Below are 52,130 nucleotides of genomic sequence, written 5' to 3' on the forward strand. Positions count from 1 at the left end.
ACATCCGCCGCGTTAATGCGGATGCGTTGGGCGCTGTTCAGCGGCGCATCAATTTTCTGCACCCACAAATGCTGGTCGCCCAGTGAGAGCGCGGTCATCGGATAACGTGGATGGTGTTGCAATACGATGGTCTTAAGGATTGTGCTTTGCTCTTCCCTCGGCAGCCACGGCCGCAACGCGCTGCTGGCCCATACCGTCTCCAGCTCGCCTTGCGTTTTAACTTTGCCCTGATCCAACACCACGACGCGGTCGGCCAGACGCCAGATTTCTTCCAGACTATGGCTGACGTACAGGATGGGGGTTTTAACCTCTTTCCCCAACCGCTCGAGATAAGGCAACAGTTCCCGCTTGCGCGGCGCATCCAACGACGCCAGCGGCTCGTCCATCAGCAGCAGATCCGGCGCCGTCAGCAACGCCCGACCGATGCTCACCCGCTGCTTTTCTCCCCCCGACAGGGTCGAAGGATGCCGTTTCAGCAAATGTTCAATCCCCAGCAGCTGCACGATATCGTCAAACTGCCCGCGCATAGCGGGCGCCATGCCGTAGCGCAAATTGCCAGCGACCCGGTAATGGGGAAAAAGTCGCGCATCCTGAAAAACGTAGCCGATACGGCGCTGCTCGGGCGGCAGAAAGATGCCACGTTCACTATCCGTCAGTACACGATCATTGAGCTGAATATGCCCGCGATCGGGCCGGGTCAGCCCGGCAATAGCGTTAATCAACGACGTTTTTCCTGCGCCGGATACGCCGAATATGGCGGAAATGCCGCTGGCGGGCAGGGTCGATGTGACGCTGAGCGACAGGTCGCCTAACCGTTGAGAAAAATCCAGTTGCAGCATTATCCCCCCAGCCGCCGCCGGCTCCAGCCGGTCAGCCATTCCGACAGCAACAGCGCCAACAACGACAGCACAATGGCGATGAGGCACAGCCTGGCGGCCTGCATCTCCGCGCCGGGCGTCTGGATCAGCGTATACATTGCGAGCGGGATCGTGCGGGTTTCACCGGGGATGTTGGACACAAACGTAATCGTCGCGCCGAACTCCCCCAAAGAGCGTGCAAATGCCAGCACCGTACCGACAATAATGCCGGGCAACGTTAAGGGCAGCGTGACGGTGAAAAAGACGCGCCACGGCTGCGCGCCCAGCGTGCGGGCAGCCAGTTCAAGACGCGGATCCACCATTTCAAGCGACAGGCGAATTGCCCGCACCAGCAGCGGAAACGCCACCACGGCGGAGGCCAGCGCCGCACCACGCCAGCTGAAGCTGAAACTGACGCCGAACCATTCATAGAGCCAGGCGCCGATCACGCCTTTGCGTCCCATCCCCACCAGCAGCAGATAACCGATCACCACCGGCGGCAAAACTAAAGGCAGGTGAATGAGACTATCCAGCAGTGACTTGCCGGGGAACCGGCAGCGCACCAGTATCCAGGCCATCAGTATCCCCAACGGCAGGCTACAGCTCACGGCTAACAGCGAAACCTTGAGACTTAACTGAATCGCCTGCCATTCATAGTCGCTGAGCCACATTAGCGAGGAGTGAAGCCGTAGCGTTTGAAGATGTCGGCGGACTGCGGGGTTTTCAGGTAGTCGGAAAAGGCTTTCACCGCCGCCGTATCGTGACTTTTAACGATAGCGACCGGATATTCCACCGGTTTATGGCTGCTGGCCGGGAAAGTCCCCACTACCTTCACTTTGGTGCTGGCTACCGCATCTGAGCCATAGACAATCCCCAACGGGGCCTCTTCACGCTCGACCAGCGCTAACGCGCCGCGCACATCGCTCGCACGGGCCATCAACGGCGATAAGGTGTCCCAGGCTTTGAGGTTTTGCAGCGCCTCTTTAGCATAGATGCCAGCGGGAACATGGTCAGGATCGCCGACGGCCAGACGACCGCCTTTAAGCAGACTCGTCCAGTCGGTGGAGGCATTGATGGCGAACGTTTTCACGTCGGCGCTTTTGGGTGCGATCACCACCAGTTCATTACCCAGCAACGTATAACGGCTACCGTTATCGATCAGCTGTTTGTCCTGAACGTAGTCCATCCACTGTTGGTCGGCGGAAATGAAGATATCGGCGGGGGCGCCCTGCTCTATTTGCCGCGCTAGCGTTGACGAAGAGGCATACGACGCCACGACCGAAACCTGTTTTTCGTGCTGATAACGCTCGGCAATATCCTGCAACGCATTAGTCAGCGACGCAGCAGCGAACACCGTCACCTTGTCGGTCGCCGCAGAGGCCGTGGCGATCATTCCCAGACTCAATGTGAATATGGACAACCATTTTTTCCATGAATATTGCATGACGATGTTCCCCGTTATTTTTTCGTTGTGTAGGGGATAATATAACGGTAGTGATAAAATGGCATTCGCTTTGTGGAAGCTGAACTGGTGAATAATGACGGGGAGAAATCCGGCGAGCGCCGGATTTTCAAAGAACGGAGATCAGGACGTTTTATGTGAAGATTTGGATTCATGATGACCGAGGGCGGAGAACACGTTGAACACTTCGCCCAGACCGTAAATGCATCCCAGAATCAAGGCCATCATCACCGGCACCATACATACTGCAAACAGCAGACTACTCAGCAACTCCAACATGTCGACCTCACTTGAAGGCAATGGCTGTCATGGCAAGACAGCGATCCAGATTCATCAGGCTAACGTCAACGCTAGCCCGCGCTTGTAAACAGTCTACCCGAAAAGTATGAATTAATGCGGCCTTTCGTGCGATTTGCCCACCGCAGAAAAAATGGTGACAATGCCTTTCGCTGACCCGATTCCCTCAATGGAACCTATTGCCATGCAAGCAGAAATTCTTCTTACCCTGAAACTGCAACAGCGTCTGTTTGCCGACCCTCGCCGCATTGCGCTGCTTAAACAGATCAGGCTGACCGGTTCCATCAGTCAGGGAGCCAAGTTAGCCGGCATCAGTTATAAAAGCGCCTGGGACGCTATCAACGAAATGAATCAGCTGGCCGACCAAACCCTGGTTGACCGGGTGACCGGCGGCAAAGGCGGCGGCGGCGCAGCGGTCACGAGCTACGGGGAACGCTTAATCCAGCTGTATGACCTTTTGGCGCAGGTACAGCAGAAAGCCTTTGATGTCTTACAGCGGGACACCCTGCCGCTCGACAGTCTGTTGGCCGCCATCGCTCGCTTCTCGCTGCAAACCAGCGCGCGCAACCAGCTGTTCGGCACGCTGATCAGCCGGGCGGAACAGCCGGTGCAGCAATATCTGAAGATTTTATTGGCCGACGGCAAGACTCAAATACTGGCCGCCGTCACCGCCCAAAGCGCCGAGCGTTTGCAATTAACGCAGGGCAAAGAGGTGCTGGCGCTGATTAAAGCGCCCTGGGTCAGTGTCACTCCGCAAGCTCAGGTATCGCCAGACGTCGATAACGTGCTGCCGGGCCAAATCACCCATTTGCAAGCCGGTCACGACCATAGCGAAATTCTGGTGACGCTGACCGGGGGAGAAGTGCTGTGCGCAACGCTCTCTAACGCCGCCGTGGCACGATATGCGCTTCAGCTCGACCAATTCGTCAACGCCAGTTTCAGCGCCGAACAGGTGATTATCGCCACGCTGTGCTGAGCGGCAAATGCGCCGAGAGCTCGCGCGCCGGCATGAAGAACGCGCAGGAATACTCACGAAGGAAACCACTATGTCATTTTTGCAACTGCATCAGGCCCGCTATCGCCTCAGCGACACCCACACATTCTGGCTGGAAGAAATCACCCTCCGCCAGCAAGAGAGCTGGGCGTTCGTCGGCGCCAACGGCAGCGGCAAATCGGTGCTGGCGAAAGCGCTGTCCGGCGAGTTGCCGCTGTTGGAAGGCCAGCGTCAGTGCGACTTTCAGCGTATCGCGCGACTGTCGTTCGAGCAGTTACAACAGTTGGTAAGCTTGGAATGGCAGCGTAACAATACCGATATGCTGAGCGAAGGCGAAAATGATGCCGGCCGTACCACCGCAGAAGTGATTCAGGACGCCGTCTGCGACGACGCGCGCTGTTCATCACTGGCCGAACAGTTTGGCATCGCCCACCTGTTGCAGCGGCGTTTCAAGCATCTGTCCACGGGGGAAACGCGTAAAGCTATGCTGTGTCAGGCGCTGATGCCGCAGCCTGACCTGCTGATTCTGGACGAACCTTTCGATGGACTGGATGTGGGATCCCGTCAACAGTTGAGCGACCAGCTAGCGCAACTGATAACGCAGGGCTACACGCTGGTGCTCGTCATCAACCGCTTCGAGGATATTCCCGCGTTTGTTGAACAAGTCGGCGTGCTGGCGGGCTGTTCGCTCACCCGACACGGCAAACGCGAACAGATAATGGCGGATGAGCTGGTCGCGCTGCTGGCTCACAGCGAGAAACGCCATGATGTCCAGTTGCCGGAGACGGATTCGCCGCGACCGCAAGGGACCGCAACCCTGTCCGCACAGCCCTTGATCAGGCTCAATCACGGCGTTGTGAGCTATGACGATCGCCGGATATTGGACGATCTTAGCTGGACCGTCATGCCGGGTCAGCACTGGCAGATTCTCGGGCCTAACGGAGCCGGAAAATCGACGTTGCTGAGTCTCATCACCGGCGACCACCCACAGGGCTACAGCAACGATCTGACGCTGTTCGGCCGCCGCCGGGGCAGCGGTGAAACCATCTGGGACATCAAACGGCATATCGGCTATGTCAGCAGTAGCCTGCACATGGACTACCGCGTCAGCATCAGCGTACGCCACGTCATTCTTTCCGGCTTTTTCGACTCCATCGGCGTTTATCAGACGGCTTCCGACCGGCAAAACCAACTGACGGCGGAGTGGCTATCATTGCTGGGACTGCCGGACGCGGCGGCGGATGCGCCCTTCCAATCGTTGTCGTGGGGACAGCAGCGGTTGGTTCTGATCGTCCGCGCGCTGGTAAAACACCCCGCTTTGCTTATCCTCGACGAGCCTTTACAGGGCCTGGACCCGATCAATCGTCAGCTGATTCGCAGCTGGCTGGACCGCCTGATCGGAGAAGGCGACACGCAGTTGCTTTTCGTCTCACATCATGCGGAAGATGCCCCGCGCTGCATTACGCATCGCCTGCGATTTGTGCCGGAAGGCTCCACCTACCGCTATCAGCAAGAAACGTGCTGAATCGTCTCCCGGTGACCCGACGCTGACGTCGGGTTGCTCCGCATTGCGTTCCCTCGGTCAGTTCATCGGCGTGATAGCGATTTCACGTTTTTACTTTTCAGCTTATTCTGTAGGTAAAAGACTTAATTGTTTCACGGAAGTTTGTACACTGTCTTCATGATGAGAGCATCAGGCTCAACAAAGCTCATTGTTCCCCCTTTTTCAATCGATTTTGCGTCGGGCTTTGCGTGCTCCCTCTTTCCCCTATTTTTTGATTAGAGGTCATTATGAAGGTACTGGTTACAGGTGGGAGCGGTTACATAGGAAGCCATACCTGCGTGCAGTTGATCGCCTCAGGACATCAGCCCATCATTCTCGATAATCTTTGCAACAGCAAAGCGAGCGTCATCCCCACCATTGCGCGACTCAGCGAACAGGTTCCCATCTTTTATCAGGGCGATATTCGCGACCGACAGCTGCTGGATGAAATTTTCTCTGAGCACACGATAGATGCCGTGATCCACTTCGCCGGTCTCAAAGCGGTGGGCGAGTCGGTACAAAAGCCGATCGACTACTACGATAACAATGTCTACGGGACGTTGACGCTGGTCGAAGCAATGAAAAAAGCCAACGTTAAGACGCTGATCTTCAGCTCTTCAGCCACCGTTTACGGCGATCAGCCTCAAATTCCTTATCAGGAAAGTTTTCTCACGGGAATGCCTGCGAGTCCTTACGGACGCAGCAAACTGATGGNGGAGCAAATCTTGCAGGATCTGCAACGCGCCGAGCCGGAGTGGAGCATCGTCCTACTGCGCTATTTCAATCCGGTCGGCGCGCATCCGTCGGGCGAAATGGGAGAAGATCCTCAGGGGATCCCCAATAATCTGATGCCTTATATTGCGCAGGTCGCCGTCGGCCGCCGCGATTCTCTCGCGATATTCGGCAACGACTACCCCACCGCCGACGGCACTGGCGTACGGGACTATATTCACGTCGTCGATTTGGCGGACGGTCATATCGCCGCCATGAATACGCTGCATCGCCAGCCCGGCGTTCACATCTATAATCTAGGGGCGGGCGTGGGTTATAGCGTGCTGCAGGTCGTCGAATCATTCAGCAAAGCCTGCGGCAAACCCATCCCCTATCACTTCGCGCCGCGACGCGAAGGCGATTTACCCGCCTACTGGGCGGATGCGGAAAAAGCGGCCCGCGACCTCAACTGGCGCGTGGCACGGACTCTGGATGAAATGGCCGCCGACGTCTGGCGCTGGCAGTCCTCTCATCCCACGGGGTTCCCTGACTAATTTCGACGGCGGCAGTGGCGTCTCTCCGCGCCGCAACACTCAGCGGGATGCGCTGCCAGTCGCGAAGTGGAGAGTGCAATGCATAGTGAAGCTTCCTCTACGCTGGCCCCGGATGGTCAGCCTTTTCAACTGAATCTGCTGCGGAACGCCTCCGGTATGTGCGTCACCGTGATGGACTGGGGCGCGACGTGGACGTCCTGCCTTCTGCCGCTGTCACCGGATGAGACGCGTGAAGTTCTGCTCGGCTGCGCGCCCGAACATTACCCTCATCAGAGCGCCTACATGGGCGCATCCGTCGGCCGCTACGCCAACAGAATTGCTAATGCGGCCTTGGACAACGAGGGACACCATATTCCACTGGCGGCCAACAGCGGAAAACATCAGTTGCATGGCGGCCCTGTCGGGTTTAGTGCGCGTCGTTGGCGAATCGTTCAACACAGCGAGAATGCCATTACCTATCAACTGCACTCTCCGGCGGGCGACCAGGGTTTTCCCGGTCATCTTACGGTAGAGGCGCATTATCATCTCACCGACGACAATCGGCTGACGATCGCCTATCGTGCGGAGGTCGATCGGGCCTGTCCGGTCTGTCTGACCAATCACGCCTATTTCAACCTCGACGGAACGTTTGAGGATGTGCGCCGGCATCAGCTCCAGCTGTTCGCCGACCATTTTTTGCCCACCGACGCGGAAGGCATTCCTTTTGGCAAGCTCAAACCGGTGGCCGACAGCAGCATGGATTTCCGTCTGCCGAAAACGCTGCTACAGGATTTTTTGACTGACGACGACCAACGCGCTGTCGGCGGCTATGATCATGCCTTTTCGCTGCGGCAGGATGCGCCTTCTCCCCATCCTGCCGCCGTATTGTGGTCCAGCGACAAGCGGGTTCGGCTGGACGTCAGCACCAGTGCGCCTGCGTTGCAGGTTTACACAGGCAATGCGCTTGAAGGCACGCCGGACCGCAATGGGGGCACCTACCCCAACTACGCCGGCATCGCGCTCGAAAGCGAATTTTTGCCCGATAGCCCTCACCATCCCGAATGGCCGCAGCCAGACTGTTGGCTCAATCCGGGAGAAACTTATCTGTCGCTTACCGCCTATCGGTTTTTCTTCGAGGATGCGCCGAACGTGGTCTAGCGTCTCGACAGACGATGTTGGACTAAAGTTCGCGACCTTAGGTCAGATCAAAAATCATCGGCAAATTATGGGTACACTATGCGCAGCCCTGACCGACGACAGGTGGCTCGTAGAGTCGCCAAAAGATACTATATGAATCGTCGGTTTTATCCCGCTCGCTGGCCACTTTTGTGGTCATCGGTCCCCTGACACGCAGGCATTTGGGGGAAAATGACAGGCTGAACCGATCAAGCTGACGGTTTTATGCCGTAATTGCGCGCAATAAACTGACAGTGAGACGACAAGCGATTGCCGATGACTGTTCTCCAACCCTATAATGGGGGCAGTCATTACAGAAATCTTAGGATCTGAAGGAGTTAAGCTATGGCTGTAACTAAGCTGGTACTGGTACGACACGGCGAAAGCCAGTGGAACAAAGAAAACCGCTTCACCGGCTGGATGGACGTTGAGCTGTCTGAAAAAGGCGTCAACGAAGCCAAACAGGCTGGTAAATTACTGAAAGAAGAAGGTTTTTCTTTCGATTTCGCTTACACCTCCGTGCTGAAACGTGCCATCCACACACTGTGGAACGTGCTGGACGAACTGGATCAGGCCTGGCTGCCAGTAGAAAAAAGCTGGAAACTGAACGAACGCCATTACGGTGCTTTGCAAGGACTGAACAAAGCCGAAACAGCTGAAAAATACGGCGACGATCAGGTCAAACTGTGGCGTCGCGGCTTTGCCGTAACTCCGCCGGAACTGACTCGTGAAGACGAGCGTTTCCCGGGCCACGATGCACGTTATGCATCTCTGACCGACGAAGAGCTGCCGCTGACCGAAAGCCTGGCGCTGACCATTGATCGCGTTGTACCGTTCTGGAACGAAACCATTCTGCCACGTCTGAAAACCGGTGAGCGCATTGTTATTGCGGCCCACGGTAACTCCCTGCGTGCGCTGGTCAAATACCTGGACGACTTGAGCGAAGACGAAATTCTGGAACTGAACATCCCGACAGCGGTTCCGCTGGTTTACGAATTCGACGAAAACTTCAAACCGACTAAACGTTACTACCTGGGCAACGCGGATGAAATCGCCGCGAAAGCTGCAGCAGTAGCTAATCAGGGTAAAGCGAAGTAATTCGTTTTCACTCCATAAAAAAACCCGGCTCAGGCCGGGTTTTTTATTGCCTGTCTTACATCGTTTCCTACGGGAGGGATCCAAGATAGGGATTAATTGTTCGACAGGAAGCGATATTGCAGATGCTGTCTAAGCCGCTGAAGGCACCATCGGACGGTTATCTGAAGGGTTTAGGGTCAGCAGGACTATAATCATGCCGCCTTAGCGTGAGGGCGACAATAACCACACACATCCTCACGACCCTCTACCAACGACCAACGTAAAACCACCGCCGTTGAGGCGGTGATTTACCATCCAACAGACGACTAACCGCGGCGATGACGTACGGCGTCAGCTAACTGACGCAGCAACGTCGCGGTATCATCCCANCCAATGCAGCCGTCGGTGATGCTTTTACCGTAGACCAGTGACTCGCCGCTATCCGGGTTTTGATTGCCTTCCACGAGATGACTTTCAATCATCACACCCATAATGGCTTTTTCTCCACCGGCGATCTGCGAACAAACGTCGGCGCCGACTTCCATCTGCTTCTTAAACTGTTTGCTGCTGTTCGCGTGGCTAAAGTCGATCATTACCTGCGGCGTCAGCCCGGCTTTTTCCAAACCGACTTTCACTTCCTGCACGTGCTTCGCGCTGTAGTTAGGCTCTTTACCGCCGCGCAGAATAATGTGGCAATCGTTGTTGCCGCTGGTATTCACGATCGCGGAGTGACCCCACTTGGTCACTGACAGGAAGCAGTGCGGCGCCTGCGCGGCGTTGATCGCATCGATGGCGACCTTGATCGTGCCGTCGGTGCCGTTTTTGAATCCAACCGGGCAAGACAGACCGGAAGATAGCTCACGGTGCACCTGAGACTCGGTGGTACGCGCGCCAATCGCGCCCCAGCTCATCAGATCGGCAAGGTACTGCGGCGTGATCATATCGAGGAACTCACCCGCCGCCGGCAGGCCGGTGTCGTTGATGTCCAGCAGTAGTTTGCGGGCGATGCGCAGACCGTCGTTGATCTGGAAGCTATGATCCATGTACGGGTCGTTGATAAGCCCTTTCCAGCCCACCGTCGTGCGCGGTTTCTCGAAGTAGACTCTCATGACGACTTCCAGCTCGCCGTGCAGTTCCTGACGCAGCTCCTGCAACCTGGCGGCGTACTCTTTGGCGGCTTTAACATCATGAATGGAGCAAGGGCCAATAATCACCAGCAGACGGTCGTCGCCGCCGTGCAGGATTTTATGAATGGCTGAGCGGGCCTGAGACACCGTTTTAGCGGCATTCTCCGTCGCGGGAAATTTCTCCAGCAACGCGACAGGTGGCAACAACTCTTTGATTTCTTTAATTCTTAAATCGTCGTTTTGATAACTCATAGCAATCCCAATAATTCCTGAACGGTAGGCTTGGCCTGTGGTTCATGCCCACAACTCAGTCAGCCACAAATAAAAGCAGGAAACCCCGCGGATGGCGCATTATAAAACAAGCTAAGGACTAAAATCCCTGAATAATTTCCCCTCAGTCCGAGGAGTACGACGGCACCCACGGTATTTTCAGCAATGCATTCCCTTCAGCGACGCTACTGTAGGTTTTTTGTCCCGTTTGACATACAGTTGAAACAGATCTGCAAACAGGAACTCATTCGATGACCCAATCCCGCCCCAACGAACAAAACAATAGTCAACGACTGCTAGCGGCGTTTACGCTCACCGCCCTTTTCATGGTTGTGGAAACGGTCGGTGGGCTGCTGTCAGGCTCTCTGGCGCTGCTGGCTGACGCTGGGCACATGCTGACGGATACCGCCGCGCTGCTGGTCGCCTTGCTGGCCGTACGCTTTGCCGCAGGTCGTCCCACGTCCAACCATACCTTCGGCTTTCTGCGATTAACTACGCTCGCGGCTTTCATCAATGCCATCGCGTTGTTCATCATCACCTTATGGATCTGCTGGGAGGCTTTTCAGCGCTTCAGCCATCCCCAGCCGATCGCGGGAATCCCGATGCTCATCATCGCAGTCGGCGGCCTCATGGTTAATCTGCTTTCATTCTGGCTGCTACATCGCGGCAGCGACGAAAAAAACATGAACGTCCGCGCGGCGGCTCTCCATGTATTGGGTGATATGTTGGGGTCGGTCGGAGCGATTGCCGCAGCGCTGATTATCATGATGACCGGTTGGACGCCAATTGACCCCATTTTGTCTTTGGTGGTGTCAATGCTGATATTGCGCAGCGCCTGGGCGCTGCTGAAAGAAAGTCTTCACGAGTTGCTGGAAGGTTCGCCTGCCCAAATTGACGTCGACGCGTTAAGACAGAGTCTGAGTGCCGATATCCCGGCGGTGCAGAACGTGCATCACGTCCACTTATGGCAGGTTGGAGAAAAACCGCTGCTGACGCTGCATGCGCAGGTGACGCCCTCTGACGATCACGATGCATTGCTACAGCAAATTCAGGACTATCTGCTGCAACGCTATCAGATCGATCATGTGACCATCCAAATGGAATACCGCCACTGCGATCACGGCCACTGCCATATTCAGCAGGTGGCCGGCGAACACCATCACCATCACCATCACCACCATTAATGGTGCTCAGTCGCGGTTAGCTGGCTCGGGCCAAAGGGCGTGACTGGTTTTCACGCGCGCCCTTAATCCACAGCCAGGAACCGTTGAGGGCTATCAACGTTAGGATGGCGTATTGCAGCGACATCGCATAGACGCCCTGGTAGGCAAAAATCACCACGCTGATGACATCGATGACCACCCAGACCAGCCAGTTTTCAACGTATTTACGCGTCATCAGGATCATCGCCACAATGGACAGCACGGTCATGGTGGAATCCCAGAAAGGAAATGCGTCAGGCTGTAGCTGAGGTCGCTCGACGCTAATTCCAATGCCTTTCATCAGCATCACAGCGATATCAGTCAATAGTGCGAAGAGCGCGTCGATATAAACCGTCATCAGGCCAATAGCAATGACGCAGGCAGCCCCCCACCCCAATGCCTGCGGCAGAGACAGCCAGCGTATACGCAACTCGGATTGGTCGGCGCTGGTCTTCCGGCTCCAGGCATACCAACCATAGAGATTCGCACCGAAGAAAAAGATTTGCAGCAGCAGGCTGGCGTAGAGCTGGATCTGGAAGAAAATTAGTGCAAACAACGTGACGTTGATCAGTCCGAAAAAATAATTGCTCGTCTTCTCCAGGCTGGCTAACCAGATACACAGTAAGCCGAATAAGGTTCCCAGGCCTTCAACCCATGAGAGATCGTAACCGTTCGCCCCCAACGGAATATGAACCAAAATATTGCTCGTACTGAAAAAATCCATCTTCACCTCGTCTGCCCCGAAAATACGTTATCGTCATGGCGTCTGACTTTATAGCTAGACAATGTTTCAAATACTAAACAAAACAATCCCTTCTTACCATTTAATTCCGCTTTTATACGTTATATATCGCATAAAGGTTCAATTTATTAAAATCAATAGCGTAATTCATAAGGATAGACGGACTGCAGTCGCTCGGGCGGGCGATAGATGAACAAAGAAAATAGAAGGGCGGGTTAAGAATGCAATAGACGCTTGTGATGAATATGTACGGGAAAGCATTAAATTTTGTTGGCTCGAACCTGTACGCAGCTTCTCACCCGCACGACGCGTGCGATAAGTAATTTTGGCATGTAGATTGGAATTCGGAAAACAAACTTGGGATGGTGGGTCGTGCAGGATTCGAACCTGCGACCAATTGATTAAAAGTCAACTGCTCTACCAACTGAGCTAACGACCCGCACTGCGGAATACTTCAAGATGTAGCACTGGAAAATGGTGGGTCGTGCAGGATTCGAACCTGCGACCAATTGATTAAAAGTCAACTGCTCTACCAACTGAGCTAACGACCCAATTTCCACATCACTTCAGCGATTCACTATCGCCTTGGCAACGGCGGCATATATTACTGTGATAATTTTTCCACGCAACCTATTTTATAAAAAAAACGTTTAACTGCTTACAACTCAAACAAATAGGCACAAAAGCCGCTCATTTCGAGCGAATTTTGTGCCTTATCGTGGCAATTAAGAGTGAGACAAAGATTTTTGCGCCAGTTTAGCGCTTTCGGTATTTGGGTACATCTTGACCACCTGACGATATACCGCCTGGGCTTTATCAGTCTGGCCTTTCTCCTGCATGATGACCCCAACCTTGTACAAGGCTTCGGACGCTTTGGGAGATTTAGGGTAATTTTTTACGACATTGGCGAAATAGTAAGCCGCATCGTCTTTCTTACCCTTGTTGTAGTTCAACTGCCCCAACCAATAGTTGGCGTTGGGCTGATAAGTGGAATCAGGATATTTTTTGACGAAGTTTTGTAGTGCAACAATAGCCTGATCATACTGCTTTTTTTCAAGCACTAGCGCCACGGCGGCATTGTAATCGCTGTTCGCGTCTCCTGTGCTGGCTGGCGCGTTCGGAGCAGCGTTACTCGCCGCAGGGGGTGTGTTAGCGTCTGAGGCCGCAGGAGCAGGCGTTCGAGCGCCCTGAGAGCTCAGGCTGTCTATTTGCTGGTAGATCTGTTTCTGACGCTCTACAACTTGGTTAAGCTGATACTGACTTTCCTGAATCTGACCACGCAGGCTGTCGATATCGCGCTGGTTGTCGGAGAGCTGCTGCTGAAGTTGGGTTAAAAGCTGACTGTGAGCGTTTGAGATTCGCTCCAGTTGAGTGACTCGATCTTCTACCGAGCCTGAGCCGGCATTACTGATTGGCGCTTGGGCGGTAGCGACCCAGGGGGCCGCTACGCCAACCAGTAACGACAGACTGAGAAGGTAAGGTCTGAAGTTACTGTTCATGCAAGACTCTTAGTAGACCAGAACGGCGCGACGGTTTTTAGCGTAAGCAGCTTCGTCATGACCCAGAACCGCGGGTTTTTCTTTACCGTAAGAAACGATAGAGATCTGGTCAGAGGAAACCCCTTTGCCCTGCAGGTACATCTGCACGGAATTCGCACGACGCTCGCCCAAAGCGATGTTGTACTCCGGCGTACCGCGTTCATCCGCATGACCTTCAATGGTCACTTTGTAAGACGGGTTGCTACGCAGGAATGCGGCATGAGAATCCAGCATCTGAGCAAAATCCGAACGGATGTCATACTTATCGAGATCAAAGTAGACGATGTTGTTGCGCTGTAGTTCCTGCATCTGCAGGCGCGCCTGCTCAGAGGAAGACATGTTGCCGCCGTTTTCCATACCGCTGCCAACGCCGACGCCATTCTCAGAAGATTGGTCGTTGTTAGCATGCTTGTTAGAGCTACACGCGGCAACAGCCAGCACCGGCAGAGCCAACATCAGGCCTTTCAGCACTTTATTGAATTGCATTTTTATGTCCTTTCAAAAGGTTATCATAGATATTTGCATTTAGAGATACGGCGACCAGGCAGGGAATTTTACCTGACCATCAGTTGCCGGAAGACGCGCTTTGAAACGACCATCAGTCGAAACCAGCTGCAGCACGGATCCCATCCCCTGTTTGGAACTGTAGATTACCATGGTGCCGTTAGGCGCAACGCTAGGCGTTTCGTCCAGGAACGTGTCCGTCAATACTTGAACGGCACCCGTTACCAGATCTTGTTTGGCGATATGCTGCACTCCGCTATTAGAGCTAACCATCACCAGAAATTTACCGTCGCTGCTGACATCCGCGTCCTGATTCTGGGCACCTTCCCAGGTCAGGCGCTGAGGCGCACCGCCGTTGACATTAATTTTGTACACCTGCGGACGTCCCGCCTGATCGGAAGTATAAGCGAGTGTCTGACTATCCGGGAACCAGGTCGGCTCCGTGTTGTTGCTGCGTCCATCGGTTATCTGAGTCATCTGTCCAGAAGCCAGATTCATCACGTAAAGATTCAGGCTGCCGCTCTTGGACAGCGCGAAAGCCAGTTTGCTGCCGTCCGGAGAGAAGGACGGTGCGCCGTTATGACGTGGGAACGAGGCAACCTGTTTGATCGCACCGTTGGCCAATGTCTGCACTACCAGCGCGGAACGGCCGCTTTCGAAGGTCACGTACGCCAGTTTGCTGCCGTCGGCAGACCATGCGGGTGACATCAACGGCTGCGGGGAACGATGCACGGGGAGCTGATTGTAGCCGTCATAATCTGCCACGCGCAGTTCATAAGGATATTGGCCACCGTTGGTTTGAACCACATAGGCGATTCGCGTACGGAATGCGCCTTTAATCCCGGTCAGTTTTTCAAAAACTTCATCGCTGGCGGTATGCGCCGCGTAGCGCAGCCACTGTTTGGTGACCTTAAACTGATTCTGCGCCAACACGCTGCCTGCGCTGCCCGAGGTGTCGACCAGTTGATAAGAAATCACATAACCATCGGCGCTGGGCTGAACCTGCCCGATGACGACGGCATCAATGCCCAACGCCGTCCAAGCCGCAGGCGTCACTTCCGCCACGCTGCCCGGTTGCTGCGGCATTCGAGAAGGATCAATAGGGTTGAACTTACCGCTGTTGCGCAAATCCGCGCCAACGATACCCCCGATGTCTTCAGGTGCGGCGCCAGGCCCCACCCATTTGAACGGAACAACGCCGATCGGGCGAGCGGAATCAACCCCTTGGGTGATTTCAATGCGTACTTCCGCGTGGAGGACTGCCGCCCATAGCATCAAAAAACCTAATGCAACTTTAAATGCCTGCTTCATTTCATCTCCCTTATCCAGGTGCTTAACCTGCGATAAATTAGCAGAATGTGAACAAAACCAACGTCAACAAAACACGATGACCAAGTCTGTCGACCATAGGCTTAATCTTAAATCCCTCGCGGAGCTTCAGGCTGCTTTACTGCGGCTTAAAGTCTATCGGGGCGTTCTTGAATGCTTCATAGACCTCACTGCTCGGCGGCTTAGGAATTCTGGCCTGCTTGGCTGCAGCGATAGCAGCCTGACACAGAGCAGGATCGCCACCTTCTGTAGTGACATCGATCAGCAGACCGTCCGGCGCTAGCTTGACGCGTAGCGTACACGTCCGGCCTTTATAGGATTCCCAGTCGTAAAACTTACTTTGAATCGCGGTTCTGATCTGACTGCCATAGCTATCTAATGCAGCCCCCGACGCTCCGCTCTTCGTATTTTTACCTACGCCGGCCGCGCCGCCGCTGCTCGCAGTAGAACCTGATTTGGGGGCATTTTTATCCGACGACAGTCCGCCGAGTAGATCGTCTACTTCGCTGTCCTGTTTGGCGGCTTCAGCCGCTGCGGCCTTTTTCTTGTCGTCAGCGGCTTTTTTAGCTGCCGCAGCTTCCGCTTTCTTGGCATTAGCTTCGGCTTTTGCCTTGGCGTCCGCCTCAGCTTTCTCTTTAGCCACTTCTTCCGCTTTGGCCTTTGCTTCCTGTTCAGCCTTTTTCTTCGCGTCTACGGCAGCCTGTTTTTTGGCTTCCTCTTCCGCCTGTTTTTTAGCGGCGGCCGCTTTGGCCTGTTGCTCGGCGTCAGCCTTTGCTTTCGCCGCCGCGGCCTCAGCCTGTTTCTGCTGTTCTTTAGCCTGCTGCGCCGCTTCTTCGGCTTGCTTACGCTGTTGTTCTTGCGCCCGCGCCTGATTTTTTGCTTCTTCTTGGGCCTGCAAACGCTCTTTTTCCAGCTCTTTCAAGCGTTGCTGTTCCGCCGCCTGCTTTTCCTGTAGCTCCTTCGCCTGCTGGTCGGCTTGCTTCTGACGCAGCTGCGCTGCTCGCTGCGCGTCGCGCTGTTGCTGCTGCTGACGACTGTATTGTTCGGCAACAGCGCCGGGATCGACCATCACGGCATCGATAGCAGACCCGCCTCCGCCGCCATTGCTGGCGTCCATTGACTGGTGCAAAGAGCTGACAATTAGCAGCGCAATCAAAATGACGTGCAAAACGGCTGAGATAATCAAAGCCCGTTTTAGCTTATCGTTTTGTCCGTTTCCCTTTAGCACAAGTCATTCCCAAATACAGTGTGGCCAAATAGATCACTCATACTCTGTTTACCGGCTCAAATCGGTTGCGTCATCAGACCCACGGATTTCACGCCGGCCTGGTGGAGTAAATTAAGCGCTTTGATGATTTCGTCGTAAGGCACCTCTTTGGCACCCCCGATCAGGAATACCGTTTTCGGATTGGCGCCGAGACGAGATTGGGCTTCGGCTACCACCTGCTCTGCCGGCAATTGTTCCATACGATTATGATCGACCACCAGGCTATAGCGGCCGATACCGGAAACCTCGACAATCACAGGCGGATTATCATCGCTGGAAACGGTTTTGGAATCCGTGGCATCCGGCAGATCGACCTCGACGCTTTGCGTGATAATCGGCGCCGTCGCCATGAAAATCAGCAGCAGCACCAACAGCACATCCAGCAAGGGGACAATATTGATCTCGGACTTCAGTTCCCGACGACCTCGACGTACACGTGCCATGCTCCCTCCTGATTAACGGTTGCTATCGCTGGAGAATGCCTGGCGATGCAGGATGGCAACAAATTCTTCCGTGAAGTTATCGTAGTTCTGTTCCAATCTGTTGACGCGCTGGTTCAGGCGGTTGTAGGCCATGACGGCAGGAATCGCGGCGAACAGACCGATCGCCGTGGCAATCAGCGCTTCCGCGATACCCGGAGCGACCATCTGCAAAGTCGCCTGCTTGACGGCGCCTAACGCGATGAAGGCGTGCATGATCCCCCATACCGTGCCGAACAGGCCGATGTAAGGACTGATAGAACCAACGGTTCCAAGAAAAGGAATATGAGTTTCCAGCGTTTCAAGTTCGCGATTCATCGAAATACGCATTGCCCGCGAGGAGCCTTCAACCGCCGCTTCGGGCGCATGATGATTGGCGCGGTGCAGTCGGGCGAATTCTTTAAAACCGGCATAGAAGATCTGCTCGGTCCCAGATAGGGTTTCACGTCGCGTCTGGCTTTCTTGGTACAGACGGGAGAGTTCGATACCCGACCAGAATTTATCTTCAAACGCTTCAGCATCACGGGTCGCCGCGTTAAGGATACGGGTACGCTGTATAATGATTGCCCAGGACGCAATGGAAAAACCGATTAAAACTAGCATGATTAGCTTCACAAGAAGGCTGGCCTTCAGAAACAAATCAAGAATATTCATGTCAGTCACTGCTTAAACTCCGCGACAAAAGACTTAGGAAGCGCAATCGGCTTCATTTGGTGTGGGTCGATGCATGCGATCAAAAATTCGGCCTGGCTCATCACTTCGCCCTGGGGATTGAGAATGCGCTGTACAAACGTCATGGACGCCCGTCGAAGCGAAACGATCTCGCTTTGCACTTCCAGCAAATCATCAAGGCGCGCCGGAGAGAAGTACTCCACTGTCATCTTACGTACGACAAAGGCGAGCCTCTGCTCCATTAGCTGTTGTTGATGAACACCGTGCTCACGCAGCATTTCCGTGCGAGCTCTTTCATAAAACGCAGCATAGCGTGCGTAATAAACCACGCCACCAGCATCAGTATCTTCATAATAGATGCGAACTGGCCAGCGGAACACTTGATTACTCACTTTATATCCCAGCAATTGATGCGATAAAACTTAGGCTACTATACGCAAGAGAATTGTGGTTTGGAATGGGAAGAATGTACAGGCTGGTAAATAAATGTGAGCCGGAAACGGCCCACATGACAAGGGATAGAGCGCGAAGATTATTGGAAAAAATAGTACAAACCGGCGGCCAAAATGATGGCCGCGGGCAAGGGTGAGAAGAAGGCTTTCCAGCGCAAGCGCTGCGGCCTAAATCCCGTCCCATGAATCACCCCCGCGCAAACCGCCCACATCAGGACGAAAGCCTGCCAGACGGCCAATGTGCTGGTTTTCGCCGCAAAACGTGACGGGTCCCAAAAAACGCACCCCGCCAGCAGCAGGGCCATGATCAGGGAAAGGGCCCGTAACGGGCCCTTGTCCATGATGCAGTAAAGACGATGAATAAGTTGACTCATCACGCGTCGTCTTTTCCCGCTTTGGCATCTTCAACATGCTCAATCGCCAACGCGGTAATCACGCCCAGCGAGCAGGCAAGAAGCGTTCCGAGTATCCAGGCAAAATACCACATAAAATAAGCTCCTTACTTAGTACAGGGAATGCGAGTTCTGCTCGACATGCTCTTTAGTGATGCGACCGAACATTTTGTAGTAGCACCAGGTGGTGTAACACAGAATGATCGGGACGAAGACGATCGCCACGCAGGTCATGACCTTCAGCGTCAGCAGACTAGATGTGGCATCCCACATCGTCAGACTGGCGTTCGGCATCGTGATCGACGGCATAACAAATGGGAACATCGTGATACCGGCCGTCAGGATGACGCAGGCGATACTCAGCGAGGAGAACAGGAACGCCAGCGCGCCCTTTTCCACGCGAGCCATCAACACCGTAAACAGCGGGAACACCACACCCAACAGTGGAATAGCCCACAAAGCAGGATAGTGATTGAAGTTGACTAACCAGGCACCCGCCTGATGGACCACTTCTTTACGCAACGGGTTAGATTCCGCGGCGGTATTGATCACCGATGTCACGGTGTAACCGTCGATGCCGTAGACGACCCAGACACCAGCCAGGGCGAAGGTGATGAACAGAACCAACGACGCCAACTGCGCTACGCCCTTAGCGCGCAGGTGCAGTTCGCCGTTGGTACGCATCATCAGGTAAGTCCCGCCCTGAGCCAGAATCATGCTCACGCTGACCACGCCCGCCAGCAGACCAAACGGGTTCAGCAGCTGGAAGAAATTACCGGTGTAGTACAGTCGCAGATAGGCATCGATGTGGAAAGGTACGCCCTGCAACAGGTTGCCGAAAGCAACGCCGATAACCAGGGGCGGCACGAAGCTACCGATGAAAATGCCCCAGTCCCACATGTTGCGCCAGCGCGCGTCTTCAATCTTCGAACGGTAGTCGAAACCGACCGGACGGAAGAATAACGACGCCAGTACCAGGATCATGGCGACATAGAAGCCGGAGAACGCTGCGGCGTAGACCATCGGCCAGGCGGCGAACAGCGCGCCCCCCGCCGTGATCAGCCATACCTGGTTGCCGTCCCAGTGAGGCGCGATGGAGTTAATCATAACGCGACGTTCAACGTCGCTGCGGCCCATCAGGCGGACCAACATCCCCACGCCCATATCGAAGCCGTCGGTGATGGCGAAGCCAATCAGCAGTACGCCGATGAGCGCCCACCAGACAAAACGCAGTACTTCATACTCAAACATAGTGGACTCCTGTTACCTTGCTTCCGTCGCTGCAGCGGTCGGCTGTTCAAAGTGATATGCACCCGTTTTCAGGCTGCTTGGCCCCAGACGCGCATACTTGAACATCAGGTACATTTCTGCGACGAGGAACAACGTGTACAGACCGCAAATTAATCCCATAGAGAACAGCAGATCGCCTGCTGTCAGCGATGAGTTGGCGACAGAGGTCGGCAGCACTTCGCCAATCGCCCAAGGCTGACGACCATATTCCGCGACGAACCATCCGGCTTCCACCGCGATCCACGGTAAAGGAATACCGTACAACGCGGCACGATGCAGCCATTTACGCTGACCGATCTTGTTGCGGAGCACGGTCCAGAAAGAGAGGCCGATGATGATCAGCATCAGGATCCCACAGGCCACCATGATGCGGAACGAGAAGTACAGCGGCGCCACGTGAGGAATAGAGTCTTTCACGGCCATTTGGATCTGTGCTTCGGATGCATCGGACACCTGCGGCGTATAGCGTTTCAGCAGCATGCCGTAACCCAGGTCCTGCTTGCTGGCGTTGAAGGCTTCACGAACGGCGGGGTCAGTGTTGCCTGCGCGCAGTTGCTCAAGCAGATGGTAGGCGTTCATGCCATTACGGATGCGCACTTCGTGCTGCTCCATCAGATCTTTCAGACCCGTCACGGTTTTATCTGTAGAACGCGTTGCAATCAGGCCTAGAACATAAGGAACCTGAATCGCATATTTGTTCTCTCTGGCTTCTTGATCCGGCAGGCCAAAGAGCGTGAACGCAGCTGGAGCAGGCTGTGTTTCCCATTCGGCTTCGATTGCAGCCAGCTTGGTCTTCTGAACGTCGCCCATTTCGTAACCGGATTCGTCACCCAGTACGATAACAGACAGCACGGAAGCCATCCCGAAGCTGGCGGCGATAGCGAATGAACGCTTGGCGAACGCGATATCGCGGCCTTTCAGCAGATAGTAAGAGCTGATGCCCAGAATGAACATGGCGCCCGTACAGTATCCGGCGGCAACCGTGTGCACAAACTTCACCTGTGCAACTGGGTTGAAGACCAGAGTCGCGAAACTCACCATCTCCATGCGCATAGTTTCGAAGTTGAAGTCGGAAGCGATAGGGTTTTGCATCCAGCCGTTGGCGATGAGAATCCACAGCGCGGAGAAGTTGGAACCCAGAGCGACCAGCCAGGTCACCGCCATATGCTGTACCTTGCTCAGGCGATCCCATCCGAAGAAGAACAAGCCGACGAAGGTGGACTCCAGGAAAAACGCCATCAGGCCTTCGATAGCCAATGGCGCCCCGAAGATATCACCAACATAGTGAGAGAAGTAAGACCAGTTGGTCCCAAACTGGAATTCCATGGTCAGCCCGGTAGCCACGCCAAGTGCGAAGTTGATCGCAAACAGCTTGCCCCAGAACTTGGTCATATCTTTATAAATTTGTTTGCCAGACAGGACGTAGACCGTTTCCATGATTGCCAGCAGGAACGCCATCCCCAGCGTTAGTGGCACAAACAGGAAATGGTACATTGCTGTCAAGGCAAACTGTAAACGTGACAGTTCGACTATATCAAACATCTTGACTCCTTGCTCCTCGCAGGAAGGTTTCGCTCGCAGTAGAGGCAATCCGTTGAATAACGGCTGCAATACCCTAAAAGAACACAACTAATTGCTGAACACAGGCTTAAACATCGCATGACGAAAATCCCACCACGACATGCTGTCTAATTAAAATAAGCCTAAGAAAGGTTATAAAAATTACCAATATCGCACCTAAAATGAAGTGACCGGTATATTACGCCTACAATCCCCTGTAATAAATAGGTTTTTACGTGACGCTGGTTAGGGTTTTGATTTAACCCCGCCCTCACAATCACATACCTTTGGCAGATAATTGATCGGGCGCAATTTAAGCGTATTTTGACGAAGATATCCAGTGTGCATTTTTTGATTTGGCGCAATATCCGCCTTTCATGTTAACAATGGGACACATTCCATTTTCATTAGGCTGATGTTGTTAATTTGACGTGACCGTAACGTTTCAATAATTAATATTTGCCGACTTGTCGATCAGGGTAATTACTGCAATTTTGTTTATATATGATGACGGTTTTTATATTTATGGGTTTATATTGTTGCCGCAACGTTATTTTTAGAAATGAGAGTCATTACCATTTAAATATTCGCCTATCGCAAACATAAAAAAGACCATCCGAAGATGGTCTTTATGGTGGTCATGACGCTTTAGCTATCCGCGAAATCAATCGTTCACCCCATTAACGGGTAATGATACTTTTTACCGCTTCGCCGATATCCGCCAGGCTACGCACCGTCTTCACGCCAGCCGCTTCCAACGCAGCGAATTTCTCGTCAGCCGTTCCTTTCCCGCCTGCGATGATGGCGCCGGCATGACCCATCCGCTTCCCTTTCGGCGCAGTGACGCCCGCAATATAGGCGACAACGGGTTTGGTCACGTGATCTTTGATGAAAGCCGCGGCTTCTTCTTCCGCCGTACCGCCGATTTCGCCAATCATGACAATCGCTTTCGTGAGCGGATCTTGCTCGAACAGTGACAGAATATCGATGAAGTTTGAGCCTGGAATGGGATCGCCGCCGATGCCAACGCAAGTAGACTGGCCCAGACCGACGTCCGTCGTCTGCTTGACCGCTTCATAGGTCAGCGTACCGGAGCGTGAAACGATGCCGACATTTCCCGGCAGATGAATATGGCCGGGCATAATGCCGATTTTACATTCGCCCGGCGTAATCACACCCGGACAATTCGGGCCGATCATTCTCGCCCCGGTCTGCTCCAGCTTGGCTTTCACCGTCAACATGTCTAGCGTAGGGATACCTTCGGTGATGCAAATAATCAGCTCGATGCCCGCATCAATTGCTTCCAGAATGGAATCTTTGCAGAAAGGCGCCGGAACATAGATGACCGACGCCGTCGCGCCGGTGGCCGCAACGGCGNCGCGTACCGTGTTGAACACAGGCAAACCCAGGTGTTGGGTACCGCCCTTGCCCGGCGTAACCCCGCCAACCATCTGAGTCCCATAGGCTATCGCCTGGTCGGAGTGGAACGTTCCCTGACTCCCGGTGAAACCCTGGCAGATCACTTTGGTATTTTTATCGATCAGAATAGACATTAATTTCCCTCCACGGCAGCGACCACCTGCCGAGCCGCATCCGCCAGGCCGGTTGCAGNAATGATATTCAGACCGCTCTCCGCCAGCTTCTGCGCGCCAAGATCCGCATTGTTACCTTCCAGACGCACCACCACCGGTACGTTGACCCCCACTTCCGCCACGGCACCGATGACGCCATCCGCGATCAGGTCACAGCGTACGATGCCGCCGAAAATGTTGACCAGCACCGCTTTGACCTTGCTGTCTGACAGAATGATTTTAAAAGCTTCGGTCACGCGCTCTTTGGTCGCGCCGCCGCCCACATCCAAAAAGTTGGCCGGCGCGCCGCCGTGCAGCTTCACGATATCCATCGTGCCCATCGCCAACCCCGCGCCGTTGACCATACAGCCAATATTGCCGTCCAGCGCGACATAGTTCAGCTCCCACTGCGCCGCGTGTTCCTCACGCTCATCGACCTGACTCGGATCGTGCATTTCACGCAGCTCGGGCTGACGGAACAGCGCATTGCCGTCCACCGCCAGCTTGCCGTCCAGACAGAGCAGTTCGCCCTGCCCGGTGATGACCAGCGGGTTGATCTCAACCAACGCCAGATCGCGCTCCAGAAACAGCTTGGCCAACCCCATGAAAATCTGGGTGAACTGGGCAACTTGTTTACCGCTAAGGCCCAGTTTGAAGGCAAGCTCACGGCCCTGATACGGCAACGGTCCGGTCAAGGGGTCCAGCGCCGTTTTGTGGATAAGATGCGGCGTATCCTGCGCGACTTTTTCAATCTCTACGCCGCCTTCCGTGGACGCCATAAACACGACGCGACGACTGCCGCGGTCGACAACGGCCCCGAGGTACAGCTCGCTGGCAATGTCCGTCGCGGTTTCGACCAGCACCTGCTGCACCGGCTGCCCGTGGGCGTCAGTCTGATAAGTGACCAGTTGCTTGCCCAACCAGTGTTCCGCGAAAGCGCGAATTTCTTCTTTGCTGTTGACGNCTTTAACGCCGCCTGACTTACCTCTTCCCCCGGCATGCACCTGGCACTTGACGACCCACGGACCTTGGCCGATTTTCTCGGCGGCCTCTTCCGCCTCGCGGGGCGTCTTGCAGGCATAGCCCTCTGGAGCCGGTATGCCATACCGAGCAAAGAGCTGTTTTGCCTGATATTCGTGTAAATTCATGGTGTTCAATCCATTTTATATTTGAAGATAAATCCACGATTTTATGAGTGGCGATATACAGACGGTTTGGGTGACGAAAAGCGGCGTCAAGCCGCCCTACTCTATCTTGAACCTCTGCCTCAAACGTCCAGCAACAGACGCGCCGGATCTTCCAGCATGTCTTTGATCGTCACCAGGAAACTGACTGACTCGCGACCGTCGATGAGTCGGTGGTCGTAGGAAAGCGCCAAATACATCATGGGCAAAATGACCATCTGCCCTTCAACGGCCATCGGACGATCCTTAATGGCGTGCATCCCCAGAATCGCGCTTTGCGGGGGATTAATGATCGGTGTCGACATCAATGAACCAAACACGCCGCCATTGGTGATGGTGAAGTTTCCCCCCGTCAACTCATCCACGGTGAGTTTGCCATCACGCCCCTTAATTGCCAGTTCCTTAATCTGTTTCTCGATATCCGCCATGCTCAGCATATCGACATCTTTCAGCACCGGCGTCACCAGACCACGCGGTGTAGAGACGGCAATGCTGACGTCGAAGTAGTTGTGGTACACCACATCTTCGCCATCCAGGGAGGCATTCACTTCGGGAAAACGTTTGAGCGCTTCTACCACCGCTTTGATATAGAACGACATAAATCCCAGGCGGACGCCATGCCGTTTTTCGAACGCTTCACCGTACTGTTTTCGTAGCGCCATCACGGGTTTCATATTGACTTCGTTAAACGTCGTCAGCATGGCCGTACTATTTTTGGCTTCGAGCAGTCGCTCGGCTACCCGCTTGCGCAGGCGCGTCATCGGCACCCTTTTTTCACTGCGGCGGTCCAGCGAAGAGTCAGATGCCGGTACTGCCGCAGCCTCTCCCGCGCACGCCGGAGCGACTACGGCGGCATCGCGCTGCCGGGTAAGCTGTTTTTCGACATCTTCCCGGGTGATGCGACCGCCCACGCCGCTGCCCGCAATCGCCGACGCGTCCAAATCATGCTCCGCGATCAGTCGGCGGATCGCCGGACTCAGCACGTCGTTGCTCCCCTCCTCCAGCCCGGCGGTGTAACGCTGGGCTGGCGTAGACTCCTTGTTCGCCGGTTTTTCGCTGGACTCTTTGCCGCTACTGTCGCCGGGCCGCAAACGCCCGAGGATCTGGCGTGAGGTCACGGTCGCACCTTCTGCTTCCAGTACCGTATCCAAGATGCCGGCTTCGGAGGCAGGCACTTCCAGCACCACCTTGTCAGTTTCGATTTCAACCAGCACTTCGTCACGCTGGACGCTGTCGCCCGGCTGCTTGCGCCAGGTCGCCACGGTGGCGTCGGCGACGGACTCGGGCAGGTCGGGAACCAGTATATCTACGCTACTCATTATCTATCCTTTTGATTCAATTAACGTTCAGCGCGTCATCAACAAGATCTTGCTGTTGCTTTTGGTGGACGGACATGTACCCCACGGCGGGCGATGCGGATGCCGGTCTGCCGGCATAACGCAGGGAAGCGCCGAAGGGGATCGCCTCGCGCAGATGATGCTGGCTGCAGTACCAGGCGCCCTGATTCAGCGGCTCTTCCTGACACCAGACGAAATCGAGAACGTGAGCGTACGGTTCCAGCACGGACTGCACATATTGCTGAGGGAAGGGATACAACTGCTCGATGCGGACAATCGCCACATTTTTCTGCTCATTCTTGCGTCGTTTTTCCAACAGATCGTAATAAACCTTACCTGCGCACATCACGACGCGCTTCACCTCGCGCGGATCGATGTCGTCGGCCTCGCCAATCGCTGGCTGGAATTTACCGGAGGCCAGCTCATCCAGCGTCGATGTCGCTAGCGGATGANGCAGCAGCGACTTCGGCGACATCACCACTAATGGACGGCGCATTCCACGCAGCGCCTGACGCCGCAGCATGTGGTAAACCTGCGCCGGGGTGGAAGGGATGCAGACCTGCATATTCTGTTCAGCGCACAGCTGCAAATAGCGTTCCAGGCGGGCCGAGGAGTGTTCGGGTCCCTGCCCTTCATAGCCGTGCGGCAGCAGCATCACCAGGCCGCACATCCGTCCCCATTTCTGCTCGCCAGAGCTGATGAACTGGTCAATCACCACCTGTGCGCCGTTGGCGAAATCGCCGAACTGCGCCTCCCAGATGGTCAGCGTACGCGGCTCGGCCGTGGCATAACCGTATTCGAAGGCCAGCACCGCCTCTTCCGACAGCACCGAGTCCCATACTTTAAACTCCCCTTGCGCATTATGCACATGCGATAACGGCGTATAGGTAGAGCCATTCTTCTGGTTGTGCACGACCGCGTGACGGTGAAAGAAGGTGCCGCGGCCGGTATCTTCACCCGACAGCCGAATAGGAATGCCTTCATCTACCAGCGTGGCGTAGGCCAGCGTTTCAGCGCCGCCCCAGTCAAAAGGCTTACCGCCCTCTGCCATTTCGGCGCGGTCATGGTATATTTTCACGACCCGAGACTGCATTTCGATCGCCGGAGGGATGGTGCTGATACGTCGGGCCAGCTCCTGCAGGCGCTTCCTGTCTACCTGATGCGGGTAGTCTTCGTCCCAGTCGTGATTGAGATAGGGCATCCACGCCAGCGCCTGCGTATCCATCGGCAGCCACTCTTCCACCACGCATTCGCCCGCGTCCAGCGCGTCGCGGTAAAGGTTGACCATTTCGGTGGCGTCTTCCAGCTGAATCAACTGCTGCTGCTCCAGACGGTCCGCGTAGATTTTACGCGGCGTCGGGTGCTTTTTGATTTTGTGATACATCAAGGGCTGAGTGGCGCTCGGCTCATCGGCCTCGTTGTGACCGTGGCGGCGATAACACACCATGTCGATGAAGACGTCGCGCCTGAAGGTATTGCGGAAGTCGAGCGCCAACCGGGTCACAAAGGCCACGGCCTCGGGATCATCCGCGTTCACGTGGAAAATGGGCGCCTGCACCATTTTGCCGATGTCGGTGCAGTACTCGGTCGAACGCGCGTCGCGCGGATTGGAGGTTGTGAACCCTATCTGGTTGTTGATGACGATACGGATCGTCCCGCCGACGTCGTAACCGCGCGCTTTGGACATGTTCAGCGTTTCCTGCACCACGCCTTGACCGGTCATGGCCGCATCGCCGTGAATAGTGATGGGCAGGACCAGCGCGCTGCTGGGATTATCCAGACGGTCCAGACGCGCCCGCACCGAGCCGATGACGACCGGGCTGACGATCTCCAGATGCGAGGGGTTGAAGGCCAGCGCAAGGTGCACCCTGCCGCCTTCAGTATCGACATCCGAAGAGAAGCCCTGATGATATTTCACATCGCCCGTGCCGAGATGCTCCTTGTGCTTGCCGATGAACTCGTCGAACAGATCCTGCGGCTTTTTGCCCAAGACGTTGACCAGCACATTCAGGCGTCCACGGTGCGCCATCCCCAAGACCACCTCGCGCGTGCCGTTTTTACCGGCATGCCGCACGATTTCTTTCAGCATCGGGATTAGCGCGTCCCCGCCTTCCAGAGAGAAACGTTTGGCGCCGGGGAATTTCGCGCCCAGATAGCGCTCCAGCCCTTCCGCCGCCGTCAACTCTTTTAGAAAACGCTTACGCTCATCGACACTGAACGACGGCTGACCGACCACGGATTCGATGCGCTGCTGAATCCAGCGTTTCTCTTCCGTATTGGTAATGTGCATATACTCCGCGCCGATGGGGCCGCAGTAGGTCTGCCGCAGCGCCGCGTACAAATCCCTCAGCTTCATGGTCTCTTTGCCGATAGCGAACGAACCTACGTTAAAGGTATCGTCCAAATCCGCTTCGGTCAGATTGTGATAGGCGAGGTCAAGGTCAGGAACGGGCTCTTGTTTCCAAAGATCCAACGGGTCGAGGTTGGCATGCTGATGGCCGCGAAAGCGAAACGCATTGATGAGCTGCAGCACTTTGACCTGTTTGGCGTCGCTGTCCGGGTCGTGGATAGAGGAGGTGTACCGTGAACTGTCCTTCGCCAGACGACGAAAATAGTCTCGGGTTTGAGAGTGCAGTTGATCGGGTTTGACTCCCGTCGCCNCCATTTGCTGGAAAATCGTTTGCCAACTGGTGTCGATAGAGGCCGGATCGGTTAAATAATCTTCATAGAGCTGCTCTATGTAGGACTGGTTCGCCCCCGCCAGATAGGAGGAATCCAACCAGGCCTTCATTGCACCATTCTGCATTATGATCCCTTAAGCTGATGTGCTTCAGTTTTCGCCGTGGTTAACATTTTTTTGCGCCGCATCAAAAGCGGCGTTGCCGGATAAGCGGTTCACTCCGCATGCCGNCGGTGAGCCTGGTGAGCTAAATTCAGCCCGCCAAGGGAACCGAATGATCAGGGTCTATCGCGCCTGAATGCGGGATAAAAACCCATTCCCGATGGCCCCAGTCCGAAGTCGGAGGCCTTAAGCTCGATGCGTCCGTCAGGCGCCGCGCTGCAATAACATTGACTTAATATGGCCGATGGCGCGCGTCGGATTCAAACCCTTCGGGCACACGCTGACGCAGTTCATGATGCTGTGACAACGGAACACGCTGAAAGCGTCGTCAAGCCCGTCGAGACGCGGCTTGGTTTCCGAATCACGGCTGTCGATCAGGAATCGGTACGCCGTCAGCAACCCGGCAGGCCCGATGAATTTATCCGGATTCCACCAGAAAGAGGGACAAGAGGTGGAACAGCAGGCGCACAAGATACATTCATACAACCCGTCCAGCTTCGCCCGGTCCTGCGGCGATTGCAAATTTTCACGTGCTGGAGGATTCTTCCCATTATTCAACAGGTAAGGTTTAACTTTCTCATATTGGGCATAGAATTGCCCCATGTCTACCACCAAATCGCGTACCACCGGCAATCCCGGCAGCGGTCGAATCACGATTTTGTGGTTGCCGCGACGCAGGCTGGACACCGGTGTGATGCATGCCAGACCGTTTTTACCGTTGATATTCACCCCATCCGAACCGCACACGCCCTCACGGCAAGAGCGGCGAAAGGTGAGCGTAGGGTCTTGCTCCTTGAGCTGGATTAATGCGTCCAGCAGCATCATGTCCGTCCCTTCGTCGGCTTCCAACTGGTAGTCCTGCATCCGTGGAGCGTTATCCATATCCGGGTTGTAACGATAAATCGAAAATTCAAGTTTCATCGCCGTCTCTCCGTCTTCTAATAGGTGCGCACTTTCGGCGGGAATGCCTCGCGTAGCGTCGGCTGCATGTTCACCTCGCGGCGCGTCATGCTTTCGGTCTCCGGCAGATACAGCGTGTGGCAAAGCCAGTGTTCATCATCGCGATCGGGGTGGTCGGAGCGGCTATGCGCGCCACGGCTTTCCGTGCGGTAATTCGCAGCCAGCGCGGTGGCGAACGCGGTATCCATCAGATTATCCAGTTCCAGACACTCGATGCGCTGGGTGTTGAACTCCTGCGACGTGTCGTCCAGACGGGCGNGTTGCAACCGCTCGCGGATTGTTTTCAGCTCCTCCAGCCCCTGAGCCATCGCGTCGGCTTCGCGGAAGACGGAGAAGTTATGTTGCATGCACTCCTGCAAAGCCCGGCGGATCTCTACGGGGCTTTCCCCATCGCGGTTGTTGTTCCAGCGGTTGAGACGTGTCAGCGAGGCCTCGATATCCGACTCGCTGGCATCGCGGCTGGCGCCCTGCTCCGACAAAGACGCTTCCAAATGCATCCCCACGGCGCGGCCGAACACCACCAGGTCGAGCAGCGAGTTACCGCCGAGACGATTCGCGCCGTGCACTGAGACACAGGCAATCTCCCCCACGGCGAACAGGCCGGGGATCACCACATCCTCGCCCTGTTCGTTAACGGTCAGCGCCTGACCGGTGATCTTGGTCGGTATGCCGCCCATCATGTAGTGACAGGTCGGGATCACCGGGATCGGCTCCTTCACCGGGTCGACATGGGCGAAGGTGCGGGAAAGCTCCAGAATACCCGGCAGGCGCGACTCCAGGACCTCTTTGCCGAGGTGGTCGAGCTTCAGCTTGACGTGCGGCCCCCACGGACCGTCGCACCCACGGCCTTCGCGGATTTCGATCATGATGGAGCGTGCGACGACGTCGCGGCCCGCCAGATCTTTCGCATTCGGCGCGTAACGTTCCATAAAGCGTTCGCCGTCTTTATTCAGCAAATAGCCGCCCTCGCCGCGACAGCCTTCAGTAACCAGCACCCCCGCTCCGGCGATCCCCGTCGGGTGAAACTGCCACATTTCCATGTCCTGCACCGGCACGCCGGCGCGTAGCGCCATGCCCACGCCGTCGCCGGTATTAATATGCGCATTGGTCGTTGACTGATAAATGCGCCCTGCGCCGCCGGTCGCCAGCACCGTCGCGCGGGCTTTGAAATAGACGACTTCGCCGGTTTCGATACAAATCGCAGTACAGCCCACCACCGCGCCGTCCTGATTTTTCACCAGATCCAGCGCGTACCACTCGGAAAAAATGGTGGTGTGATTTTTCAGGTTTTGCTGATAGAGCGTGTGCAGCAGCGCGTGTCCGGTGCGGTCGGCCGCCGCCGCGGTACGCGCCGCCTGCTCGCCGCCGAAGTTTTTCGACTGACCGCCGAACGGACGCTGGTAAATACGCCCGTCATCCAACCTCGAAAACGGCAGCCCCATATGCTCCAGCTCCAACACGGCTTCCGGTCCGGTCTTGCACATGTACTCAATGGCATTTTGATCGCCGATGTAGTCCGACCCTTTTACCGTGTCGTACATATGCCACTGCCAGTTATCCTCGTGGGTATTGCCCAGCGCGACCGTGATACCGCCCTGTGCGGAGACGGTATGGGAACGCGTCGGGAATACCTTGGAAATCAGGGCGCAGGACAGCCCCATCTGGGAAATTTGCAACGCGGCGCGCATACCCGCGCCGCCCGCGCCAACCACAACTGCATCAAACTCTCTGACCGGCAAATTCATTACGCCCCCCACACCACAATCGTTCCATAAATGACATACACCATCAGTACGACCACAATCGCCAACTGTAACGTGAGCCGAACGGCCAGCGGTTTGACGTAGTCGGTCAACACCTGCCACAGGCCGATCCAGGCATGCACCAGAATCGAAAACAGGGCCATCAGGGTGAGCACTTTAGTGAGACGCAGGGCGAAGAAATCACGCCAGAGGGGATAGGTGAGTTCGGGCGCAGTGACGTAAAACCCCACCAGATACAAAACGTACAGCACGATGACGATGGCAGCAGCGCGAAGTAATAACCAATCGTGTACTCCATTACGCCCAAGTGCAGAAGCATTGCTTACCATACAAGGACTCCAGACAAGATTGAAAGCACGACAGTAATAACAAAAGCGATCCATGCGGAGCGTTCACCCGAGGCAAACGTTTCCTCTATGCCGCCAAAATCCATCAGCAGATGACGCAAACCACCCACGGCATGGTAGGCCAGCGCGGTGAGAATCCCCCAGACGATCAATTTGGCGATGACGCTATCCATCATGGCCGACGCCTGCATGAAGCCATCTTCGGAAGACAGAGAGAGGCCCAGCAGCCAGAGCAGGATACCGATTGAAACAAAGGTGATGACGCCGGAAACGCGATGGAGAATAGATGCTACCGCGGTAGCAGGAAAGTGGAACGTTCGCAGATCCAGATTCACAGGTCTTTGTTTTTTCACAGGTTCGCCCACACAACTTTTATTATTTTCTTACTCCGGACCTGTTGTGGGGGTCAGACAGCATGAACGGTTGCATAAAGGAAGATAAGTCGGGCATCTCCTTGTTTCGCCGCACGCCCCATCAGCCAATTTTAAGCCTGGGCGGCGCAAACCTATCACGCTGGGTGCTCCTACTGCAGGGTATTCCGGAGACCTGAAAAAAGTATAGGTGCTTCACAATATCATTACAAATAGCACACATAGAGTTTAAGGGAATTTGCTGGGAATGGTGAATTGGATCACGCATTTAACAATTTATTAAAAACAAACTGATTATGTAGGCGATTATTAAACATTAATTTAACAAATGATTGGGTGCTTGTGACTGATAACGAAGGTGAGAGACGACGCTTTTCGATTGAGATGGGTTGTGTAACAGTGTCGAAAGAGTCCACGTAAAAGTCATCGGTATGACTACACTCAATTTAGGACGACACGTCGGATTAACGGCAACCGCCTGACTCGAAACTGCCTGCGCTCAGCGGAAAATCACCGCCGCTGGCGCCGTCCTAAACAACCGGTTTTTACCGAGTCATGCCAGCCGGCTTCCGGTCGCCGCTCCCAGGTAGGATGACTCGCTGTCACGGTGAGCAATGTCGTTAACTAAAACGCTAAGGAGAATGTCAATGGCTGACAAACACGCAACGATTACTATCGACGGTCAAGAGCCTATCGCGCTTGATGTCCTGTCCGGTACGCTCGGTTACGACGAGATCGATATCCGCAGCCTCGGTGCGAAAGGTTATTTCACGTTCGATCCTGGTTTCACCTCCACAGCGTCCTGCGAGTCAAAAATCACCTTTATCGACGGCGATAAAGGCATCCTTCTGCACCGGGGTTACCCGATCGATCAGTTAGCTGATAAATCCAACTATCTGGAAGTCTGCTATCTGCTGCTGTTTGGAGAAGCGCCTACGCAGGCGCAATACGACGAATTCAAAACCATCGTGACCCGCCACACCATGATCCATGAGCAAATTACCCGCCTGTTTCACGGTTTCCGCCGCGACTCGCATCCGATGGCGGTGCTGTGCGGCGTGACCGGCGCGCTGGCCGCCTTCTATCATGACTCACTGGACATCAGCAATGCGCGGCACCGCGAGATTGCAGCCTATCGTCTGCTGTCAAAAATGCCGACCGTGGCCGCCATGTGCTACAAATATTCGCTGGGTCAGCCCTTCATCTACCCACGTAATGACCTCTCCTACGCGGGCAACTTCCTGCACATGATGTTCGCCACGCCGTGCGAAGACTATGTGGTGAATCCGGTGCTGGAACGCGCCATGGACAAAATTCTTATTCTGCATGCGGACCATGAGCAGAACGCCTCCACGTCGACCGTGCGCACCGCCGGATCGTCCGGGGCCAATCCTTTTGCCTGTATCGCCGCCGGCATCGCATCGCTGTGGGGCCCCGCCCACGGCGGCGCTAATGAAGCCTGTCTGCGAATGCTGGAAGAGATTAGTTCGGTCAAACACATCCCAGAATTTATTGAGCGCGCGAAAGACAAAAACGATTCGTTCCGGCTGATGGGATTCGGCCACCGCGTGTACAAAAATTATGACCCGCGCGCCACCGTCATGCGCAAAACCTGTCACGAAGTGCTGAAGGAGCTGAAAACCAAGGACGATCTGCTGGAGGTCGCGCTGGAGCTGGAGCACATCGCCCTGAACGATCCGTACTTCATTGAGCGCAAACTCTACCCGAATGTGGACTTCTACTCCGGCATAATCCTGAAAGCGATGGGGATCCCGTCATCGATGTTTACCGTCATCTTTGCGATGGCGCGTACGGNCGGATGGATTGCCCATTGGAGTGAGATGCACGGCGAAGGTCTGAAGATCGCACGTCCGCGCCAGCTATACACCGGTTACGAACGCCGCGACTTCGAACCCGAGGTGAAAGAGCATTGATGAAACGCGGCTCCGGGTCGGCGATGTTCGGTTCGGAGCGATACCATCGACTCTCCGTCGCCCCCTCTGATCGCCCATCGCGGCTCCCCTTCCGGAACCAACGTCATGCACATTTATTGCCGCCACACAGTGTCCTGCTCAGCTTAACGCTGGCAGTGGGGACAGCCGTAAAACGGGCGCGACGACAACACGGTGCGCTCAATAAGGTGACCACAGCGTTCGCAGGGCTTGCCAGCGCGATGGAAAACGCGAAAGCGGAACACGGCGCCGTGATGCCGTCGCTCACTCCCTTCGCCGCGAGTCCGATAAGATAAACGAGGGACGTCCAGCAGGGCCTGACTCAGGGCCGCCAGTTGCTCTGGCGACAAGTCCGCGGCGCGGCGCCGGGGCGCCAGCTCGGCCTGCCACAAAATCTCCGCCCGGAGGTAGTTGCCCAATCCGGCCAGGAAAGCCTGATCCAGCAATAGCCCGCTGAACTGGCGACGACGAAAACGAGGCAGCAGCAATCGCGCCTGCACTTGTTCAGCCGTCACCGTCATATCCAGCACATCCGGACCAATGCGTTGCAAGAAAGGATGCGTGGCCAGTTGGTCGACCGTCAGCATGTCGATATCGGAAGCGCTGTACAGAGACACAGCAGTGTCTGCCGCCGTCAGCCGAACGCGCAGGTCGCGTTTGGTCTCTGGCAACGTTTCGGGCAACCCCACGCGCCAAACGCCATACAGCTGATTGTGGCTGTACAGCACGAAATCGTTGGAAAAATAGGTCAGCAGGGCCTTGCCGCGGGTCACAATCCGCGTCACCTGCGACCCCGTCAGTTGTGGTTCATAGATTTTCAATGCGGGAAACGCGAACCAGGCGGCGGTCAGCGTTTTCCCGACGATAGCCGCCGACAGCGCATCGGCCGCGCGACGAATTTCAGGGCCTTCCGGCATAACCCCCGCTCCCGTTAACGCTATTTATTCAGCAGGCGGCGATGTGAATGCCGTACTGCGCAAAACTATGATGCAGCTTGTTGGCGAACTGCAACGCATGGTCGCCGTCGCCGTGCAGGCACACCGTATCGGCTTTCACCGGAACCCAACTGCCGTCGGTGGCGCGCACCCGCTGACGCTGGATCATTTCCAGCGTTTGCGCCAGCGCCAATTCATCGCTGGTGATCAGCGCGCTGATCTGATCGCGCGGCACCAGCGTGCCGTCGGCCTGATAGCTGCGATCGGCGAACACTTCTTCGCGCGTCTTCAGCCCGTGTCGTTTTCCGGCTTCAATCAGCTCGCTCCCCGCCAGACCGACCAGATGCAGCGAGGGATCGACCACTTGGACCGCTCTGGCGATCGCGTCCGCCAGCTGCGGATCTTTGGCGGCCTGATTATAAAGCATACCGTGGGGCTTCACGTGGAACATCCGCGCGCCCTCCGCTTTGACTAACGCCGCCAGCGCGCCGACCTGATAAACCACCTGAGCAAAGACCGCGTCGGGCGAAAGCTGCAACGCCCGGCGGCCGAAATGTTCCCGGTCGGGATAGCCCGGATGCGCGCCGATGGTGACGCCGTATTTGATGGCCGAGCGCACCGAACGATGCATCGTCTGCGCATCGCCGGCATGAAAACCGCAGGCGATGTTGGCGGAGCTGATCAACGGTAACAACGCCTCGTCATGTTTCCCGCCTTCTCCCAGATCCGCGTTCAAGTCAATCACCATGTAGCCTCCAAGCCAGTTGTTCCAGATAGTGCCGCTGAGTCAGCCATGCCTGCCGAGCCTCTGGCAGCGAACAGTGAACGAAGTGCACCTTCTCGCCCAGACGGATCTGGGCCAGATGATAAAGATCGGCGGCGATCACGCTGGCGATGCACGGATAGCCGCCGGTCGTCTGAGCATCCGCCATCAGGACGATCGGTTTGCCGTTGTGCGGCACCTGAATTACCCCCGGCAACACCCCGTGAGACAGTATCTCGCGGTGGGTAACGCGCTCCAGCGCCGGTCCCTGCAGCCGATATCCCATTCGGTTGCTTTGCGGGCTTAACTGCCAGCCGGTACGCCAGAACTCGTCGTGCGCGACTTCGCTGAATTCCTGATACTCCGGCCCGGTTAAANCCCGAACCCGGTTGTGAAACAGAAGCTGTTTTATGCCGATCGGCTTGCTCAGTTGCCGTCCAGGTGCGCCGAGTGGCAGGCTATCGCCATCCNCCAGCGGACGTCCTGACAATCCGCCGAAGGCGGCTTTAAGATCGGTGCTTCGCGACCCCAACACTTCCGGCACGTCGATGCCGCCGGAAATCGCCAGATAGCTGCGCATGCCGTGTCGCGGCATGCCCAGATGCAGCGTCTGCCCCGGCTCGACCGGGTAACGCCATCCGGTCCACAGCGTTTGACCATCCAGCTCCGCGCGCGCGTCCGCCCCGCTCAGCGCGATCCAGCTGCGGCGGGTGAATTTGGCCGTAAACTGACCGAGCGTGATCTCCAGCGCGGCCGTGTCGGCCTCATTCCCCACCAGCAGGTTGGCGATGCTCAGCGCGGGCACATCCAACGCCCCGCATTGACCAATGCCGAACTGGCGATGGCCGAAGCGGCCCAGGTCCTGAACCGTGGTTTGCAAACCCGCCCGAATAATAGTCAGCATAGGCCCTCCCGCTGTGGAACGAAGCGAACCCGATCGCCCGGCCGCAGCAGCGTCGGCGGCGTCGATGCGGGCGTGAACAGCGAAAGTTCTGTACGTCCTATCAGCTGCCAACCGCCGGGGGTGGATAAAGGATAAATACCGGTCTGATGGCCGCCAATGCCGACGGAGCCGGCAGGCACCTGCAAACGGGGTTCTGCGCGCCGCGGGGTATACAGCCGCGCATCCAGGTCGCCCAGATAAGCGAAGCCGGGCTGAAAGCCGATGAAGTAAACGACATAGCGCGTGGCGGCATGACATTCGACGACCTGACGCGGCGTCATACCGCAGTGCGCCGCGACATGCGCTAAATCCGGCCCATTCCCCCCGCCATAAATCACCGGGATATCGACTTCCCGAGAAGCCTGAGGCTTCGCCGAGATCTCATCCCAGGCATGGCGAAGCTGGGCTAACACCGCCGTCGGCGCGAACACCGGCTGGGCCAGAATGACGGTCAGATTATTCATTCCGGGAATGACCTCTTCTACCCCGCTTTCCCCGCGCAGACGCTCAGCCAGCGCCCAGATACGTTGCTGACTTTGCAGCGCCGGCGGCGCCGCCAGCTCAAGCACCGCCGCGCTCTCTCCCAGCAGATAACAGCGAACCTGTTGCATCCTTACCTCCCCTGAAAACCTCCGCCGCGACGCCGTATCACCGTCGTCCCGTCTCATCCCCAGCGATGACGGTCAATTAGGCCGGATTGGGAATGTCGATAAAGGTCACGTCAAAGCCATGCTGCTGCGCCAGCCATTCGCCCAGCGCGCGGATCCCCGCTCGCTCCGTGGCGTGATGCCCGGCCGCATAAAAGTGAAGTCCCATTTCTCGTGCGGTATGCACCGTCTTTTCGGATACTTCCCCGGTAATGAAGGCATCCACGCCGAAATCGGCGGCCTGATCGATAAATCCTTGCCCGCCGCCGGTACACCATGCCACGCGCTTGATCATCGCCGGCGCATGATCGCCGCAGTGCAGCACCGAGCGCCCTAACGCCTCCTCCAGCTGGTGGCGCAGCTCATCACCGCTCTGCGGCTGCCGCAGCTCGCCATAAGGCAGCAGCGAGTCGATCTCGCCCAGCGTCGTGATATTCAGCATGTTCGCCAGACAGGCGTTGTTGCCGATCTCAGGATGCGCATCCAAGGGCAGGTGATAGCCATACAGATTGATGTCGTTGGCCAATAGCGTCTTCAGACGCCGACGTTTCATTCCGCGGATAACCGCCGGCTCGCTTTTCCAAAAATAGCCGTGATGCACCAGCACCGCATCGGCCTGCTGCGCCACGGCGGCGTCCAGCAAGGCCTGACAGGCCGTCACCCCGGTAACGATACGTTTCACATCGCTGCGGCCTTCGACCTGCAGCCCATTCGGGGCGTAGTCGGAAAAAGCGGACACATTCAGAAATCGGTCGATCACGGTTTCCAGTTCGGTATTACGCATAGGTACAACGGCTCCCTGATAATTTATTGTGTGTTCTTGGCGGACTCGAACGCTGCCAGCGTGCGGGTTCTCGCCTGTTTATGGTCGACGATAGGCGCCGGGTAGTCTAGCTTTTGCCCCTGCTGTTCCGCCCAACGCAGAGGATGATGAATCGCTTTGCCGGGCACCTTCGACAGCTCCGGCACCCAGCGCCGGATAAAGTCGCCGTCCGGATCGAAGCGCTCCCCCTGCGTGCTCGGGTTGAAGATGCGGAAGTAGGGCGCAGAGTCGGTCCCCGTCGACGCGGCCCACTGCCAGCCGCCGTTGTTGGCGGCCAGGTCGCCGTCCACCAGTTGGCTCATGAAATACCGCTCACCCTCGCGCCAGTCAATCAGCAGATCCTTAATCAAGAAACTGGCGCAGATCATGCGTAGCCGGTTATGCATCCAGCCCATGTGATTAAGCTGTCGCATGCCCGCATCCACGATGGGGAAGCCGGTGCGGCCTTCCTGCCAGGCTTTAAGCCCTTTCGGGTCGTCCCGCCACTCAACCTGCTTCGTCCAGGGAATGAACGGCTGATGGCGACACAGCTCAGGGCTGAAAACCATCAAATGGCGGTAAAACTCCCGCCAGATCAGTTCGTTGAACCAGACAAAAGCGCTACTGTCTGGCTGACGTAGCGCCTCGGGATACTCGGCCAGNAGCGCCTCGAGACACTGCCGCGGGGAGATGACGCCGAGCGCCAGATACGGCGAAAGCTGGCTGGTGCCGGGCGCGGCGGGGAGGTCTCGCTGAGAGGCGTAGCCGTCGGCCTTCTGACGACAGAACTGACGCAGCCGCTGCTGCGCAGCCTCTTCGCCCGCCGGAAAGTCCTCGGATACTAAAATTGACGGATAGTCGAACGGCTTCACCGGCGGAACATCGTCCGTCATCTTGCCGCGCGCGGTCGGCGCTGGCACGCAGACGGTTTCGCTCTGCTGCAACCGTTTGACGAACGCTTTGCTGAACGGCGTGAAGACACGATACATCTTGCCGTCGCCCGTCATGACGCTGCCGGGCGGCAGCAGCAAGCTGTCATCAAAGCCCTGACAGACGACTTTGCCGTCCAGCGCCTGCTCCATTTTTCTGTCGCGCTGGCGTTCGTTCAGCTCGTACTGATAGTTGTAGAACAGGTTCGTCACCTGCTCGCGCTGGCAAAACTCGACCAGCGCATCAACGCTGTCGTTAAAGTCGCCGCACTGCTGATAGAACAGCGGGATGCCTTTATCATGCAGAGACTGCTGCAACCGTTGCAGGTTATCGAACATCAGGGCGGCCTGACGCTCGGACATGTCATGGTTAGCCCACTGCCGGGGCGTGGCGATGAATAACCCGATCACACGGGCTTTTTTATCCTGACAGGCAGCGTGGAGCGCGAGATTATCGCTCATGCGTAAATCGTGGCGAAACCAGACCAAGTGCGTAGCCATAGCGAGTCCTTATGACAACAAACTAGTAGCCGTACCGCAAGCGCAACGCTTCGGGATACGGCGCGAAATAGCGCTGCTGCTCGAGGTAGTCGTCCGGATATTCGGACAAATAGTGGCGCAGGAGCGTAATGGGAGCCAGCAGCGGCTGGACCCCTTGGCGATAACGATCGATAAGCTGGGTCAGCTCCTGGCGCTGTGAGGCATTCAGCTGATTGCGGAAATAGCCCTGCACATGCATCAGAACGTTGGTGTGATTGCGGCGGGTCGCGGGATTCGAGAGCAGCGACATCAAGCGCAGCCGGTATTCCGCAGCGAAGGCTTCCAGAGACTCCCACTGGTCCATCATGGCGACAAAACGTCCCAGCGTGCGGTATTCCGTCTGAGAATGGGCCAGCAACAGCAGCTTGTAACGGCTGTGAAACGCCACCAGCCGCCCGCGGGTCAGCCCTTGTTGCCATAGCTGATTCAGCTCATGCAGTGCGAAAACTCGCTCGATGAAGTTCTCGCGGAGCACCGCGTCATTCAGGCGGCCGTTCTCTTCTACAGGCAACCACGGCATGGCGGCCATCAGGTGTTCGGTAAAGAGACCCATGCCGCTTCGCCGCGCGTTTTTCTGGTCGGCGTCATACACGCGGACGCGCTCCATCCCACAGCTGGGGGATTTGGCGCAGACGATGTAGCCGCACAGATGGCTCAGTTCGTTCACCTTGCTTGCCGAGAAGGCGTGCATTTCCTCGGTCACGTCCAGATCGCTGCCGTTGCTGGCGCGCAACACGGTTTCATCGTGTTCGTTCTTGACCAAACGCAAGGCCGGACGCGGCGTCGGCAGCCCAACCGCGATTTCGGGGCATATCGGCTCAAAGCTGAAATAGGAGGTGAGTTGATCCGCAGCAAACCCAAAACGCTTGTGTCCGCCGTCAAAACGGACCTGATTTCCCAGCAGGCAGGCGCTTATGCCAACGGGAATTAACGAGTTCGACATGAGGTGCCTCATCAAAAGAAATTGCTATCTCAATAGCATAGCGGATTTACAGGCAACTCATGAGAAAGATGAGGAAAATCATGCCTTCGCGCCTGACGATTTCAGACGCGAAGGAGGGATAGATACGCGGTCCCTCGGCGCTGCGGTCAATAAAAGTGGCCGGCGGCATGCTCTGACTGCCTATGCCACACCGGTTCGTCGCTGGTTTTTAACCATACTCGATGCAGGTAACTGTAGAAACGGGCGCGATCGCGACGGAACAGCATCACCGGCAAAGCCAGCAGACCAATAATCACAACCGCGCTGCGGCGCAGAACAATACGGTGGAACGGGTAAGCGCAAGACATGGCCATCCTCCGAGTCATACGATGCGCGGGAGGCACTCCCGCAGGTGATGAACGCGTTACTGCAATAGGCTAAAACTCTACCCGCTTTGTGCCCGGTTAGCTACTCATCCGACCAGAAAACCGGGCCGTAATTATCCTAAAAATTGATGAAGGGATGGGCCTGACGATGATAAAAAAGCTGACTTTCGCCACCCGCGAATAAAACGCCGGAGACGCCTGGCTCTGGCGGAAACACCGCCGCTTATGTATTACTGTTAGACCCAACCCATGATTCACTGAGCCTTGCGATAAGGACCGTTCATGACCCATGAGGAACCGCGTCGTCCCGACCCGGATACGTTGCTGTCCCAGCTTGGAGAATCCCCGCGGGGAAAACTGAAGATTTTTTTTGGCGCCAGCGCGGGCGTCGGTAAAACCTACGCGATGCTGCAAGAAGCTCGCCGTCTCAAGGAGCAGGGGCTGGATGTGCTGGTCGGCGTGGTGGAAACCCACGGGCGCGTGGAGACCCTCGCGCAGTTAGACGGGTTGCCGCAACTGCCGGGGAAAAAGATCGGGGCAGCGGGCAGAGATTATGAGGAGTTCGACCTGGACGCCGCGCTGGCGCGAGCGCCTGCGCTGATCCTCGTAGATGAACTGGCCCACAGTAATCTGCATGGAAGTCGTCATCCTAAACGCTGGCAGGATGTGCAGGAGCTATTGGAAGCCGGGATCGATGTCTTCACAACGGTCAACGTGCAACATCTGGAAAGCCTCAACGATGTGGTGGGCGGGATCACCGGTATACGTGTACGCGAAACCCTCCCCGATCCGTTCTTTGACGATGCGGACGAAGTCGTGCTGGTGGATTTGCCGCCGGACGACCTGCGCCAACGCCTGCATGAAGGCAAGGTTTATCTTCCGCAGCAGGCGGAGCGCGCCATCGAACATTTCTTCCGCAAGGGCAATCTCGTTGCGCTGCGTGAGCTGGCCCTGCGTCGGCTGGCTGACCGGGTGGACGACCAGGTGCGGGCGATGCGCGACCTTCAGGGCGGCGAGCGCGTATGGCATACCCGCGACGCGATTCTGCTTTGCATCGGTCAGGACGCGGGCAATGAAAAACTGGTGCGGACTGCCGCCCGGCTGGCGGCGCGGTTGGGCGGCGTCTGGCACGCAGTGTACGTGGAAACGCCCCGGTTACACCGACTGCCTGAATCCCGACGCCGGGCCATCCTGCGCGCGTTGAAGCTGGCGCAGGATTTGGGCGCAGAAACGGCCACCTTGTCCGATCCCTCCGTGGAAAACGCCATCCTCCGTTACGCACGCGAACATAATCTCAGCAAAATCGTGATTGGTCGTCACACGGATCGCCGATGGAATCGCTGGCGTCGGGCGCGATTCGCCGAGAAGCTGGGGCTATTAGGACCCGATCTCGATCTGGTGGTGGTTGCCGTTCAGGATGAGCCCGCCACCCCGCCAGACAAACCGGAAGATAACCGGAGTCCCACCGAAAAATGGCGGCGTCAGCTGTATGGCTGCGCGCTGGCGATCGCCCTGTGCGCCGCAATCACGCTGCTGGCGCTGTGGTCTCCATTTTCCATGCTCGAACCGGTGAATCTGGTGATGATTTACCTGCTTGGCGTGGCGATCGTCGCGCTGTTCTTCGGACGTTGGCCCTCGGTTTTTGCCGCGCTGATCAACGTCGTCGCCTTCGATCTCTGCTTCGTCGCGCCGCGCGGCAAACTGGCCGTGGCCGATGCACAGTATCTGGTCACGTTTATCGTGATGCTCAGCGTCGGCATTCTGGTGGGCAGCTTGACCGCGGGCGTGCGCTACCAGGCACGCGTCGCCCGCTTCCGTGAACAGCGCATGCGCCATCTGTACGAGATGTCCAACGCGCTTAACCGCAGCCTGACCGTGGAAGATATCGCCGCCGCCAGTCGTCACTATCTTGGCTCGACGTTTCAGGCTCGCGCCGCGATCTGGCTGGCGGATACGCCGTCCTCACCGACGACCGAGCTGAAGCCCGTCTCGGCGCAGACGCCGGAATCGCTTATCGTCGACCCGGCTATCGCACGCTGGAGCTTCGACCATCATGCGCCGGCGGGCTACGGAACCCGTACCCTGCCCGGCGTTCCTTACCAGATTCAGCCGCTGTCGACGCCGCAGCTGACGTTCGGCGTCATCGCGCTTGAGCCGCTGCATGCGCGCCAATTGATGATCCCCGAACAGCAGCGCATGCTGGAGACCTGCACCGTCTTGATCGCCAATGCGCTGGAACGGCTGCATCTCATCCAAAGCGCCGAGAAGGCGCGTCTGGATACCGAACGAGAGCAGTTACGCAACTCGCTGCTGTCCGCGCTGTCCCACGATTTGCGCACGCCGCTGACGGTGCTGTCCGGACAGGCGGAGATTCTGACACGGAATCTGAGCGCGCAGGCATCGCCTTATGCTCCGCAAGCCGGCCAGATCGGACGGCAGATCCAGAACACCATACGGCTGGTCAATAATCTGCTGGATATGGCTCGTCTCCAGTCGGACAGTTTCCATCCCCGCAAAGCCTGGCAGTCGCTTCAGGAGCTGGCGGACAGCGCAGTGCGGCATCTGGAAAATGGCGAAGACGCGCCAGACGTGACGCTGGCGCTGGCGCTGCCGCAAGATCTGATGCTGGTCTACTGCGATGCCATCCTGATAGAACGGGTGCTGATTAACCTTCTGGAGAATGCCGTCAAGTATGCGGGAGACCAAGCCGCTATTACGCTCTCCGCACTGCCGCTCGTCGCAGCAACCGACGAGCGCTACGTTGAAGTGCGCGTGCAGGACAACGGCCCCGGCATCGCCCCCGGTAAAGAGCTGATGATTTTTGATAAATTCGCCCGAGGACATCAGGAATCCGCCATTCCTGGTGTAGGGTTGGGACTGGCTATCTGTCAGGCCATCGTCGCCATTCACGGCGGAAAAATCTGGGCGACGAATGCCGAAGGCGGCGGCGCCGTGTTTCACTTCACATTGCCGCTGATAACCCCGCCGGATCTGGAACCTGAATAAGAGGAGTCACCACGCAGGTGCTTACCAACATATTGCTCGTAGAAGATGAAAAAGAGATACGGCGCTTCGTGCGGCAAGCGCTCGAAGGGGAAGGTTGTCATGTCTTTGAGGCCGACACGCTACAGCGCGGCCTGATCGAGGCCGCCACCCGCAAGCCGTCGCTGATTATCCTCGATCTGGGCCTGCCGGACGGCAACGGCATCGATTATATTCACGACCTGCGCCAGTGGAGCAGCATCCCGATTATCGTCCTGTCCGCCCGCAGCGATGAACAGGATAAAATCGCGGCGCTGGACGCTGGCGCCGACGATTTTCTGACAAAACCTTTTGGCATTGGCGAGCTGCTGGCGCGGCTGCGTGTCGCACAGCGTCGGTTTACGCTGTCGCGGCAGGAAAGCCCGCAGGTGACCTTCGGAGACATCAGTGTCGATCTGCTCGATCGTCAGGTGACTCGCAACGGCGAACTGCTACATCTGACGCCCACCGAGTTCCGCTTACTGTCCCTGCTGGTCGCTAATCCCGGCAAAGTCTTGACGCAGCGCCAATTGCTGAATGACGTGTGGGGGCCTAATGCGGTAGAGAACAGCCACTACCTGCGCATCTATATGGGACACCTGCGCCAAAAATTGGAGCTGGACCCCGCCCGCCCGCGGCACCTGGTGACGGAGACCGCCGTCGGTTATCGTTTCATCCCCTGAAGATAGCCTTTCGCATGAGGCTGAAGCGGCATTTCCGCTTATTCTTGAGCGGGAAAAGAGTTATAAGTAGCGGGTTGGCTATCCGCAATATGCGCTGTGATGATCCCAGTGGTCACGCTGATGGTTACACTTGGATAATGGCAATCGTCCCCCATTTTCGATGACATTGTCCAATTCGTCACTGCCGGATTTATCCTCGGCATGAGGAACGGCGACGCTCGAATCTCCCCAGCAACACGGCAGGCGGACAGAATGATACGGGCGCAACATTCGCATAATCGTTAAGACCGCGACTGACCAAAACAACGCTTTTCGTCGCTAACATTCCGGCTAATAACAAAAAAGGCACCGTCATCGGTGCCTTTTAAATTTCGCGTGGTAACGGACGTTATTTCGCGTTGTCCAGCACTTCGCTGACAATCTCTACCGCTTCTTTTTCAATTTTCCGCAGATGGTCATCCCCGAGGAAACTTTCACAGTAAATTTTGTAGGCTTCTTCCGTGCCGGAAGGACGCGCGGNAAACCAGCCGTTGTCCGTCATCACCTTCAGCCCGCCGATGGACGCGCCATTGCCCGGCGCGGTGGTCAGACGCGCGGTGATCGGATCGCCCGCCAGCGTACTGGCGGAGACCTGTTCCGGCGACAGCTTGGACAACGCGGCTTTTTGCGCGTGCGTGGCCGGAGCCTGGATACGGTTATAGCTAGGCGCGCCGAAGCGTTTCGCCAATTCATCGTAGTGCTGCTGCGGGTTCTTACCGGTCACGGCCGTGATCTCCGCCGCCAGCAGACACATGATGATGCCGTCTTTGTCGGTTGACCACGGCTGAGTATCAAAGCGCAGGAAAGACGCGCCCGCGCTTTCCTCGCCGCCGAAGCCCAGACTGCCGTCGAACAGCCCATCGACAAACCATTTAAAGCCGACCGGCACTTCCACCAGCTTGCGGCCCAGATCGTTGACGACCCGGTCGATCATCGCGCTGGAGACCAATGTTTTGCCGACCGCGACGCTGTCGTTCCACTGCGGACGATGCTGGAACAGGTAGTTGATCGCGACGGCGAGATAGTGGTTCGGATTCATCAGCCCGGCGGGGGTCACGATGCCGTGGCGGTCGTAGTCCGGATCGTTGGCGAAGGCCAGATCGAACTTGTCGCGCAGCGCCAGCAGTCCCGCCATGGCGAATTCGGATGAACAGTCCATACGGATGACGCCATCGTGATCCAGCGTCATAAAGCGGAACGTCTGGTCAACTTCGTCGTTAACCATCGTCAGATCCAGCTGGTAGTGTTCGGCGATCCGCTGCCAGTAGGCGATACCGGAACCCCCCAGAGGATCGACGCCCAGCTTCAGCCCGGCGCGCTGAATGGCCGCCATATCGACGACCTCGCCCAGCCCTTCCACATAGGCCTGCACCAGATCCTGCTCGTGAAGATGACCGCCCTGTTTGGCCGCGTCCACGGTCTGACGCTGAACGTCGCGCAGCGATTCGGCCAGCAACGCGTTGGCGCGCTTTTCAATCACGCTGGTCAGGTTGGTGTCTGCGGGTCCGCCATTGGGGGGATTGTACTTGATGCCACCGTCTTCCGGCGGGTTGTGCGACGGTGTGATGACAATGCCATCCGCCAGTGCACCGCCGTTGCGGTTATGCGTCAAAATCGCGTTGGAGACCGCCGGTGTCGGGGTGAAGCCGTTATCCTGCTGGATAATCACATCCACGCCATTCGCCGTCAGCACTTCCAGAACGGAAATAAACGCGGGTTCAGACAACGCATGCGTGTCTTTCCCCACGTAACAAGGACCGCTAATCCCCTGGCGACTGCGCTCTTCGGCGATGGCCTGGGCAATAGCCAGAATATGCGCTTCATTGAAACTGTGACGCGCGGCGCTGCCGCGATGACCGGAGGTGCCGAATTTAACGGCATGGGCCGGGTTAGCGGGGTCCGGTTGCAACACGTAATACTGCGACGTCAACTGCGCGACGTTAATCAAGTCGCTCTGCCGGGNCGGTTGTCCAGCTCTCGGGTGATTAGCCATTGCCTTGTTTTCCTGACGCGTGATTTAGAGGGTACCGCAGACTTTCTCGATTAGCTCCGGCGGGAACTGCATCGACTGCATGATGTGTTCAATCATGCTCCGTTTACGACCCGTATTGGTGTTAGTGATAACCCAGTATGGCGTGCCCTGGATATGTTTGGGTTTAGTGTGCGTGCCATTTTGCAGCAGCGTGTGCTCGTCACCGGCAAAGTAGACGCGGGTTCGGCCGTGGAGCGACTCGGTCGCTGCGCCGAATTCCGCAGGTGACAGGTCATACAATACGGACAATATCAACATGAAGCGGTTGATCGCTTTATTCTTCTCAGCGTATTCGTCTGATAACAGCAGCTCGCGGAGCGCTCTCACCCGGTCACGCGGGCTACGTTGGATCGTCGCCGCCGGCTTTTCCGCCGCCGCAACTGTGGAGGAGGCTGTCTGTACAACCTGTCCGGCGCTGAATTTCAGCATACGCCGTAAAATGTCGGATGCGCTTTCGCCAATATGCTGGGTATGGCTGGCGATATAACGATAAAGCTCTTCGTCGACCTCAATAGTTTTCATCTTTATCCAGTACGGTTTTATTTCTTCAATCATCAGGGAGTATAAAGTTACCTTTCTCCCGCGAACAGCAGCAAACGCGGGTATCCGCATAAAGTCAGATTAGGCTGAGTGATGCCTTTGCGCATGGAGGGNCGCCTGAGGCGATCGTTCATGGCACCGCGAGATCGCAGGATAAACTCATGATACCCTAAGCAAACGTCTCCCTGAATGAACTTCACTATGAAATTGAATTATCGCTGGCAAAACGCGCAACTGCCTCAGCAGCAGCTTCCGGTTATTCTCATTCACGGCCTGTTCGGTAACCTTGATAATCTTGGCGTATTGGCCCGCGATCTGCAAAATCAACACGATATTTTACAGATCGATCTGCGTAACCACGGGTTGTCTCCGCGCGATCCTTCCATGCAATATCAAGATATGGCGCAAGATGTCGTGGATCTACTGGACGAACTGTCGCTGGATCGTGTCATTGTGATCGGCCACTCCATGGGCGGAAAAGTCGCCATGGNGCTGAGCGCGCTGATCCCGGATCGCATTGAGCGCATCGTCGCGATTGATATCGCGCCGGTGCATTATCACAGCCGACGACACGACGACATCTTTGCCGCACTAAGAGCCGTCAGCGCCGCCGGGATCACACAACGTACTGCCGCGGCGGAATTGATGCGCGAAAGCATCGCCGATGAAAGCGTGATTCAGTTCCTGCTGAAGTCATTTGCTCAAGGAGAGTGGCGATTCAACGTGCCGGTTTTATGGGATCAATACGATGTCATTTCAGGCTGGCAAGATGTACCCGTCTGGGCGCATCCCATTTTGTTTATTCGCGGTGAGAATTCGCCTTATCTGGATCGCCGCTATCGCGACGCGCTGCTGCGTCAGTTTCCCGGCGCGACGGCTTATGCCATCGCGGGTGCGGGGCATTGGGTGCATGCGGAAAAACCTGAGGCCGTGCTGCGGGCGATACACCGTTTTATGGCGCAGAGTTAGCCCAACCGTTCGCCGCGACGCCGTAAACCATTGTCGCGGCTGGTTCCGCTAGGGTATCATGTCGCCCGCTTTACGCNCTTAAGGGTCGGCTGTCTAGCCACTGGCATTGTTAATCACATCATCAAAATGTCGCGAATGAAATGCGCGTTTTGGTCCGAATCTTTGCAGTACCACTACCTATGGCAAAAGAACAAACGGATCGCACCACACCGGATCTGTTCGCTGATGAGCGGCGTCCAGGCCGTCCGAAAACCAATCCGCTTTCACGAGATGAACAGCTGAGAATTAATAAGCGAAATCAGCTGCGACGAGACAAGAATCGTGGGCTACGTCGAGTTGAGCTGAAAATTAACGCGGAAGCGGTCGATATTCTCAACGCGTTGGCGGAAGAGAAAAATATCAGCCGGAGTGAGCTGATTGAGCAAATGTTGCTGTCTCAGCTGGCCAGGACTAAACGTTGATTTCACTTAAGATGTCGTTCAGGACGCTCTGAATTCGAGGGGATCATAACGACGTTCGCTGGCTACCCCACTCTGCCTGCTATTCCTACTCCCCCCCATCCACCCTTATCATCGCGCTCCTGCGGCGACGATAAGGTGGACGAACATGTCAGACGGCGTCTGAAACCGTGCCGCTTTTTAGAATTTTTCCCAATTATCCGTCGACTTCCTGGAAGGCAGCGCTTTCAACGCAGGCGCGGCAGCGGCGGGTTTAACTTCACGGTTTCGGGCTACAGGCGCGTCTTTGGCCGACGATTCCGTCAGGCGGAAGACCGACACGGCCTGCGTCAGCAGAGCCGCCTGCTCTTCCAGCGAGCGCGCGGCGGCGGAAGCTTCTTCTACCAACGCGGCATTCTGCTGCGTCACGCCATCCATTTCCGCAATCGCCTGCCCTGCCTGAGCGATCCCTTTACTTTGTTCCTCGGACGCCGTGGCAATCTCCGCCATGATATCGGTAACGTTCGAGACGGAGCGGACAATTTCACTCATGGTCGTGCCCGCGTCCGCGACCTGGGACGATCCGGAATCGACGCTGCGCACCGAATCGGAAATTAAATGTTCGATCTCCTTAGCCGCCTGCGCGCTTCGCTGAGCCAGATTACGCACTTCTCCCGCGACGACGGCGAAGCCACGTCCCTGCTCTCCGGCACGGGCCGCTTCCACCGCGGCGTTTAGCGCCAGAATATTGGTCTGGAACGCAATCCCGTTGATAACCGTGGTGATTTCAGCGATCTTCTTGGAGCTGCTGGAGATTTCAGACATGGTTTTCACCACGTTATCGACCAGTTCGCCCCCCTTATGCGCCGTCGCCGACGCCTGCTGCGCCAGCTGACGTGCCTGCCCTGCATTTTCGGCGTTCTGTTTAACCGTCGAGGTTAACTCCTCCATACTGGCCGCGCTCTCCTCAAGCGCCGAGGCCTGAGACTCCGTTCGCGCCGAGAGGTCGTTATTGCCAGCGGCGATTTCCGAGACGCCCTGATATATCGATTCCGCGCTGGTACGGATAGTGCTGACCGTATTCGCCAAACTGCTCTGCATATCACGCAACAGAGGGAACAGTTTGCCCACGCAATTGTTGCCGAAGTCCGCAATCGGTTTTCCCAACCGCCCGGCGGCGATGATCTGAAAGTAGTCACGGAGTTCGTTCAGAGGACGCATCAAATATTTGACCAGATAACGGTCGGTGAACAGCAGCATCAATAGGCCCGCGATCAATCCCGCCACCAGGATGGTCTGGCCGATGAAGGTCAGCTGATTGAAGCGTTCGCCCGCCGCGCTAAACTTCTCCGCGCCCGCTTTGTTGAAGGCCGTTACTGAAATGCCGAACTGACGGCTCAATGCAGGGACGGTCGTTTTGGCATAACCCTGATACTCGTCCAGCGCGGAAGCAGCTGCGCGCTGGAACATCGGCTCTACACCATTCTGGACAAGATTCGCCCAGTCGTTAGCCACCGCATCGGCCAAAGAACCATCCATGCCGCCGTGGTCGATCTCTTTGAACGCCACCAAATCCTCTTTCATATTATTGAGCGCTTCCGCCGCAGACTGCTGCTCTTTGTCGGCGTTGACAATATCGCCCGACCGACGATAGTCCACCGATCTGGCCAGTCGAGTCACCATTCGGAAGTACTGATCGTTGCCCATATTGACCAGGTTCATATTTTTAACCAGCAGGGTGCTGGTGTGTGATGTTTGGGTCATTGCATGGAATGAATAGAAGGTGTAGGCCGAAACAGCGCCCCACAGCACGCAGAAGGTGCCCAATACCCATAGTAATGCCGTACGGATAGCAATATTTCTCAGCAATTGCATATCTAAACTCCCCGTTGAAGCAAAAATTAAGTGTGGTGTAGCTAGAATTGTGATGAAGCGTCTTCGTTAAGGCAAAGCACGGTCTTGAATGGGCGTTACTGACAAAGCGCTCTGTGTTCACCATCGTCAATATCGGGCAAAAATTTAGAGGGCAGACCTCGCAAAAGTGAGAAAAAAACCTGAAATAATATTTAGTTAACTGCTTTCAATAAGATAGTGAGTTAAAAAAGTTATAAAAATATTTAAGATATGAGAAATCAACGCAAAGGCGGAGAGNCCCTAAGCATCGGCAGATACAAGTTTCTCCCTCAGAAAGGGTCTGCTATCATTACCCGATCTGTGGTAGCTCTGGCGCCATTTCATTAGGAATCAAGAGGTTATATTATCCATGGCACTTATAGGTATTTTCTTCGGCAGCGATACTGGCAATACCGAAAACATTGCCAAGGCGATCCAACAGCAGCTGGGCACCGATGTCGCAGAAGTCCATGACATCGCCAAAAGCAGCAAAGAAGATCTTGAGCGTTTCGACATTCTGTTGCTGGGCATTCCAACCTGGTACTACGGGGAAGCACAGTGTGACTGGGACGACTTCTTCCCGACGCTGGAAGACATCGATTTCACCGGCAAGCGCGTAGCGCTCTTTGGCTGCGGCGATCAGGAAGATTATGCCGAGTATTTCTGTGATGCTATGGGCACCTTACGCGACATTATCGAACCGCGCGGCGCGGCCATCGTCGGTAACTGGTCAACCGAAGGCTACTACTTCGAAGCCTCCAAAGGTCTGGCGGATGACTCTCACTTCATTGGCCTGGCAATTGATGAAGATCGTCAGCCGGAGCTGACGGAGGAGCGCGTGAGCGCATGGGTGAAACAAATCAGCGCTGAGCTGAATTTGTAAGCTTTTTGGAACCGTAATCCCCGTTGCGGCCCGGCGCAAATTTGTGTCGGAGCCGTATCAATAGGTAAAATCTGTCGTAAAGATAGATACATTTTTTTAACTTTTCCGCGTTGCGCGGTACAATAACCCCTTCGGTTAGCTGGTTTCTCACCATTTTTCGCTTTTAAAACGGCGTTGCGCCGTCCCCTTTACCGATGGGTAAGCCTGATATGGTTACGGTTCTGCGGTTTTCATTTCGCCTATGCAGTTCTATAATTGAGACGAATAAACATGTTTGAGCCGACCGATAATATTAGGCTAGTTAGCCTCCCTTGATGAAAGTAGAGTAACAGGACTAAATCCGCATGACTGACAACAACACCGCATTAAAGAAGGCCGGCCTGAAAGTAACCCTTCCTCGTCTCAAAATCTTGGAAGTACTGCAGGATCCAACTTGCCATCACGTCAGTGCGGAAGATTTGTATAAGAAGCTGATTGATATGGGAGAAGAAATTGGTCTGGCCACCGTTTATCGCGTACTGAACCAGTTTGATGACGCCGGTATCGTTACCCGCCACAATTTCGAAGGCGGAAAATCAGTTTTTGAACTGACTCAGCAACAGCATCATGATCACCTGATTTGTCTGGACTGCGGGCGCGTCATTGAATTCAGCGATGAATCTATTGAAACTCGCCAGCGTGAGATTTCAGAGCGCCACGGGATCAAACTGACCAACCACAGCCTGTACCTTTACGGCCACTGCAGCTCCGGCAACTGCCGTGAAGACGAAAAACTGCACGAAGGGAATTAATCCCTGTTCTGATTAAAAAAACGGATTTGCAAAAAAAAAGAAAACCGTCGCGGCGGTTTTCTTTTTTTTATTCAGGCCTAGTGGAATTAACCGACCCAAGTGTCTCGCAAACCCGTCGTTCGGTTGAAGACCAGATGATCAGCGCTGGAGTACACGCGGTCCGCGCAGAAGTAC

General features: G+C 56.0%; 49 protein-coding genes and 2 tRNA genes (1 of these 51 cut by a window edge). 13 read left to right on the plus strand and 38 right to left on the minus strand.

The window, feature by feature from the left end; all coding sequences use genetic code 11:
* The 4 genes from modC to RZ35_RS17345 form a co-directional block, all read right to left on the minus strand.
* On the minus strand, positions 1–839 hold the 5' portion of the coding sequence (gene modC, locus RZ35_RS09920) for a molybdenum ABC transporter ATP-binding protein ModC (RefSeq protein WP_026743165.1). 220 nt of this gene lie to the left of the window's left edge; 839 of the gene's 1,059 nt are visible here — the first part of the coding sequence; it begins with the start codon at positions 837–839; the stop codon falls past the left edge of the window.
* Positions 839–1,528, minus strand: coding sequence for a molybdate ABC transporter permease subunit (gene modB / locus RZ35_RS09925; RefSeq protein WP_026743166.1), 690 nt, complete (start codon positions 1,526–1,528; stop codon positions 839–841). Before modB ends, modC begins: the two co-directional genes overlap by 1 nt.
* Positions 1,528–2,301, minus strand: a complete 774-nt coding sequence (modA, locus tag RZ35_RS09930) for a molybdate ABC transporter substrate-binding protein (RefSeq protein WP_026743167.1) — start codon at positions 2,299–2,301, stop codon at positions 1,528–1,530. Before modA ends, modB begins: the two co-directional genes overlap by 1 nt.
* Before the next feature lie 141 nt (positions 2,302–2,442).
* A complete protein-coding gene (locus RZ35_RS17345) occupies positions 2,443–2,598 on the minus strand; it encodes an AcrZ family multidrug efflux pump-associated protein (RefSeq protein WP_036153105.1) in 156 nt (51 codons plus the stop codon).
* 202 nt (positions 2,599–2,800) lie between these two features.
* Here RZ35_RS17345 and modE point away from each other — a divergent pair, with 202 nt between their 5' ends.
* From modE to gpmA, 5 genes are all read left to right on the plus strand, one after another.
* Positions 2,801–3,592 (plus strand): molybdenum-dependent transcriptional regulator, encoded by a 792-nt coding sequence (modE, locus tag RZ35_RS09940; protein WP_026743168.1) that lies wholly within the window; start codon positions 2,801–2,803, stop codon positions 3,590–3,592.
* A gap of 70 nt (positions 3,593–3,662) precedes the next feature.
* Positions 3,663–5,135 (plus strand): molybdate ABC transporter ATP-binding protein ModF, encoded by a 1,473-nt coding sequence (modF, locus tag RZ35_RS09945; protein ID WP_026743169.1) that lies wholly within the window; start codon positions 3,663–3,665, stop codon positions 5,133–5,135.
* Between the two features lie 266 nt (positions 5,136–5,401).
* Positions 5,402–6,418 carry a UDP-glucose 4-epimerase GalE gene (galE, locus tag RZ35_RS09950; RefSeq protein ID WP_026743170.1) on the plus strand — a complete coding sequence of 339 codons (1,017 nt, stop codon included), beginning with the start codon at positions 5,402–5,404 and terminating at the stop codon, positions 6,416–6,418.
* A 78-nt stretch (positions 6,419–6,496) separates the two neighbouring features.
* Positions 6,497–7,555: a galactose-1-epimerase gene (gene galM, locus RZ35_RS09955; RefSeq protein WP_026743171.1), complete on the plus strand. Its 1,059-nt coding sequence runs from the start codon at positions 6,497–6,499 to the stop codon at positions 7,553–7,555.
* Positions 7,556–7,918: 363 nt separating this feature from the next.
* Positions 7,919–8,671, plus strand: coding sequence for a 2,3-diphosphoglycerate-dependent phosphoglycerate mutase (gpmA, locus tag RZ35_RS09960; protein WP_026743172.1), 753 nt, complete (start codon positions 7,919–7,921; stop codon positions 8,669–8,671).
* Positions 8,672–8,976: 305 nt separating this feature from the next.
* Here the strand turns inward: gpmA and aroG are convergent, their stop codons facing one another.
* The gene (gene aroG / locus RZ35_RS09965; RefSeq protein ID WP_026743173.1) at positions 8,977–10,029 is read right to left on the minus strand and encodes a 3-deoxy-7-phosphoheptulonate synthase AroG; all 1,053 of its coding nucleotides are present in this window, start codon (positions 10,027–10,029) and stop codon (positions 8,977–8,979) included.
* Between the two features lie 269 nt (positions 10,030–10,298).
* On the opposite strand from aroG, the gene zitB reads away from it, so the two are divergent.
* Positions 10,299–11,231, plus strand: a complete 933-nt coding sequence (gene zitB / locus RZ35_RS09970; protein WP_026743174.1) for a CDF family zinc transporter ZitB — start codon at positions 10,299–10,301, stop codon at positions 11,229–11,231.
* 16 nt (positions 11,232–11,247) lie between these two features.
* On the opposite strand, the gene pnuC is transcribed toward zitB, so the two are convergent.
* The 22 genes from pnuC to sdhC form a co-directional block, all read right to left on the minus strand.
* Positions 11,248–11,973, minus strand: coding sequence for a nicotinamide riboside transporter PnuC (gene pnuC / locus RZ35_RS09975; protein WP_026743175.1), 726 nt, complete (start codon positions 11,971–11,973; stop codon positions 11,248–11,250).
* A 381-nt stretch (positions 11,974–12,354) separates the two neighbouring features.
* A tRNA-Lys gene (locus RZ35_RS09980) sits at positions 12,355–12,430 on the minus strand.
* Between the two features lie 36 nt (positions 12,431–12,466).
* Positions 12,467–12,542, minus strand: a tRNA-Lys gene (locus tag RZ35_RS09985).
* Positions 12,543–12,716: 174 nt separating this feature from the next.
* Entirely contained in the window at positions 12,717–13,490 is a 774-nt protein-coding gene (cpoB, locus tag RZ35_RS09990; protein ID WP_026743176.1) for a cell division protein CpoB, read from the minus strand.
* A 9-nt stretch (positions 13,491–13,499) separates the two neighbouring features.
* Positions 13,500–14,015 carry a peptidoglycan-associated lipoprotein Pal gene (gene pal / locus RZ35_RS09995; RefSeq protein ID WP_026738989.1) on the minus strand — a complete coding sequence of 172 codons (516 nt, stop codon included), beginning with the start codon at positions 14,013–14,015 and terminating at the stop codon, positions 13,500–13,502.
* A 39-nt stretch (positions 14,016–14,054) separates the two neighbouring features.
* Positions 14,055–15,344 carry a Tol-Pal system beta propeller repeat protein TolB gene (tolB, locus tag RZ35_RS10000; protein ID WP_026743177.1) on the minus strand — a complete coding sequence of 430 codons (1,290 nt, stop codon included), beginning with the start codon at positions 15,342–15,344 and terminating at the stop codon, positions 14,055–14,057.
* 136 nt (positions 15,345–15,480) lie between these two features.
* Positions 15,481–16,590 carry a cell envelope integrity protein TolA gene (gene tolA, locus RZ35_RS10005; protein WP_026743178.1) on the minus strand — a complete coding sequence of 370 codons (1,110 nt, stop codon included), beginning with the start codon at positions 16,588–16,590 and terminating at the stop codon, positions 15,481–15,483.
* A 56-nt stretch (positions 16,591–16,646) separates the two neighbouring features.
* Positions 16,647–17,072, minus strand: coding sequence for a colicin uptake protein TolR (tolR, locus tag RZ35_RS10010; protein ID WP_026743179.1), 426 nt, complete (start codon positions 17,070–17,072; stop codon positions 16,647–16,649).
* A 12-nt stretch (positions 17,073–17,084) separates the two neighbouring features.
* On the minus strand, positions 17,085–17,771 hold the full coding sequence (gene tolQ / locus RZ35_RS10015) for a Tol-Pal system protein TolQ (protein WP_026743180.1): 687 nt from the start codon (positions 17,769–17,771) through the stop codon (positions 17,085–17,087).
* Positions 17,768–18,172 (minus strand): tol-pal system-associated acyl-CoA thioesterase, encoded by a 405-nt coding sequence (gene ybgC, locus RZ35_RS10020; RefSeq protein WP_026738984.1) that lies wholly within the window; start codon positions 18,170–18,172, stop codon positions 17,768–17,770. Before ybgC ends, tolQ begins: the two co-directional genes overlap by 4 nt.
* Positions 18,173–18,312: 140 nt before the next feature.
* Positions 18,313–18,606, minus strand: coding sequence for a cyd operon protein YbgE (gene ybgE / locus RZ35_RS10025; RefSeq protein ID WP_026743181.1), 294 nt, complete (start codon positions 18,604–18,606; stop codon positions 18,313–18,315).
* Positions 18,606–18,719: a cytochrome bd-I oxidase subunit CydX gene (cydX, locus tag RZ35_RS17350; protein ID WP_071999786.1), complete on the minus strand. Its 114-nt coding sequence runs from the start codon at positions 18,717–18,719 to the stop codon at positions 18,606–18,608. The genes ybgE and cydX overlap by 1 nt, the downstream gene beginning before the upstream one ends.
* A 16-nt stretch (positions 18,720–18,735) precedes the next feature.
* Entirely contained in the window at positions 18,736–19,875 is a 1,140-nt protein-coding gene (gene cydB, locus RZ35_RS10030; protein WP_026738982.1) for a cytochrome d ubiquinol oxidase subunit II, read from the minus strand.
* 12 nt (positions 19,876–19,887) lie between these two features.
* A complete protein-coding gene (gene cydA / locus RZ35_RS10035; RefSeq protein WP_026743182.1) occupies positions 19,888–21,456 on the minus strand; it encodes a cytochrome ubiquinol oxidase subunit I in 1,569 nt (522 codons plus the stop codon).
* Between the two features lie 698 nt (positions 21,457–22,154).
* Entirely contained in the window at positions 22,155–23,027 is an 873-nt protein-coding gene (gene sucD, locus RZ35_RS10040; protein WP_026743183.1) for a succinate--CoA ligase subunit alpha, read from the minus strand.
* Positions 23,027–24,193: an ADP-forming succinate--CoA ligase subunit beta gene (gene sucC / locus RZ35_RS10045; RefSeq protein WP_026743184.1), complete on the minus strand. Its 1,167-nt coding sequence runs from the start codon at positions 24,191–24,193 to the stop codon at positions 23,027–23,029. Before sucC ends, sucD begins: the two co-directional genes overlap by 1 nt.
* A gap of 119 nt (positions 24,194–24,312) precedes the next feature.
* Complete coding sequence (odhB, locus tag RZ35_RS10050; protein WP_026743185.1) at positions 24,313–25,548, minus strand: 2-oxoglutarate dehydrogenase complex dihydrolipoyllysine-residue succinyltransferase; 1,236 nt, start codon at positions 25,546–25,548, stop codon at positions 24,313–24,315.
* A gap of 16 nt (positions 25,549–25,564) precedes the next feature.
* Positions 25,565–28,372 (minus strand): 2-oxoglutarate dehydrogenase E1 component, encoded by a 2,808-nt coding sequence (gene sucA / locus RZ35_RS10055; protein ID WP_026743186.1) that lies wholly within the window; start codon positions 28,370–28,372, stop codon positions 25,565–25,567.
* 240 nt (positions 28,373–28,612) lie between these two features.
* Positions 28,613–29,329: a succinate dehydrogenase iron-sulfur subunit gene (locus RZ35_RS10060; RefSeq protein ID WP_026743187.1), complete on the minus strand. Its 717-nt coding sequence runs from the start codon at positions 29,327–29,329 to the stop codon at positions 28,613–28,615.
* Positions 29,330–29,346: 17 nt separating this feature from the next.
* Complete coding sequence (gene sdhA, locus RZ35_RS10065; protein WP_026743188.1) at positions 29,347–31,113, minus strand: succinate dehydrogenase flavoprotein subunit; 1,767 nt, start codon at positions 31,111–31,113, stop codon at positions 29,347–29,349.
* Positions 31,113–31,460, minus strand: a complete 348-nt coding sequence (sdhD, locus tag RZ35_RS10070; protein ID WP_026743189.1) for a succinate dehydrogenase membrane anchor subunit — start codon at positions 31,458–31,460, stop codon at positions 31,113–31,115. The genes sdhA and sdhD overlap by 1 nt, the downstream gene beginning before the upstream one ends.
* Positions 31,454–31,843 (minus strand): succinate dehydrogenase cytochrome b556 subunit, encoded by a 390-nt coding sequence (sdhC, locus tag RZ35_RS10075; RefSeq protein WP_026743190.1) that lies wholly within the window; start codon positions 31,841–31,843, stop codon positions 31,454–31,456. The genes sdhD and sdhC overlap by 7 nt, the downstream gene beginning before the upstream one ends.
* 653 nt (positions 31,844–32,496) lie before the next feature.
* Between sdhC and RZ35_RS10080 the strand changes: the two genes are divergently transcribed.
* Positions 32,497–33,783, plus strand: coding sequence for a citrate synthase (locus tag RZ35_RS10080; RefSeq protein ID WP_026743191.1), 1,287 nt, complete (start codon positions 32,497–32,499; stop codon positions 33,781–33,783).
* A gap of 143 nt (positions 33,784–33,926) precedes the next feature.
* Here the strand turns inward: RZ35_RS10080 and nei are convergent, their stop codons facing one another.
* From nei to RZ35_RS10120, 8 genes are all read right to left on the minus strand, one after another.
* Positions 33,927–34,718, minus strand: a complete 792-nt coding sequence (gene nei, locus RZ35_RS10085) for an endonuclease VIII (protein ID WP_026743192.1) — start codon at positions 34,716–34,718, stop codon at positions 33,927–33,929.
* Positions 34,719–34,746: 28 nt separating this feature from the next.
* A complete protein-coding gene (gene pxpA, locus RZ35_RS10090) occupies positions 34,747–35,484 on the minus strand; it encodes a 5-oxoprolinase subunit PxpA (protein ID WP_026743193.1) in 738 nt (245 codons plus the stop codon).
* Entirely contained in the window at positions 35,474–36,403 is a 930-nt protein-coding gene (gene pxpC, locus RZ35_RS10095) for a 5-oxoprolinase subunit PxpC (RefSeq protein WP_026743194.1), read from the minus strand. Before pxpC ends, pxpA begins: the two co-directional genes overlap by 11 nt.
* Complete coding sequence (pxpB, locus tag RZ35_RS10100) at positions 36,397–37,053, minus strand: 5-oxoprolinase subunit PxpB (RefSeq protein WP_026743195.1); 657 nt, start codon at positions 37,051–37,053, stop codon at positions 36,397–36,399. Before pxpB ends, pxpC begins: the two co-directional genes overlap by 7 nt.
* A gap of 76 nt (positions 37,054–37,129) precedes the next feature.
* The gene (locus tag RZ35_RS10105) at positions 37,130–37,873 is read right to left on the minus strand and encodes a type 2 GTP cyclohydrolase I (protein ID WP_026743196.1); all 744 of its coding nucleotides are present in this window, start codon (positions 37,871–37,873) and stop codon (positions 37,130–37,132) included.
* A 23-nt stretch (positions 37,874–37,896) separates the two neighbouring features.
* Complete coding sequence (gene phrB / locus RZ35_RS10110) at positions 37,897–39,321, minus strand: deoxyribodipyrimidine photo-lyase (RefSeq protein WP_026743197.1); 1,425 nt, start codon at positions 39,319–39,321, stop codon at positions 37,897–37,899.
* A gap of 22 nt (positions 39,322–39,343) precedes the next feature.
* The gene (locus RZ35_RS10115; RefSeq protein ID WP_026743198.1) at positions 39,344–40,303 is read right to left on the minus strand and encodes a YbgA family protein; all 960 of its coding nucleotides are present in this window, start codon (positions 40,301–40,303) and stop codon (positions 39,344–39,346) included.
* Between the two features lie 146 nt (positions 40,304–40,449).
* On the minus strand, positions 40,450–40,656 hold the full coding sequence (locus RZ35_RS10120; protein ID WP_026743199.1) for a YbfA family protein: 207 nt from the start codon (positions 40,654–40,656) through the stop codon (positions 40,450–40,452).
* A gap of 294 nt (positions 40,657–40,950) precedes the next feature.
* Between RZ35_RS10120 and kdpD the strand changes: the two genes are divergently transcribed.
* Entirely contained in the window at positions 40,951–43,674 is a 2,724-nt protein-coding gene (gene kdpD, locus RZ35_RS10125; protein WP_026743200.1) for a two-component system sensor histidine kinase KdpD, read from the plus strand.
* A 17-nt stretch (positions 43,675–43,691) separates the two neighbouring features.
* Entirely contained in the window at positions 43,692–44,372 is a 681-nt protein-coding gene (gene kdpE, locus RZ35_RS10130; protein ID WP_026743201.1) for a two-component system response regulator KdpE, read from the plus strand.
* Between the two features lie 388 nt (positions 44,373–44,760).
* Here kdpE and pgm read toward each other — a convergent pair whose 3' ends face one another.
* Both pgm and seqA read right to left on the minus strand, forming a co-directional pair.
* Positions 44,761–46,404, minus strand: a complete 1,644-nt coding sequence (gene pgm, locus RZ35_RS10135; RefSeq protein WP_026743202.1) for a phosphoglucomutase (alpha-D-glucose-1,6-bisphosphate-dependent) — start codon at positions 46,402–46,404, stop codon at positions 44,761–44,763.
* Positions 46,405–46,428: 24 nt separating this feature from the next.
* On the minus strand, positions 46,429–46,965 hold the full coding sequence (gene seqA / locus RZ35_RS10140) for a replication initiation negative regulator SeqA (protein WP_026743203.1): 537 nt from the start codon (positions 46,963–46,965) through the stop codon (positions 46,429–46,431).
* Between the two features lie 219 nt (positions 46,966–47,184).
* Here seqA and ybfF point away from each other — a divergent pair, with 219 nt between their 5' ends.
* Entirely contained in the window at positions 47,185–47,952 is a 768-nt protein-coding gene (ybfF, locus tag RZ35_RS10145) for an esterase (RefSeq protein WP_026743204.1), read from the plus strand.
* 179 nt (positions 47,953–48,131) lie between these two features.
* On the plus strand, positions 48,132–48,413 hold the full coding sequence (gene ybfE / locus RZ35_RS10150; protein ID WP_026743205.1) for a LexA regulated protein: 282 nt from the start codon (positions 48,132–48,134) through the stop codon (positions 48,411–48,413).
* A 177-nt stretch (positions 48,414–48,590) separates the two neighbouring features.
* On the opposite strand, the gene RZ35_RS10155 is transcribed toward ybfE, so the two are convergent.
* Positions 48,591–50,264, minus strand: a complete 1,674-nt coding sequence (locus RZ35_RS10155; RefSeq protein ID WP_026743206.1) for a methyl-accepting chemotaxis protein — start codon at positions 50,262–50,264, stop codon at positions 48,591–48,593.
* A gap of 388 nt (positions 50,265–50,652) precedes the next feature.
* Here RZ35_RS10155 and fldA point away from each other — a divergent pair, with 388 nt between their 5' ends.
* Both fldA and fur read left to right on the plus strand, forming a co-directional pair.
* The gene (gene fldA / locus RZ35_RS10160; protein WP_026743207.1) at positions 50,653–51,165 is read left to right on the plus strand and encodes a flavodoxin FldA; all 513 of its coding nucleotides are present in this window, start codon (positions 50,653–50,655) and stop codon (positions 51,163–51,165) included.
* A 344-nt stretch (positions 51,166–51,509) separates the two neighbouring features.
* Positions 51,510–51,956 (plus strand): ferric iron uptake transcriptional regulator, encoded by a 447-nt coding sequence (fur, locus tag RZ35_RS10165; protein ID WP_026743208.1) that lies wholly within the window; start codon positions 51,510–51,512, stop codon positions 51,954–51,956.
* Positions 51,957–52,130: the final 174 nt, after the last annotated feature.

This window comes from Lonsdalea quercina subsp. quercina (assembly GCF_000688655.1).
Lineage (GTDB): Bacteria > Pseudomonadota > Gammaproteobacteria > Enterobacterales > Enterobacteriaceae > Lonsdalea > Lonsdalea quercina.

Coding starts and splice junctions, on each gene's coding strand:
- cydX (WP_071999786.1), bottom strand. CDS start 18,719: ATGTGGTATTTTGCCTGGATACTCGGAACGCTTCTTGCCTGCTCGCTG.
- cydA (WP_026743182.1), bottom strand. CDS start 21,456: ATGTTTGATATAGTCGAACTGTCACGTTTACAGTTTGCCTTGACAGCA.
- modF (WP_026743169.1), top strand. CDS start 3,663: ATGTCATTTTTGCAACTGCATCAGGCCCGCTATCGCCTCAGCGACACC.
- pxpA (WP_026743193.1), bottom strand. CDS start 35,484: ATGGTGATTGACTTGAACGCGGATCTGGGAGAAGGCGGGAAACATGAC.
- pxpB (WP_026743195.1), bottom strand. CDS start 37,053: ATGCAACAGGTTCGCTGTTATCTGCTGGGAGAGAGCGCGGCGGTGCTT.
- RZ35_RS10105 (WP_026743196.1), bottom strand. CDS start 37,873: ATGCGTAATACCGAACTGGAAACCGTGATCGACCGATTTCTGAATGTG.
- pal (WP_026738989.1), bottom strand. CDS start 14,015: ATGCAATTCAATAAAGTGCTGAAAGGCCTGATGTTGGCTCTGCCGGTG.
- RZ35_RS10060 (WP_026743187.1), bottom strand. CDS start 29,329: ATGAAACTTGAATTTTCGATTTATCGTTACAACCCGGATATGGATAAC.
- RZ35_RS17345 (WP_036153105.1), bottom strand. CDS start 2,598: ATGTTGGAGTTGCTGAGTAGTCTGCTGTTTGCAGTATGTATGGTGCCG.
- cydB (WP_026738982.1), bottom strand. CDS start 19,875: ATGTTTGAGTATGAAGTACTGCGTTTTGTCTGGTGGGCGCTCATCGGC.
- sdhD (WP_026743189.1), bottom strand. CDS start 31,460: ATGGTAAGCAATGCTTCTGCACTTGGGCGTAATGGAGTACACGATTGG.
- tolB (WP_026743177.1), bottom strand. CDS start 15,344: ATGAAGCAGGCATTTAAAGTTGCATTAGGTTTTTTGATGCTATGGGCG.
- ybgE (WP_026743181.1), bottom strand. CDS start 18,606: ATGAGTCAACTTATTCATCGTCTTTACTGCATCATGGACAAGGGCCCG.
- nei (WP_026743192.1), bottom strand. CDS start 34,718: ATGCCGGAAGGCCCTGAAATTCGTCGCGCGGCCGATGCGCTGTCGGCG.
- seqA (WP_026743203.1), bottom strand. CDS start 46,965: ATGAAAACTATTGAGGTCGACGAAGAGCTTTATCGTTATATCGCCAGC.
- ybfE (WP_026743205.1), top strand. CDS start 48,132: ATGGCAAAAGAACAAACGGATCGCACCACACCGGATCTGTTCGCTGAT.
- RZ35_RS10120 (WP_026743199.1), bottom strand. CDS start 40,656: ATGGCCATGTCTTGCGCTTACCCGTTCCACCGTATTGTTCTGCGCCGC.
- kdpD (WP_026743200.1), top strand. CDS start 40,951: ATGACCCATGAGGAACCGCGTCGTCCCGACCCGGATACGTTGCTGTCC.
- pnuC (WP_026743175.1), bottom strand. CDS start 11,973: ATGGATTTTTTCAGTACGAGCAATATTTTGGTTCATATTCCGTTGGGG.
- gpmA (WP_026743172.1), top strand. CDS start 7,919: ATGGCTGTAACTAAGCTGGTACTGGTACGACACGGCGAAAGCCAGTGG.
- tolR (WP_026743179.1), bottom strand. CDS start 17,072: ATGGCACGTGTACGTCGAGGTCGTCGGGAACTGAAGTCCGAGATCAAT.
- RZ35_RS10155 (WP_026743206.1), bottom strand. CDS start 50,264: ATGCAATTGCTGAGAAATATTGCTATCCGTACGGCATTACTATGGGTA.
- odhB (WP_026743185.1), bottom strand. CDS start 25,548: ATGAGTAGCGTAGATATACTGGTTCCCGACCTGCCCGAGTCCGTCGCC.
- fldA (WP_026743207.1), top strand. CDS start 50,653: ATGGCACTTATAGGTATTTTCTTCGGCAGCGATACTGGCAATACCGAA.
- RZ35_RS10115 (WP_026743198.1), bottom strand. CDS start 40,303: ATGTCGAACTCGTTAATTCCCGTTGGCATAAGCGCCTGCCTGCTGGGA.
- modA (WP_026743167.1), bottom strand. CDS start 2,301: ATGCAATATTCATGGAAAAAATGGTTGTCCATATTCACATTGAGTCTG.
- modE (WP_026743168.1), top strand. CDS start 2,801: ATGCAAGCAGAAATTCTTCTTACCCTGAAACTGCAACAGCGTCTGTTT.
- modB (WP_026743166.1), bottom strand. CDS start 1,528: ATGTGGCTCAGCGACTATGAATGGCAGGCGATTCAGTTAAGTCTCAAG.
- zitB (WP_026743174.1), top strand. CDS start 10,299: ATGACCCAATCCCGCCCCAACGAACAAAACAATAGTCAACGACTGCTA.
- fur (WP_026743208.1), top strand. CDS start 51,510: ATGACTGACAACAACACCGCATTAAAGAAGGCCGGCCTGAAAGTAACC.
- galM (WP_026743171.1), top strand. CDS start 6,497: ATGCATAGTGAAGCTTCCTCTACGCTGGCCCCGGATGGTCAGCCTTTT.
- cpoB (WP_026743176.1), bottom strand. CDS start 13,490: ATGAACAGTAACTTCAGACCTTACCTTCTCAGTCTGTCGTTACTGGTT.